The organism is Mesorhizobium norvegicum (assembly GCF_004919685.1).
Classification (GTDB): Bacteria; Pseudomonadota; Alphaproteobacteria; order Rhizobiales; family Rhizobiaceae; genus Mesorhizobium; species Mesorhizobium norvegicum.
In genome coordinates, this window is record NZ_SMYZ01000013.1 from 1 (window position 1) to 57671 (window position 57671).

General features: G+C 58.4%; 39 protein-coding genes and 10 pseudogenes (1 of these 49 running past the window's edge). 10 read left to right on the forward strand and 39 right to left on the reverse strand.

From position 1 onward, the window contains the following. Positions 1-148 precede the first annotated feature (148 nt). Positions 149-736: a hypothetical protein gene (locus FCU66_RS05940; protein ID WP_136620306.1), complete on the reverse strand. Its 588-nt coding sequence runs from the start codon at positions 734-736 to the stop codon at positions 149-151. A 26-nt stretch (positions 737-762) separates the two neighbouring features. Further along, positions 763-1092: a hypothetical protein gene (locus FCU66_RS05945; protein WP_136620305.1), complete on the reverse strand. Its 330-nt coding sequence runs from the start codon at positions 1090-1092 to the stop codon at positions 763-765. Between the two features lie 206 nt (positions 1093-1298). Between FCU66_RS05945 and FCU66_RS05950 the strand changes: the two genes are divergently transcribed. Beyond that, positions 1299-1544 carry a PhnA domain-containing protein gene (locus FCU66_RS05950; RefSeq protein ID WP_246093807.1) on the forward strand — a complete coding sequence of 82 codons (246 nt, stop codon included), beginning with the start codon at positions 1299-1301 and terminating at the stop codon, positions 1542-1544. On the opposite strand, the pseudogene FCU66_RS05955 reads toward FCU66_RS05950, so the two are convergent. The 12 genes and pseudogenes from FCU66_RS05955 to FCU66_RS06010 form a co-directional block, all read right to left on the reverse strand. Beyond that, positions 1496-2379, reverse strand: a pseudogene (locus tag FCU66_RS05955) (DUF7007 domain-containing protein). The gene FCU66_RS05950 and the pseudogene FCU66_RS05955 sit on opposite strands and share 49 nt — an antisense overlap. Then, positions 2376-2852: a hypothetical protein gene (locus tag FCU66_RS05960; RefSeq protein WP_136620304.1), complete on the reverse strand. Its 477-nt coding sequence runs from the start codon at positions 2850-2852 to the stop codon at positions 2376-2378. The pseudogene FCU66_RS05955 and the gene FCU66_RS05960 overlap by 4 nt, the downstream one beginning before the upstream one ends. 96 nt (positions 2853-2948) lie before the next feature. Next, positions 2949-4691 (reverse strand): ParB N-terminal domain-containing protein, encoded by a 1743-nt coding sequence (locus FCU66_RS05965; RefSeq protein ID WP_136620303.1) that lies wholly within the window; start codon positions 4689-4691, stop codon positions 2949-2951. A 1093-nt stretch (positions 4692-5784) separates the two neighbouring features. Then, on the reverse strand, positions 5785-6264 hold the full coding sequence (locus tag FCU66_RS05975; protein ID WP_136620301.1) for a Ros/MucR family transcriptional regulator: 480 nt from the start codon (positions 6262-6264) through the stop codon (positions 5785-5787). Positions 6265-6533: 269 nt separating this feature from the next. Continuing rightward, complete coding sequence (locus FCU66_RS41010; RefSeq protein WP_168992027.1) at positions 6534-6695, reverse strand: hypothetical protein; 162 nt, start codon at positions 6693-6695, stop codon at positions 6534-6536. Between the two features lie 326 nt (positions 6696-7021). Then, on the reverse strand, positions 7022-12124 hold the full coding sequence (locus FCU66_RS05980) for a lactate dehydrogenase (protein ID WP_136620300.1): 5103 nt from the start codon (positions 12122-12124) through the stop codon (positions 7022-7024). Between the two features lie 84 nt (positions 12125-12208). Then, positions 12209-12607, reverse strand: coding sequence for a DUF3085 domain-containing protein (locus tag FCU66_RS05985; protein WP_006205773.1), 399 nt, complete (start codon positions 12605-12607; stop codon positions 12209-12211). A 9-nt stretch (positions 12608-12616) separates the two neighbouring features. Continuing rightward, positions 12617-13222: a DUF1419 domain-containing protein gene (locus FCU66_RS05990; protein ID WP_136620299.1), complete on the reverse strand. Its 606-nt coding sequence runs from the start codon at positions 13220-13222 to the stop codon at positions 12617-12619. A gap of 333 nt (positions 13223-13555) precedes the next feature. Next, complete coding sequence (locus FCU66_RS05995) at positions 13556-14458, reverse strand: DUF3991 and toprim domain-containing protein (protein WP_136620298.1); 903 nt, start codon at positions 14456-14458, stop codon at positions 13556-13558. A 179-nt stretch (positions 14459-14637) separates the two neighbouring features. After that, positions 14638-14826 (reverse strand): hypothetical protein, encoded by a 189-nt coding sequence (locus FCU66_RS06000; protein ID WP_136620297.1) that lies wholly within the window; start codon positions 14824-14826, stop codon positions 14638-14640. 390 nt (positions 14827-15216) lie between these two features. Next, positions 15217-15624 (reverse strand): hypothetical protein, encoded by a 408-nt coding sequence (locus FCU66_RS06005; protein ID WP_136620296.1) that lies wholly within the window; start codon positions 15622-15624, stop codon positions 15217-15219. Then, positions 15621-15869 carry a type II toxin-antitoxin system Phd/YefM family antitoxin gene (locus FCU66_RS06010; protein WP_027054576.1) on the reverse strand — a complete coding sequence of 83 codons (249 nt, stop codon included), beginning with the start codon at positions 15867-15869 and terminating at the stop codon, positions 15621-15623. The genes FCU66_RS06005 and FCU66_RS06010 overlap by 4 nt, the downstream gene beginning before the upstream one ends. A gap of 189 nt (positions 15870-16058) precedes the next feature. On the opposite strand from FCU66_RS06010, the pseudogene FCU66_RS06015 reads away from it, so the two are divergent. Both FCU66_RS06015 and FCU66_RS06020 read left to right on the forward strand, forming a co-directional pair. Continuing rightward, positions 16059-16661 (forward strand): annotated as a pseudogene (locus tag FCU66_RS06015) (ATP-binding cassette domain-containing protein); the annotation flags it as partial. 535 nt (positions 16662-17196) lie between these two features. Next, on the forward strand, positions 17197-17991 hold the full coding sequence (locus FCU66_RS06020; RefSeq protein WP_246093809.1) for a LuxR family transcriptional regulator: 795 nt from the start codon (positions 17197-17199) through the stop codon (positions 17989-17991). Positions 17992-18284: 293 nt separating this feature from the next. Here the strand turns inward: FCU66_RS06020 and FCU66_RS06025 are convergent, their stop codons facing one another. After that, positions 18285-19169 carry a hypothetical protein gene (locus tag FCU66_RS06025; protein WP_246093811.1) on the reverse strand — a complete coding sequence of 295 codons (885 nt, stop codon included), beginning with the start codon at positions 19167-19169 and terminating at the stop codon, positions 18285-18287. A 515-nt stretch (positions 19170-19684) separates the two neighbouring features. Beyond that, positions 19685-19786, reverse strand: a pseudogene (locus FCU66_RS41830) (transposase); the annotation flags it as partial. Here FCU66_RS41830 and FCU66_RS41835 point away from each other — a divergent pair. The 3 genes and pseudogenes from FCU66_RS41835 to FCU66_RS06040 form a co-directional block, all read left to right on the forward strand. Beyond that, positions 19779-19940 (forward strand): annotated as a pseudogene (locus FCU66_RS41835) (aminotransferase class III-fold pyridoxal phosphate-dependent enzyme); the annotation flags it as partial. The pseudogenes FCU66_RS41830 and FCU66_RS41835 sit on opposite strands and share 8 nt — an antisense overlap. 832 nt (positions 19941-20772) lie before the next feature. Beyond that, positions 20773-20961: pseudogene (locus FCU66_RS41840) on the forward strand (sarcosine oxidase subunit beta); the annotation flags it as partial. Positions 20962-20970: 9 nt separating this feature from the next. Then, complete coding sequence (locus tag FCU66_RS06040) at positions 20971-21528, forward strand: sarcosine oxidase subunit delta (RefSeq protein WP_206077160.1); 558 nt, start codon at positions 20971-20973, stop codon at positions 21526-21528. A 39-nt stretch (positions 21529-21567) separates the two neighbouring features. On the opposite strand, the gene speB is transcribed toward FCU66_RS06040, so the two are convergent. Next, positions 21568-22524: an agmatinase gene (speB, locus tag FCU66_RS06045; RefSeq protein WP_136620294.1), complete on the reverse strand. Its 957-nt coding sequence runs from the start codon at positions 22522-22524 to the stop codon at positions 21568-21570. An 80-nt stretch (positions 22525-22604) separates the two neighbouring features. Continuing rightward, complete coding sequence (locus FCU66_RS06050; RefSeq protein WP_136620293.1) at positions 22605-23294, reverse strand: methyltransferase; 690 nt, start codon at positions 23292-23294, stop codon at positions 22605-22607. An 845-nt stretch (positions 23295-24139) separates the two neighbouring features. On the opposite strand from FCU66_RS06050, the pseudogene FCU66_RS41845 reads away from it, so the two are divergent. After that, positions 24140-24292, forward strand: a pseudogene (locus FCU66_RS41845) (hypothetical protein); the annotation flags it as partial. A gap of 87 nt (positions 24293-24379) precedes the next feature. Here the strand turns inward: FCU66_RS41845 and FCU66_RS06060 are convergent. After that, positions 24380-32149, reverse strand: coding sequence for a type I polyketide synthase (locus FCU66_RS06060; RefSeq protein WP_136620292.1), 7770 nt, complete (start codon positions 32147-32149; stop codon positions 24380-24382). A gap of 21 nt (positions 32150-32170) precedes the next feature. After that, the gene (locus FCU66_RS06065) at positions 32171-32560 is read right to left on the reverse strand and encodes an ectoine synthase (protein WP_136620291.1); all 390 of its coding nucleotides are present in this window, start codon (positions 32558-32560) and stop codon (positions 32171-32173) included. A 1159-nt stretch (positions 32561-33719) separates the two neighbouring features. Between FCU66_RS06065 and FCU66_RS41850 the strand changes: the two are divergent. Next, positions 33720-33875: pseudogene (locus FCU66_RS41850) on the forward strand (carnitinyl-CoA dehydratase); the annotation flags it as partial. A 754-nt stretch (positions 33876-34629) separates the two neighbouring features. Further along, entirely contained in the window at positions 34630-35778 is a 1149-nt protein-coding gene (locus FCU66_RS06075) for a TlpA disulfide reductase family protein (protein WP_136620290.1), read from the forward strand. A gap of 124 nt (positions 35779-35902) precedes the next feature. On the opposite strand, the pseudogene FCU66_RS06080 reads toward FCU66_RS06075, so the two are convergent. Next, positions 35903-36025 (reverse strand): annotated as a pseudogene (locus tag FCU66_RS06080) (Fic/DOC family N-terminal domain-containing protein); the annotation flags it as partial. A gap of 420 nt (positions 36026-36445) precedes the next feature. Here FCU66_RS06080 and FCU66_RS06085 point away from each other — a divergent pair. Beyond that, positions 36446-37420: a Coenzyme F420 hydrogenase/dehydrogenase, beta subunit C-terminal domain gene (locus FCU66_RS06085; RefSeq protein WP_425462841.1), complete on the forward strand. Its 975-nt coding sequence runs from the start codon at positions 36446-36448 to the stop codon at positions 37418-37420. Between the two features lie 34 nt (positions 37421-37454). Here the strand turns inward: FCU66_RS06085 and FCU66_RS06090 are convergent. The 18 genes and pseudogenes from FCU66_RS06090 to FCU66_RS06175 all read right to left on the reverse strand — a co-directional run. Then, a pseudogene (locus FCU66_RS06090) lies at positions 37455-37777 on the reverse strand (transposase); the annotation flags it as partial. Positions 37778-38221: 444 nt separating this feature from the next. Beyond that, positions 38222-39481 carry a cytochrome P450 gene (locus FCU66_RS06095; RefSeq protein ID WP_136620288.1) on the reverse strand — a complete coding sequence of 420 codons (1260 nt, stop codon included), beginning with the start codon at positions 39479-39481 and terminating at the stop codon, positions 38222-38224. 28 nt (positions 39482-39509) lie between these two features. Continuing rightward, positions 39510-40052, reverse strand: coding sequence for a hypothetical protein (locus FCU66_RS06100; RefSeq protein ID WP_136620287.1), 543 nt, complete (start codon positions 40050-40052; stop codon positions 39510-39512). A 35-nt stretch (positions 40053-40087) separates the two neighbouring features. After that, entirely contained in the window at positions 40088-40561 is a 474-nt protein-coding gene (locus FCU66_RS06105) for a pantoate--beta-alanine ligase (protein ID WP_246093813.1), read from the reverse strand. A gap of 84 nt (positions 40562-40645) precedes the next feature. Further along, a pseudogene (locus FCU66_RS42755) lies at positions 40646-40897 on the reverse strand (putative PEP-binding protein); the annotation flags it as partial. A 191-nt stretch (positions 40898-41088) separates the two neighbouring features. Further along, positions 41089-42327, reverse strand: a complete 1239-nt coding sequence (locus FCU66_RS06115) for an acetyl-CoA C-acetyltransferase (protein WP_281285501.1) — start codon at positions 42325-42327, stop codon at positions 41089-41091. A gap of 162 nt (positions 42328-42489) precedes the next feature. Then, positions 42490-43905 carry an amidase gene (locus FCU66_RS06120; protein ID WP_136620285.1) on the reverse strand — a complete coding sequence of 472 codons (1416 nt, stop codon included), beginning with the start codon at positions 43903-43905 and terminating at the stop codon, positions 42490-42492. Positions 43906-43959: 54 nt separating this feature from the next. Next, positions 43960-45603: an ABC transporter ATP-binding protein gene (locus FCU66_RS06125; RefSeq protein WP_136620284.1), complete on the reverse strand. Its 1644-nt coding sequence runs from the start codon at positions 45601-45603 to the stop codon at positions 43960-43962. After that, positions 45600-46460, reverse strand: coding sequence for an ABC transporter permease (locus FCU66_RS06130; RefSeq protein ID WP_342778132.1), 861 nt, complete (start codon positions 46458-46460; stop codon positions 45600-45602). Before FCU66_RS06130 ends, FCU66_RS06125 begins: the two co-directional genes overlap by 4 nt. Positions 46461-46470: 10 nt before the next feature. Then, positions 46471-47427 (reverse strand): ABC transporter permease, encoded by a 957-nt coding sequence (locus tag FCU66_RS06135; protein WP_136620283.1) that lies wholly within the window; start codon positions 47425-47427, stop codon positions 46471-46473. After that, positions 47424-48071 (reverse strand): TetR family transcriptional regulator C-terminal domain-containing protein, encoded by a 648-nt coding sequence (locus FCU66_RS06140; RefSeq protein ID WP_136620282.1) that lies wholly within the window; start codon positions 48069-48071, stop codon positions 47424-47426. The genes FCU66_RS06135 and FCU66_RS06140 overlap by 4 nt, the downstream gene beginning before the upstream one ends. Positions 48072-48074: 3 nt before the next feature. Then, on the reverse strand, positions 48075-49280 hold the full coding sequence (locus tag FCU66_RS06145; protein WP_136620281.1) for a 3-oxoadipyl-CoA thiolase: 1206 nt from the start codon (positions 49278-49280) through the stop codon (positions 48075-48077). Between the two features lie 8 nt (positions 49281-49288). Continuing rightward, positions 49289-50809 (reverse strand): 3-hydroxyacyl-CoA dehydrogenase, encoded by a 1521-nt coding sequence (locus tag FCU66_RS06150; RefSeq protein ID WP_136620280.1) that lies wholly within the window; start codon positions 50807-50809, stop codon positions 49289-49291. After that, positions 50806-51576 carry an enoyl-CoA hydratase-related protein gene (locus FCU66_RS06155; RefSeq protein WP_136620279.1) on the reverse strand — a complete coding sequence of 257 codons (771 nt, stop codon included), beginning with the start codon at positions 51574-51576 and terminating at the stop codon, positions 50806-50808. Before FCU66_RS06155 ends, FCU66_RS06150 begins: the two co-directional genes overlap by 4 nt. A gap of 137 nt (positions 51577-51713) precedes the next feature. Continuing rightward, a complete protein-coding gene (locus FCU66_RS06160; RefSeq protein ID WP_168992025.1) occupies positions 51714-53801 on the reverse strand; it encodes an acetate--CoA ligase family protein in 2088 nt (695 codons plus the stop codon). A gap of 10 nt (positions 53802-53811) precedes the next feature. After that, on the reverse strand, positions 53812-54975 hold the full coding sequence (locus tag FCU66_RS06165; RefSeq protein WP_136620277.1) for an acyl-CoA dehydrogenase family protein: 1164 nt from the start codon (positions 54973-54975) through the stop codon (positions 53812-53814). 199 nt (positions 54976-55174) lie between these two features. Then, complete coding sequence (locus FCU66_RS06170) at positions 55175-56764, reverse strand: ABC transporter substrate-binding protein (protein ID WP_136620276.1); 1590 nt, start codon at positions 56762-56764, stop codon at positions 55175-55177. Positions 56765-56866: 102 nt separating this feature from the next. Further along, positions 56867-57671 carry the 3' portion of an acyl-CoA dehydrogenase family protein gene (locus FCU66_RS06175; protein ID WP_136620275.1) on the reverse strand. The gene runs 395 nt beyond the window's last position, so 805 of the gene's 1200 nt are visible here — the last part of the coding sequence; the start codon falls outside the window, past its right edge; the stop codon is at positions 56867-56869.

Sequence of the window (57671 nt, forward strand, 5' to 3'; positions counted from 1 at the left end):
CGGCCGCGATCGGCGCGGCCAAACCAAAGGGATTTCCTTCCCTTTCAAGGATCTGGAGTGGAATACATTGCGACACGCAAGCAGGCCGGCGCCCCGTAGGGAGCCAGCCTATGGGATGGGGCGGAACCGAAGTTCCGCCCGAAGAGTGTCAGCCCAGGGCCGCCATCTGGAGGTCGGCCGCCTGCCGGCTGACGCCCTGGCCGGGATTCTCGGTCTGGCGTTCGTAAGGCTTCCAGCCTTCACCAACGACGTGCTCGTAGGCTGCCACGGCGCCCTCGGCCGCCATGCGCAGCGCATGTGCCTGCAGGCCCATTTCGGCGGCGAATTCGCGCTTGCGCTGGGCCTTGCTGTCGAAGCCGACCGGACCGTCAATGTCTTCGTCGCGGGTGTCATTGGCGAGCTTGGCCGTAGCGTCCTTCGCCTCGGTGACGGCTTTCGAGTAGAACTGGCCTGCTCCATAAGCCGAACCGACATGGGAGCCGACGATCCTTTGCAGGTGGATCTGCATGGCCTTTTCGGAAAGGCCCTCGGAGAGCGTATCGGCGCTTTCGATCAGGCTGCGCTCATGGAATTCACGAATGCCGTCGCTGTCGAGGACGGAGAGGCCGAAGCTTTCGGAAATGAGGGTGGCCTGGTGGCCATCCGGGCAGCAGAGCCGGACCATTTCGAGGGTTGTGCCCTTGCGGAGCTGGACGACGCGGGCCTTGGTCTTGGTGGAGCGGGTTGAACTGGACATTGAACTTTCCTTTCTAGCGATGCCCTTCAGGTGTTCCGGCCCTTGCCAGTTTTCCCTGCGGGTGCGGTCAAAAGGAACCGGCGGAAGCTGGACGCTTCAGGGTCCTGAGCCTGCCAGGCGAGCGAGGTTGGCTTGCGGACAAGCGGGGCCAGTTCTTCACTGGCCTTGCGCGGGACGCGGGCCAGCCTTGCCGAGATCGGCGGGTTCCGGCCGCTTCGCGGCGCGATAGCGGCCTTGAAGCGGACAGCCGCCGGTTCAGACCGCAGCAAACCCGCCGGGAAGACCGGCAAGGGGATGGCACGGATACCGGCATGCGGGAAGGATAAGCACCCGGTCGCCCCGCGCTGCCATGCCATCGCACCGCCTGCCCAATGACGCTGGGCGTTCGCGGTTTGAACGCCGGCTGCTGCTGGTATAGATGAGCTGCGCCGGTCCGCCGCTGCGGATCAGATCTTTGGCCTGCTGCCACATCAGACTAACAGCGCACCGTATTCAATCCCGAGGCGAGGGCAGCGATGACCGATCACAACGACGACCACGTCTATGACGATACGACAGGGGAATGGCGACCAGCCTCGAAATGGCTGACATCAACGCTTCTGCCGGAAGCATCGAAGTGCGCGACGCCGCCGGCACCATGCTGGCCGACGGCGACTCCGTCGTCCTCGTCAAGAACCTCGAGGTCAAGGGTGCCGGCCAGACCGTGAAGAAGGGCACGGTGATCCATGCGAAGAGCTGCGCGGTGATCGCGGACAGACATTATGCGTCCCTCCGCTGCCAATCCATGAAGCTTGATGGCCCGCCATAGACACGGTGGCGTGCAACATCGATGACGAATCCAAAGCGGCCGACATGATATTCGTCAGTCGCAACGAGAAAGCGACGTGCCTCCGTGCCCGGTCCGCGCTTGCCGCCAGGGGTCGCGATAATTTCGGTGAACTCGGCCTGGTGCTCGCAACGGATCGCCGACACCACGACCCAGTCATCGGCATGCTTCTCGAAAAATGCCCGCTCGTCCTTTTTCGCGGATTGGCCGGGTTCGAGCACCCTCCCGTGGATCGCCTCCCAGGCGTCAGGATACCAGTCGCGGATCGACTTTTCCGCACAAGCCTTCTCGAAGTCTGTGAAGAGTTGGGGAAAAGCCTGGGCGACGGCCGCCCAATGGCAATCCTCTTCATACCAGCCGCCATAGGAGCGGAGCATGTCATGGACTTTGTGATTTCGCTCCGCCGACAGATGGAACCCGCCATGGCCTGCCGTCGAGTGAGCCACGACGCCTCGGCATAGACGGTCGCTCCCTGCGAAGTTCCCCATGGCGTGTGGGCGCGGGAGTATATCTCGCGACGTCCGAGCGCTGCGCGCTGCCGCTGGTGGAGGGCGTTCTCCTCGACATGCGCGCGAAACGCCGCCTTGTCGGCAAGCTCACCGGCATGGCCGTAGAAATCGCTGCGCGTCCATTCGGCCATGGGCCGGCGGATACGCCAGCCCGTGACAAGATAGTGCCGGCCGTCGCGGGCTGGAGCCATGGCGAAGGCGTGCTCACCGACAAGGGCAACGCAAAGCCCGTCGGCGCTTCGGCCAAAAGAAACTCCCGGAAACCCGGGGGTTTCGACGTCATGGGTTTCAGAAGTTCGCGCAGTCATGCTGCCGTCCTCCCCTCTACGGCATCCGCCGCTACTGTGTCGGCCGTGACTTGCTGCAACACGGCGTTGGGATAGCCGTGGCGGCTAAGCCATTCCTCGGCGGCTGTGCGATTGGCGGCAAGATGGACAAGCTCCGCATCGTCGCCGGCGCGGTCGAGAACGAGAACCGTGCCGATGGCGGGCCGCTCGTTAATCGAAAACTTCAGGTCGTTGTTCACCGAAAACGTCTGGTGGACGCGCAACACAATGGTTCCTTGACTGCCATAGTCACCCTTGTGCAGGGTGATCGAGGCGGGCAGCGTCGTACTGCCGACGCGGGTCTCGGCCTGTTTGCGGATCAGGCGGCCGCCACCGTTGCGATTTTCCCAGGCTGCGACCTTCTTGCGATGCCGCTCTGGCGGGCGTGGGGATCCGTCGGAATAAGTCACGATCGAACCGAGGGGAACGAGGTCATAGATCAATTGAGCCGACATGATGGTCTCCGTGTTGCTCATGGTGGAAACAGAACCGCCGCCGGTGATGTGCCGGCGGCGGAATGATCGTTCTGAGGGAAAGGTAGGCTGAGCCGCCTACTCGGCGGCCACCTTGTAAGGCTCGATCTGTTCGTCCGCGAGGTCCTCCTCCCGCGGAGCGGAATCCTCGCCGACGTTGTCATGCGCGGGCTCAACAACCGCATCGCCGTCGAGCTCGTCCTGGTGCTGCGGCGTGTCGTCGTCAGGCTGTTTTCTGGCCTCGTTCTTCTTCAGCCAGGAGGTCAGCTTTTCGGGAGTGGGCGCAAACAGCGCCGACGGGTGGACGAAGCGGCCTTCCTTGAAATGCTCGACCAGGGCCGCACGGGTGTCCTTGACCTTCTGACGGGGCAGGACGGATGTATCCGCGCAGGCGGCTTCCAAGGCCGGCCGCGACAGGCATGACAGGAAATCCTCCGTCCCCATGTTGGCCAGGAAGTTGTCGGCGGCGATGACGTCGCCGGCGACACGGGCGACAACCCCGCTGTCCGAGCGATTCTCCCTGCAGGACAAAACGTCTGTCAGCAAGGACCGCACGGCAATGCGCAGCGTGTCGATGTCGAACTTGAGCTTGCCGTCCTGGTCGAACAGGCGCGCGGCATGTTCGCCGAGGCCTGTGGCCCCGTAATAGGAGATGTCGCGGGCGCTAGATGCCACTGTCACATTCTGGCCGGCGAAGGCGAGAACGAGCAGCGCCATCAGCGTGTCGTCCCCGATCGGTGCGCGAGACAGCGCCTCGTGCAGCGCGTCGGTACGCAGGTCGCCGATCATCTCCATGCCTTTGCGCGTTACGTCCGGACGCGGCTTTGCCGTAACGACGATATCATCGCCATCGGCCTCGACGTCAGCGCCATTCTTGCCCTTGGGCTTTTTGGCCGCCGGCATGCGGTACGCAACCGACTGCACCTTGCCGTCGCGGTCGAGATACATGGCGGTGTGATCGGACTTCGACGACTTACCGTACACACGCTCGGCCTTGGGCGGCAGCTTCGGCTCGCCCCACTGACCGGCTTCCACGATCGCGCCACGCTTGGGCACAGTGTTTGCCATCCACTCCTGCTGCGCGCCAAGGAAGGCCTCGACATCCGTCGTATAGCGGCTGTCCTGGTCGGCCGGAGCAAACAGGTCCTCGACCCAGGCAATGCCGTAGGCCTGGGCGAGTTCGTCACCGAAGCTGGCGTCGCGCGCGTACATGCGGCGCTTCGTCAAGCCCTGCGCCACGCTCCACCACGACACCTGCGGATCGGTCTTGGACGGCTTGTGCTTCTTCCAGACCTCCTTCTGCTCATCAAGCGAAGCCGACGCGATGGTGCGCAGCTGCTGCTCGTTGGGCATGTCGCCCTTGGCCATCTGATCGAGCATTGCCGGCAGAACGTTGGCGAGCAGGCGCAGCTTCCTGATCTGGCGGACGGGAAGCGCCAAAGCGACAGCGATGGCTTCCTCGGTCCAGCCCAGTGCAACCAAACGTTCGATCGCTCGCCATTGGTCGACGGGATTGAGCTGTTCGTGCGCCAGCGTCTCGGCCAGCGACCGCATTGCGCCACCATCCTCGGCCCTCTCGATCACCAGGACGGCGATTTCTTCCAGACCGGCCGCGATCGCCTGCTTCACCCGGCGATGGCCGGCATCGATGACGTAGCCATTGCCGCCTTCCGTCTCCAGCGCCACGACAGGCGGCTGCACGATGCCGACGGCGCGAATGGTAGCCAGCAGCAGCGCGTCGGCCTGCGGACTGGACTTCGAGCGTCGCGCCTTGTCAGGGTTATCCTTCAGCGCACGCGGATCGACAAACGTCAGTTCCATGGAGATGCTCCTTCAAGTGGTTTGCGGACACCGCCGTTCGTTCGCTGTGTCCTTCCTCGTCTTCTTCCCGAAGACTTCCCCCGGCCTGCGGAGCGGACGGGCCGGTGCAATTGCGGCCGAGCATCCCTGCCCGGCTGGCCGAGCGGGGCTCTTGGGCCCTGCGCAGGACGACGCGGCCGGGATCGCGAGCGGCGCGGTTGAGCGCCAGCGTCAGCGGCCTGCCCGATCTGCGAGCGGGTTTTATTCCTCCTCCGTTTTCCTTTCCTCATCCCTGCGACGTAGACCGGGGTATGGAGATAAGCGGAAAATTTTGCACGGCAAACTGGAGGTTAACGTCTTTGAACCTACGGACGCCGCAAGGAGCCCTTCGGCTCGAAGCTGTCGCGCCGTGAAGTCACCCATTTATGGTCAGGAGGTCAGCTACGAACTCGTGCAGGCCAAACGTTCCGGAAGACGTCGAGCGGCAACTCCGAACCATCTGATGGAGGCTAACAGGCAGTCCATCTCAACCCTTCCACGTAGTTGAGCGAAGCCGCGCGCCTCGAACTCTAAAAGATATCGGGCCTTAGCCAATCATTGCTTTCCCTGATCGCAGGATAGGCGCAGATGGCCAGCCGCGCCATTTCCTCAACCCGGCTCGCTCTATCATGGTCACGGCTGTTTTCGCCCACTTTGTTGAGCGCCTTGCCGAATGCAGCGTATGCTATCTTGTGGACATCAATCAGCGCTCGGGGGCCGTTGGACGGTTCTCTGTCTCGGCGCGGCGGCTCCCGTGGCGACAGCCCACCATTGTTCTATGTTTGTTGTTTCTGAGGAGAAACCCGGCTGCTAACGTGGGACCCCGGGTATTGTCCCATTTCGGGACCAAAGTGCTGGCATTGCTCTTGCTTGGGACGTGGTGCCGGTTGATCCCGGTCCTGATCGCCCACTTTGATCAGGTGTAGGCTCGCCGGGCTTGAGGTGGTTGGGGTTTCTTCGCCCGGCGAGTTCCGCCACGCTAAGAACAAAGGCCGGCGCCCTCGCCGAAGCTTATCCGAATGGCACCGGCCACGGGCGGGATTGGGATCCGCCGCGCCTTGACATAGCTGGGTCGTTACGTAGCGTCAGGTGGTGCGGACGCTTTGGCTTTCCGCTTCGCAGGTGCCTTCTTGGCTGCTGCGACGGGTTCAGCCTTGCGGCCAAGCCCGATGGACTTCGCCAGTTGCGAGCGCTGAGCGGCGTAATTCGGGGCCGTCATCGGATAGTCGCGCGGCAAGCCCCACTTCTCGCGATAGGCGTCCGGCGTCAGACCGAAGTCCGTGCTAAGGTGCCGCTTCAGGGATTTGAACTTCTTGCCGTCTTCGAGGCAGATAATGAAGTCTGGCGTCACTGATTTCTTCGGGTTGACCGCGGGAGTTTGCGGCTCGACGACAGGCGCGATCGGCGTACCAAGCCCGGACAGAGACTTGTGCACGGATGCGATTAGTTCAGGCAGGCCGGTAGCCGGTACAGGGTTCTTACTTACGTAGGCGGATACAATCTCCGCAGTAAGCTCGGCTAGTTCGGCGGGGAGGTGGTCGGATTCTTCTGTCAATGTGTCGGTCCTTTCGTCAGATTTGTCCCATCTCTATTTGAGCACTGTCCAGTACGCAACCGGGCCTGATCTATTCTGAGCCAATGATGGCGGCCGGCTTTGCGGCGCTGGGCAAAGAGCGACGCCGAAATGACGCGTTCTTTTTGGCCGCGACTAAGCTGGAGACCGATAAAAAAGGCTGCCCGTCAGCCATCTAAGTGACGGGCCGATTACATGCCGATTGGCTAAAATAACGGAACGTCCAACGGACAAGCACGGAACCAAAGCGGTTACGTCATCCGCTGGCCTTCCGCGAAGGCAAGGGCGACCGATTCTAGGTCGAATGATCGGGTAAGTTCTTCGCGGTTCCCAACAACACGGACGAACCACTCGCCCATGGCCTCGACTATCTCAACGGACGTGTGGTTTGCGCCGCCTTTGGTGTCGTCCATCGCAACTGCCTCGTGTCTGGATGGGGACAAGACGAAACAATATGACTGCTCGCCTTTCAAGCGCTAAAAGGCCGGCGCCCGCTTTTGCGGGGGGCTCTGGCAGGCGCCGGCCGGACGGTCCAATCAGGTCCGCCGCGATGATCCAGTTAGCTGATTCTTGACGTCACGTCATGTGGTCCGGCTGGCCGGAGCCGAGCATGACCGAAACGTGGCATCAACATGGGTAAGCAGTTCGGCGCACCTCCTGCATCGCCTGCACCCGAGCGGCCTCGAACCTTTGCCCCCGGATAATGGCTGACAATGATCGGCAGCCTGTATCGAGCCTGCTATGCGGCTGCACGCTGATCCCGGCCATCAGTCGAGGACGCGAGATCGGTTTCGATTTCCGCAAGCTGCCGGCGCTTCTCGGCCAGTTCACCAGAGAATCCGAACTCGCCGCCCTGACGCGACCGATAGGAGATGAGCCTGCGCTCGGCATCCTCAAGACGCTGGCGGTATTGTACCTGCTCGCCCTCGAAGCCGGCCAAGGCATGCTCGAGGCGAGAAATCGCACCAAGCGGCGTGGTGGTGACCGCGAGCTCAATCTCATGATCGACGCCGGTGCGCATCAGCATGGTGGCATAGTGGTAGCCGTCCTTGCCGAAACGCTCGCCGGAATATTGGAAATCGAACGCGCCTATAGAGGCGATTGAGGTTTTGCCTTCTTGGCTCTGCTGCACGAGGGTCAGGATTTCCTTCATCAGCGCACGACCGGCGAGTTTGCGCTCCGTGAACGCCTCGCCCCCGACCACCATGCTGAACCGATCGCCGGTCGTCGGCACGAGGCGCTCGATATCCTGTCCGACCTCGCCGATGCGCCGGGTCGAATATTCGATATCGCGCTCGGCATCGCGGATCTGCCGTCGAACGGCGTGCTCATCATCGATGTGGGCCGCGCGAAGGCGCTCCAGACGGGCAATGTCTGCCTCCAGACCTGCCTTCTGCATCAGACGCGGATCGCCCGAGGCGATCGCCTTGGCCATCGCGAACTGGTTGGCCTGCCCCTCACCCATATCCTCCAGCCGCCGAATGGACGTGTCACCGGACAGGGCGGCCGCGATGAACCGGGCCTTGCGCTCGTTGTTCTGCCACATCTGGGCGTCCATCGATCCCTCCGTGGCGTAGGCGAAGATATCGATGACATCGTGCTGGTTGCCCTGCCGCAGGATACGACCTTCGCGCTGCTCGATCTGGGAGGGAAGCCACGGCACATCGAGATGATGCAGCGCCTTGAGGCGGAGTTGCGCGTTGACGCCGGTGCCCATCGTGTCGGAGGAGCCGATCAGGAACCGGATTTTTCCGGCCCGCACGTCGCCGAACAGGCGCTGCTTGGCCTCTGACTTCCTGAAATCCTGCATGAAGGCAATTTCCGGTGCCGGAACGCCCCTGCGGACCAGCTCGTCCCTGATCCAACGATAGGCCGAGAAGCCTCTGGTCTTCTCGACGCTGATGGTGCCGAGATCGGAAAAAATCATCTGCGCTGCGCCCGCAAGCTCGAACGGCTTGCCGTCGGCGCGGACATAGCTGCTTTGCGCTGTTTCTTGCCAAATGCGGAAGGCATTGCCGATCAGGGCGTTGAGTTTGTTGTCCGGCTCATTGTCATCGTCCGGATCGACCAGGCGCAGGTCGATCGCAGCGTGCCGGCCATCGGTGATGACCGACAGCAGGATGTCGTCACCAGGTTCTGCCGGACGGTCGCGTTCCTCGATGGCCTTGATGCGGGCGTCGAGCACCATCTGGTAACGCTTGAAGGCCGCGGACGGCTTGGCGGTGATGATCTGACGTGCGCCGCTGGAAAGCGCCGGCACCTTCACATAGTCCCGAAGATCTTGCGGCATCACCACATCCGCGAAGGAGCGGAACATGGCGATCAGCTCCGGCACGTTGACGAAGGTGGCGAAGCGCGTCACCGGCTTGTATTTGCCGGATGGCTGCAATTCGAGTTCAGTCGTGACGTCGCCGAAGGTCGAAGCCCAGGCGTCGAACTCGTGCAGGCCGCGCTGAAGCAGCGCCTCGTAACCGAGATAACGCTGCACCGAGAACATCTCGCCAAGCGTGTTGGTGATCGGCGTGCCGGAGGCCAGCACGAGCGCCCGGCCCGGATTCTTCGTCTCGACGAACCGGGATTTGACATAAAGGTCCCAGGCCCGCTGCGAGCCGTTCGGATCGACGCCCTTGAGCGTCGACATGTTGGTCGCGAAGGAAAGCTTCCTGAACTCCTGCGCTTCGTCGGCGATGATCTGGTCGACGCCGATCTCGGAGATGGTAAGCAGGTCGTCCTTGCGGGTCGCCAACGCCTCCAGCCGTTCCCTGAGCCCCTCCTTCAGCCGCTCGAGACGCTTGCGCGAAACGCGGTCGTCGCTCTCGACCTTGGTCAGCTGCGTCTCGTAGAGTTCCAGTTCGTCCTGGATCATCTGTTGCTCGAATGCCGACGGCACGCCGATGAAGCGGAAGGCGCTGTGGGTGATGATGATCGCATCCCAGGTCGCCGTCGCCGCACGCGACAGGAAGCGATGTCGCTTGGCTAAAGAAAAATTCGTCTCATCGGCGACGAGGATTCGCGCGGTCGGGTAGAGCGCCAGGAATTCGCGGGCCATCTGTGCAAGGCAATGGCCGGGAACGACCAACATGGCCTTGGCGATCAGGCCAAGCCGGCGCTGCTCCATGACGGCCGCGGCAATCGTCATGGTCTTGCCGGCGCCCACGGCGTGGGCGAGGTAGGTCGAGCCGGCCGAGACGATACGCCAGATACCGCGCTTCTGGTGTCCATAAAGAGAAAAGGCGCCGGAGGCGCCTGAAAGCTGCAGGTGATCCCCGTCGAATCTTCGGGGAGCGATGTTGTTGAAGCGGTCATTGTAGACCCGCGCCAGCCGGTCGGTCCGCTCGGGATCGGACCAGATCCAGTTCTGGAAAGCGGTCTTGATCTTCTGCAGCTTTTCCTTGGCGGCTTCCGTATCCACGACATTGAGCACGCGCTTTTCAGCAGGGCCCTCTTTCGCCGTATCGAAGATCTGCGGCACCCGGCTGTTCAGCGCGTCGGCTAGGAGCTCGCCGGCATGACGGCGATCGGTGCCCCATTCGGACGTGCCGGCCGCCGTCCATCCCAATTGCCGCGCCTCGACGGTCCACGATGCCAGCTCCGGCATATGATGGATCCTGATCTCGGCACCCATCGTCTCCTTGATGAAGGCGACAACATCGGCGGCGGGTATCCATGGTGCGCCAAGACGGGCCGTAATATCGGAAGGCCGAAGATCGGCCGGCTGAACCTCGACCAGGGCGCGGACATTGCGCTCGAAAATGGGGTCGAGTGCGGCTGCGGCTTCCGCGGCCTTCAACTTGTCGCGGACCTGACCGGAGAGATAGGCGTCGGCCGTTTGCCACGAACCGGTCTCCGGATCGCGGTAGATGGCGTCGCCGAGTTCGGTGATGACGGCTTCGGCATCGGCGTGCAGCAATTCGGCGATGTGATCGACGTCGACATCGCCGCGATCGTTGAGCACGACGGCAAGCGCATCGGCAGCACTTGTGATGATGGGTGCCGCGGGCGGCGCGATGACGCGCTCGGTGAAAATCGGACCCGGCCGGGCGGTGTTGGTTTCTAGATCGTAGTCCTCGATGGAGGCGACCAGCCAGCAATCGGGATCGTCGAGAAAGGGCTGCAGGTTTGGCCGGCGATGCACTTCGCGGACCTCGCCGGTCTCTGCGTCCTCGCTGGTGGAAACGACGGTCGTGTTTATGGGGCCGAAGCCGCGCACAAAATTCGACCATGCGATGCGCAGCTTGACCTGGGCCGACTTCCAGGGCCGGTCGAACTCCTGGGCCTTCAGGACTTCACGCACGGCATCACGGATGGGGATCAATTTGCGGATGATCCGCGCATGCCTTTCCGGCACGCCCTCGCTCGCCCTGCCCTTGCGCACCGTGATGGTCACGGCAACGCCATCGATCATCTGGACGAGGGCGGCATTTTTTGCGACGAAGAAACTGCCCTCGCGCACGCCGGCGCCTTCCGGCAAGGCATCGACGGGGTCGGCACTGGGCTCGGCGTCGTGATCAATCTCATCATTAATCTCCGCCGGCTCGCCGTTATAAATGGCTTCGGGAAGCAGCGAGATCGCTGCGGTGATCGCCCGCTCCAGATCGGCACCGGGATGGGGCAGGCAGGAATAGGCCTCGCCGTAAGGCCCCGAGACAGTGGCATGCGTACCGAGCACGGAATCCGGATGCCGCGCCAACCATCGGTTGACGCGGATGGCGCTCTCATCTGCGGTTGCTCCCCGGACTTCCTCGGTGTCGAGCCATGACAGGTCGCCCTCTGGCTCGCCGAGCTTACGCTTACGGAAAAACAAAATGTCGACCACGACATCAGTGCCAGCGTCGGCCAGGAAACTGCCTTCGGGCAAGCGCATCGCGGCAATCAGATCGGCCGACTTCGCAATGTGCTGGCGCGCGGTGCTGTCTGCCTTGTCCATCGTGCCCGAACTGGTGACGAAGGCGGCAAGAGCCCCCGGCTTCAGCAGATCGACCGACCGGGCAATGAAGTAGTCATGCAGCCGTAATCCCATCGACCGATATGCCCGGTCGGAGCGCACGGTGCGATCTGAGAACGGCGGATTGCCGATCGCAAGATCGAAATGTGCCGGCAGGCCGGTACGGGCGAAATCGCCGGCTATGATCCGCGCTTGCGGCTGCAACAGCCGGGCGATGCGCGCGGTGACGGGATCGATTTCGATCCCGGTGACGTGGGAGACGCCGCGCAAGGACTGCGGCATCAGTGCCGGAAACAGGCCGGTTCCGACGCCTGGTTCAAGAACCCGCCCGCCGCGCCATCCGAGACGCTGGAGGCCTGACCAGATCGCCCGGATGATGAACTCCGGGGTGAAGTGGGCATATTGGGTGCAGCGCGCGAGCGAGGCATAGTCGATCTCGCCGACGGCATCTTCCAGGTCCGAGCCAATCTCGCCCCAGCCTTTGCGAAATTCGCTCTCGCCGGGGCGGCGGAAGACGCCATTGGCAAGGTCGGACGCGCCGAAGCCGGTGAACCGGATCAGCCGCTCCTGCTCCTCGCGCGTGGCAGAGCGCTCATCGGCCTCGATCTCGGCGGCGAGCCGGATCGAAGCGATGTTGTCGCCGGCCCGATCCTTCCAGCCACGGGCCAGCCCACGATCGCCGGCAAGATGAAAGTTCAGTCCATGACCCCGTCGAGGCTTCGACGTCGGTTGCATGGCTGCAACCGCCGGCGTGACCGGCGAAGGCGCGGAAGAATTGGGATCATCGTCATCGCCCGGCCCGAAGTCAGCCGCGAAGGCGGTGACGCCAAGGCCAAGTCCGGACGAAATGGCCGTGCTGCCGAACAGGTCGATGGTAAAGGGGTCGTCATGGGCCATGAAAAATCTCCTTGGATTTGAGGGCAAGCGCGAGCACGCGGACGCCGTTGGCGGCCGCGTGAAAGGCTGGCGGGTTGGCTGGGGTTAGCGGGCGATCAGCGAGAGCGAGACTTCGGTCTCGGTGAGCTGCACGTTGAGATGCGTGCAGCGAAGGTTGCGATCGAACAGCGGGATCAGTTGCTCGGCGTCGATGAATTCGATGCCGTCGTCACCGCCGAAATGCCGGCGCTTGTAGTCCCACCAGTCGGGATTGCCGACAGGGTGGCATTGCTCCGAATAGGCGACGAGCGCACGGGCGCCCTCGGCGAGTTTGCCGTTGGACATGATGTAGACGCCCTCGTCGCCGACCAACCAGAGGCCGGGCCGTTCGCCCTCACCGGGCCTCGTCCCATAGTAGGGATTGCGGAAGCCTCCATTGGCGGCGGCATCGGCAATGCCGCGATCGATCACCTTGCGGACGGCAAGGATGGGAAAGGTAAACATCGCCCCACCTCACGCAGCCGCCTGGATCGGGAGATGGCGCAGATGCACCGGCAGCTTGGACGCGATCTCATCATCGGTGAGTTCGTCGAGCAACTTCAGCGTGGTGCCCTGCCGGCCGCCATAACAGAGCACCGTGCGCTTGCCGCGATGCTCCGGCAGCCAGCGGTCCCCGGCATAGCCACGGTAATCGTCGTGCGTGGCGCTCCAGATATGCTCCAACCGCTCTTCGCGCGTCATCGCCTTCACCGGCCAGGACTCGCGCTCGACGATGGCATCGCGCGTTTCGGCAGGCGATCGCGCCACATTCAGATCGCAATAGGCATGATAGTAACGCGTTCCGCCGTCGATGCGCAGTGTGTAGAAGACGCTGGTGATGCTATCGGTAAGAAACTCGCGTAGCGCGAACATCTCGCCTCGCATCCAGAGCGGTGGCAGAATTTCCAGCATGTAGTCGTGCTCGGCGCGGCCGACTCCAAACCACTCCCCGAGATAAAGAGATCCGGCATCGACGTGATCCCGGTTCGGGCGCTGCGCATGGCGGTCGAACAAACGGAACATCTGCCGGCGGTCGGCAATGCCCTGGTAGACTTTACGGATGGGAGAAAAGGGGTTCATCGGCGGGCTCCTTCAGCCTCGTCGGGCCTGAGCGCGCAGCACCCTGGTGGATGCCCATCATCTTCAGCCCTTCATGACCCCTTCCCAGCGGCCGCCTCTCCGTCCGGGCGGGTCAAGGGCCGGCGCAGCCGGGCGAAGCTTAACCCTTGCACGCGACCGGCGGGCATGCGGCAACCCGGTTTCCTTTCCTTTTCTCTCTCTCTTCCTCTCCAATTTGGCGGTGCGAACCGGCTGTCATGCCCGCGTGGCGCAGACTTTCGAGTTGACATGGTCATTGGCAAAGCGCTGGCAGCGATCTTCAATCTTGCGCCGGCGGTTGAGTGATCGGCGCCGTCAGGCGGGTGCCGCGTCCTGCAGCATCGCGTTCCAGTCTTCGGCGCGCGGCTTCAGCCGCTCAAAGTCGCAGGCGAGCTCGCCGGCAAGCTCACGCAGCCTCGACACGAACGCCTCGCCTTGCGGGTTGGCGTCGGTGGCCGCCACAAGCCGCGTGTTCGGCCTTGCCCCCAACAGGCGAAGAGCCGTGTCCGTCGCCGGCGACCAGCCGCCGCCAGTGCTGGCATACAGCGTATCGCGCCGGATCCGTTCGATCGCGGCCAGGCTCATGGCGTCGATCGCCGCTTCGGTGACGCAGATGCGCGTGGCTGTCATCGTCGTCCCCAACCGGAACAACATCTTGCCGCCTCCGGCCGCAAAACCCCGCCATTGCGGGCCGCGCTCCTCCCAGCCAGTGACGATACCGGCCGCGTCGCTGTGGGCGGCCCACATGCTGCCGCGCGGGCCTTCCCTCAGAACGTTCTGAGCGGTCGCTGTCGCGATGACCTGTTCGAGAATGTGCCGCTCATCGCGCAGATAGCGCCAGGTCGCCGACCCGCGCCACGGCTTGCGTCGCGCCACCCATCGTTGCAGGATGGACTGGTCGGGTTCGGTCTCCCGGGACTGCCGTTTCCATTCGGGCTCGCTCGGCACCAATCCCACAAGCGACGCAACCCGCACGAAGGCTTCCACGAAATCGCCGCCGTCCAGATGCTGGACCAGCGAATAGACATCGCCCTTTGCATCCGACAACGGATCGAACCAACCCTTGCCGTCATGGATGACGATGATGATATCGTCGCCACGGCGGTATTTGACCGCTTTGCGGGTGCTTTCCTTGAGGTCGACCGCAAAGCCGCCCGTCTCCAATACCGCCGCACAGCCGACCCGGCCGCGCAGCTCCTCTATATCCGCCTTTTCCATTCTTCTCTCCTGGCAGCTGCTGCCGGCCTTTTTCCAAGTCTATCAATTCCGCACAATTAGCGGAACACGCCGCGACCGCCGCGAAGAGCAAAGGGCGCAAGGGCGCGGCTTCCGCCGCGGCGCAGCCTCCCTTGCGGCCTGCCGCTCGCAAGCGGCACGCCGTGGCATAGAGGGCCGGTTCAATGAACCGGCCGACCGCCTGTGTATGGGCAGTATTCAGCGATCGCCTCGACTTCGTCGCCGTCGAGGTCTTCGGCAGGAAGAACGCCGTACTCGTTGTCATCGACCTTGAACAGGATGACCGGCGTCATCAGGGTGCGAGCGAGGTTCCAGGCGTGGCTCTGAGCGAGGCTGAGTTCGTGCGACATGTGTTTGGCTCCCGTGTTTGCGGGGACCATTCCCCGCTCGACAGGCGCCCGTCGGGTCCAGCCGGGACCGCGATCATCGCGATGGCGAAGCCTTGAGCGACGGCACGCTTTGCGTAGTCCGACCCCGCAGCGGGTTGATCGGCAAGGTCAGGGCTGGAACAAGGGAATTAAGCCGAAAGAGCGGGAAATGGGCTCCGCACAGGAGCCACGTCACTCGCCACGAAACCTCGCGGATTCATGACTACAGTACTTGCGGCCAACTTATGCCAGCTTCATCAAGGTCTAGTCCAGGGCAGGAACCGTTCTTGCTGTACCGACGATGCCGCCGCGATAGTGGCGTCCGTGCAAAGAACCCCATTCAAGTGAGGATTTCAGCGAGCAATGCGATAATCATTGCCGCGGTATGCTGCGAATGTTTTTGGCCCGAATGGCGGCCGCTGCCTCGGCCGCAACCTTCGCCATGAAACGTCGCGTGAACTGGCCTACCGGAACGGTGGACTCCAAAGCCCATGAGGTCGTGAGGTCATCGACATTGAATTCGTCCACGATGCCCCAGGCCGGCGTATAGAGCTTCGCCCTCTTCGCCTCAGTCTCCGGGACCTCGACGCAACGCCGGTCAGGTCCCGGAGCCTTAGTCGTGATGGGAAAAAGCAGAGGCCGCGTGCGGCCATCCTTGCCTGCGACGATTACCATCACACAAGTTGGCCGAGCCTTTCGGCCACTGTCTTCACCGCGATCGAATTCTCGCGCCCACAGATAGGAATAGAGAATGACGTGGCCGTGTTCAGGCTCGGTCATTCTCCGCTATCCCTCAAGGTGACGGCGTCCAGGCCAGCGAGAATTTCATCACGCTCGGCTCCCTTGAGGTCTTCGACACGATACGCCCGTTGTGCGCTTCGTCCCGCCAATCGGTCGAATTGCTCAACGGTCAGAAGCACAAATTTGCGCTTGCCGCGCTTTGTGATCTCAACAGGCCCTCGGTATGCCGCCTCTACCACCTCGCCAGATTTGTTTCCGAGGTCGGTTAGCGTAAAGCTGGTCATCCTAGCTCTCCATCTTTACCCCTAAAATAGGTGAAACAGCTATTTTTGGCAATATGGCTGAATTAGCTGTTCAGGGAGTGCCATCTCCATCGACTACCGCCGGAATCGGAAGCTGCCCCTTGAGGCGCGCGCCGGCGAGTTCGAGGAGCGCGTAGACTGTCTCATCCTCGCTCCAGCCTGATTCCAGTGCGCGCTGCCGACCGGCCGAAGGAAGATCTGCGCCAGCTGCAGATGATCTACCAGATGGCCGACGTGGCGATGAACCCGCGCCAGACCGTCGGCACGATCATCGGCCGGCCGCTCGAATTCTATTTCGGCATGCGCGGCAGGGAACGCGACAAGCGCGTCGCCGAACTGCTCGACGAGATCGAGATGGGCAAGGGCTTTGTCGAGCTTTCCGGCGGCCAGAAGCAGCGCGTCTGCATCGCCCGCTTGCTCGCCGCCAAGCCGAAGCTGATCATCTGCGACGAGGTCCTCGGCACTCGACCCGCTGGTCGCCAATGGCATCCTGAAGCTGCTGCTCGAGCTGCAGAAGGAAGAAAACGTCGCCTATCTGTTCATCACCCATGACCTCGCCACGGTGAAGTCGATCGCCGATTCGATCGCCGTTTGTATAGAGGCGACTTCGTCCGCTACGGGTCGAAAACTGCTGTGCTGCAACCGCCTTTCGATGCCTGTACCGACCTCCTCCTTTCCTCGGTACCAAAAATGGGGATGGCTCGGCTTGATTCTCTTAGGCTGGGCAAAGGGATGACGCCCCTCACGATACGAGGATCACGCAAGACGCATTGATCCTGGGTAGGGCTTCAAGCAGGTCCTGTCCGGCCTGCTCGTCGTAGTTCTCGAGCTGTTGCGCGCACTGGCGAAGGACCGTGAGTCGCAGCTTTACCAGCAGTAATCCACTGGGAGGACTCTTAGGTGCCCCCTGCTCGGCACTTGGCGTGCTCTCGGCTGTCCCGGATGGTCCCACCATACGCCGAAAATCGCTCATCTCCGGCGGGGACCGGATGGCACCGTCATACCGGTTACTAACTTTGTCGGGATTGTCGATTGTTGGACAGCGATGTGTTTGATAAAATCAACGGCATTCATTTATGTCATTGATAAAACGAGACAATACGGGCTGACAACCAATCTGTGGATTTGGCACGACTTTTGAACTCCCCCTCGTTGGGCGGCGGAAAGAATGCCGACCGATTGCGCACAAAACATCTTCCAGCGACCGCTTTGTTGGCGTTGACAAAACATTGCGACCTTTCCACCGAGAGACGGTCGTTTGATCGCTCGCAGGGAGCCACAACCAATGTAGTTGGAGCGCCGAAATAGAGTGCCCGAACGGTTTTCTTGTGCCTCAACAATGCCTTTACCGAACACCGCTAAAGAAGGTGCCGGGGTTGAATTCTGTCGATATCTCGACCAGACTAATGGTGTTGCTCAACCTCAAGAAATCTTCGATCTGCTGGTTGCTTTTGCGCAGAAGCTCAACTGCCCTTGGATCGCTTACCGCCCTCTTACATCCGACCAAGAAATCTTAGAGCAGCTCTGCCGCGATCCAACGGCTATGCTAAATTACCCTAACGAATGGCAGAAACGATATTTCGACATGGGGTATTACAAGATAGATCCCATCATCAAGAAAATCCGACAGCGACTTGGTGCCCTTCATTGGAAGGACGTTTACGATGATGCTACCACCACTGAAGATGAACGACGTATTTTCGACGAGGCTGCCATGTTTGGCCTGAGGGCCGGCGTTACGGTTCCATTGCACGGGCCCAACGGAAAGTTGGCCATGATGAGCTTTGCTCAAAGCTCGAGTTACGACATGCCTAGCAAAATTGTAAAATACTTGGAGTTGTCTGCATTTAATTTCCAGCTTTTAATTGACAAATATGGGGCGTCGTGGGGCGCTGGCCAAGACGTGACTTGTCTGTCTCCAAGAGAAAATGAGTGTATTATCTGGGTTTCGAGGGGTAAATCCTCCTTTATAATAGGAAAAATACTCGGCATTTCCGAAAACACTGTCAACTTCCATATTAAAAAGGCTATGAACAAATTGAATTGTAGCAGCAGAACGGCTGCGGTTGTAAAAGCATTGAAACTTGGAATCGTTGACATCTGAACCTAACTTCCGTCTCCGAACGGACTGTCCGTTGGTCGATTTGACCCCGAGGATAAGTCGAGGACTGGACGGCTGCTTAATCGATTGTATAACCGATCAGGTTCGAGGGGAGACGGGCGTGAACCTGCAAGAATATGCCGAACTAAATAAATGGACAAAACGGCACCGTGTGCCGCTTCTATTCAATTATAAGGTTCCAACTTAAATAACGTCAGTATGTTCCTGACTATCGCCCTACAGTGAGCAGCTGGCTTGTCCAGAAGATTAGCCTGCTCATCCGTCCACCACATGGCTCAGAGCACTTCGCCTGGCGGTGCGGAGATGTAGCAGGACGCGTAGATATAGCCGGTCGTGCGCTCTAGGCGATCCTCCATGCCGAGTTCGGCCATAGCCTTCAGGATGGCCCGCCGTTCCGTCGGTGTGGAGAAGCGGGATTGGCGTTGTCTGAACCGCTCTGCGAGCCTGGTTTCCAGCGAGAAATCCCGAAGGGCCGCCGCGATGTCATCATAACTGAAGGGGTGCCTTGCGAAGGCGACGACCCACGGGCGTGAGCCCGCCGAAGCCTCATAGACGCGTGCAAAAGTTGCCGCAGTAGCGTAACCCACGCAGCCTGTGCTGATGAGGATATCCGCATCTGCGAGTGCACCACGTTCGTTGAGTGTCAAGTCACGGGTTTCCAGATCGGCCGTGATCCCAGCCTCTAGCAGGCCCATGTCAAGCGCATAGTGAACAGCCCGAAATGATGGATCCACGCCGACGAACTGGATGTCGTCACGGAGGCGCTGATCGAAAAAGGTGCGATGCTCGGCTTTCTGTCGGCACGACAGCGATCCCCTGGGGCCGAGATAAGCAGCATACAGATCGTCGAGACCGAGATCTGTTCGCAGTAAGGCAGCGTTGATACCATAGGAGCAACCGACATCGATGATTTTCAACCTCGTCTTGTTTCGAACACGTCGATAATCGGCGAAGACCCTTTCGAAGACCGGTTTGGCCCGGCCTGGGATCATATAGTCCTTCGCCAAGCACAACCGAAGATAGGTATGCGGCAACGTGCGATTGTAGGTTGCCGTGAACCGTCCTTCGACCCATGCGTTCGGCCGCGCTCTGTACTTGCTGTTTGATGCAGACCTGCCATGCTCATTCTCTTTTTCGTTCGATCGATCATGGTGACTCACGATATAATCTCCTCGCCAGCTTCTAACGCCTTCCGAGGTGATTTCAAAACTCGTGCCAAGCTGAGCAGAGAGCCATAAAGGCGAGGTTCTCCAAATTAACTCAATGGTTTACATACGAGCGCAACGAGGAGCCTTCGAACATTATGATGTCGCGCACGCAACACACATCGCCTTCCAGGACGGCTTCTGTACGTCGCACTCTTCTAGTCTTGCTGTGTTATAAATGGCGTCGGCAGCATGGACATCGTGGCAGCGTCGCGCCAGGATGTGGGCGAGCCTAGTCATGATGGTGGCGATGGAATGCCGTCCGGTTTGGGAGGGAGCGGCGGCGCCGCCAGGTCAGTAACCTTCGCAAGCATAGGTGTCCGCTCTCGACCTGCCTTACAATTCGCTCTTGACCGCGCGGTGTCAGCCCGGGCCATCTTATGGATATTCTCCGGTTTCTCCGAAATCACTGAAGCTTTGACAAACCTCAGCTTTCCCGGATGGACAACCTATTAAAGGCTCACAGCGGAATAACGGAATAACACCCTGCCGTCGGCCATGCTGGCGAGCCGGGAATTGGCAAGGGCGACGCGATGGGTATCGCGGCCGAGAAAGGCCAGCATTGGTTGGGGCCGCACCGGCACCATGTTCGCCGGCGAGCAGGCAGCGATCACGCCCGATATCTTGTGCACTTCGAAGGGACTGACGGGCGGCTGGCTGGCGCTTGCGGTAACGCATGCCACCGATGCGATCTTCCGCGCGCATTTTTCCAGCAATCGCACACGGAGAGCCCGATCGCCTTCACGGCAACGCTGGGCCAATGTCGCGATCCGGAACGATGAGGTTGGCAGTCGGCTCGAGCAGGATCCTGATCGCCGCGTGGAGGACGATATCACTCTTGTGGTCGACAAGGTTGCCGACCTCGGCAGCGCCCGTAGGCCATGATGTGGTTACTCGAGCATGGGCTGGACTTGCCTGCCAGGCGGCAACAATGACGACGTGTCCGGCGCAAGCCGAGTTATGGCGACCATCCACCGGATATTCGTGAATCCGATCTAAGGCGGCGCCAACGGTGCGAGGAATGGCTTGTATCGATCCTGGGCACCCATGAAGGCCATGTCAGTTGGGAATGGGCTGAGGCGATCCGCAAGAAGCTGACCGACAATGTGACCACTGGCAGGGCATGGAGCCCCAAGCATGGCGATACATTGCTGGCCCGGATTTGTCAGCTGCCGACGCTGTGGCCGCAAGCTCACGTGTAATATACGGGCGCCAAGCACAACATTCCGCGCTATTCCTGTTGGCTGGACCTGCTCCACAATAGCGAGTCGCGCTGCATCGCCTTCGGCGGTGGATGATGCGATTGAAGAAGCACTCCTGCGTGTCGTCGAGCCCGGCGCGATTGCTGCCGCCGCCCAAGCCGAAGCACAGGCAGCCGATTGCCGTGACCAGGCCCGCGACGTCCTGCGTCGCATATCCGTTCGAACTGCGGATGGGCCAAATCCCGGTGCGACATGAGTTTTGCCATAGGCGCGCCCTCAGCCGCGATCTGGAAGCTGCTCGCTACTCCTCCGACCGGCCTTGGAAATATGACGCCGCCGATCCCGAAACCGGCCGGTTGCCGCTCAACTGCGGCTGGTGCTGTGGCGGCTTCAAGGCGACACCACCAGCGGCTATGCTGTGCCTCGCCCCCCTTCTTGCCACCGGCGCATCTCACAAGACCGCCGGCGCATACCGGTTCGACCGCTTCGCTCGGGGCCATGTGATCGACGAGCGCGGCGCCGGCGCGCAGCCGAATCTCCACTGAAGCCGGGCTATGCTAATCTCTGGGCTCGCGCGACGCACAGGAATTCACCTATTTCGACGAAGCGCGGCTGATAGACCGTCCAGCCCGGGTGCGCGCAACGCCGAGGCCGCCTTCTGCGGCTATGTCTTCCTGCGCGACAACCCGGCAGGCGTGCACCGGGAACTGTGGTTCCATGAACAGGGCGGCCGATCCTGGCTGATCGTGAAGCGCAATACGGTCACACATGAAATCCTCGGTGTGGAGCAGGTAGGCGAAAATGGGCCTTCGGCTTGCTCCGGCGGGTATTGCGTCCGGAATCTTTTCGACTGGCGCGTCGCTTTGTTCGGGAGCGGGAACGGCGAGATGCACGCTCGAGGAAATTGGGATCGCGGCAAGCTTGCCCGAACTGCCATGCGCCGTAGACGAAGGCTACACAATTGTGCCCACCTTCTATGTGCCAAGCAAAAAGCGCGCCTAGGCCCTGCCGCAGAGAAGGGGGCCGTTCCACAGCCGTTACTTCCATTTATAGGCCCCATTTTATTCAAACCCACCACACGGGTCTCTCTTTCCCATCGCGCTCGGCGCTGAATCTCATTAATCTCGACACTAGCAGGTCCATTGCTGCCTTTACTTACAGTTTTGTTTTGCTGCTGCCATGACGCAGAGTAGTTCAAACATTAGATGTGCGGCTACCAGTTGAGTGTGCCCGGAGGGGTCGTACATCGGGGCGATTTCACATATGTCGGCCCCGATGATCTGTCGGGCTGTGAGCGAGCGAATAATCACTTGGGCGTCCCGTGGAGAGAGCCCGCCGATTTCCGGCACACCGGTTCCCATGGCGCAGCCCGCGTCGAGGCAGTCGATGTCGAACGATACATAGGTCGGGCCGTCCCCCAGGATCTGGCCTATTTCCTCAATTACTCTGGCGCGCCCCAAGTCTTCATATTCGTCGATGGTGATCACACGCATTCCGACTTCGTGGCCGAAGGCTGTGTCATTTTCGCTGTGTTGGGTGCCCCGTAAGCCGATCTGGATCATACGCGTGGGGTCCACCAACCCTTCTTCGACCGCGCGTCTGAATGTGGTCATATGATTGATTTTTGTGCCCAACGCTTCATCGAGTGTGTCTGAGTGGGCGTCGAACTGAACCACACCCACGGGCCGATCCTTCGCGATCGCCCGGAGGATCGGCAATGGAATCGTGTGATCGCCACCAAGCGCCAGCGGCCACGCGCCTACGCTATGGATCTCGTCGAATGTAGCCTGGATAAGATCGATGCTCTTAAGGCGCTCGTACGAGTGGACGGATGCGTCCCCGACATCGGCGACATTCACTAGAGAAAACGGGTCGATCTTAGTCGCAGGATTAAAGGGCCGGAGAACCCGTGACGCTTCCCGAACCGCGGCCGGTCCGAACCTCGATCCCGGCCTCATGTTCGTTCCGAGGTCATAAGGAACACCAACAAGTGCGATATCCACACCTGGACCAACAGACATCCGCCGAGTGCGCATGAACGTCGCAACGTCCGCATATCTCGCGATTTGACTGGGATCCAAAGGACGATAAGCCGGATCGTTTTTCATACTGATTACTCCATGTCACAGCGCGCGCGTCCTCGCGAGATGTGCCACCTACGTAGGCAAAGCGGATCTATACAAGAATGTCATGCGATTGGACCCCGTTTGCGAATGGAGAACATCCTGTTAACCTGCTTCATCTGAGGGTAGTTGCCGGCCGCGAGAAACGTGGCGGTTAGATCGTTTGCGTTAATGAATTCCAAAAGGAGATCATCACGTGCATTACTTGCGAATCCCAAGAGTATGCTGCCGGACTCTGTGAGAAATTCTGGCCCTTCTGATAGAAAACGTCCGAGCAATCTATAACCCGGGTCGATAGCAGCCCGTTCGAGATTATCCCTGTATTCGTAATCATCTGACGTTAATATCGATGGATGGTTCCAAAATATATAGTCGAATTTTCGATGGGGCGGAATATTGCAAAAAACGTCACTTTCGATTACGTCGACGTTCTCAATACCGTTTCTTGCAGCATTTTCTAGCGTGTTCGCGACCGCCTTAGGATTTATATCACAGGCTACTAACGACAGCGCACCGTGTTTCGCGAGGTACAGTCCTGGGAGGCCGAAACCGCAGCCGATCTCCAGGATTCTTTTCCCGGCAACGGGGGGGAAATTCTCTGTATACCAACGCCAACTGTGGAAATCTTTTGGCGAAAGGACGCTTTCGTATACGATCAAATCCAGTCCAAATTCCTGCATATGCAGCGGGAAAGTGTACTGTTGGCTGAGTTTGAGCTTCGTCCTTATCTGTTCAACCTGTTCACGATCCGTCATATGCCTGCTATCCTGTCACTATACACAATAAACCCTCCGAAAACTCCGTCTGGGTGAACTTAGGCGTCGTAGAAAGACGCTCGTTCATGTCATGGCTCCCCGGAAGTCGAGATTGAATGGAGCAAATCCAGTGTCAGTGTCATACCCGTCGATACGTGCTGATACATGCGCCGAGAATTGAGACGTATTTCCACGACATTATTCTGAAACCATTCATACGGCTTGTCACTGAACTTTCATCCAATGGCGATTAGAGTGTCGGCCCCTATTGGACCGCTCCTCAATGCGCTCGGCTGGCACTAGTGGATGGAATCCGGCACAAATGATACAAATGCCTTACGGAGAATGGTCGTTCTGCATCGGGAAGAGCTAAGTAGGGAGGCGATGATATGTATCAATGATGAGACGGACGCATCATTGGCTGTCCCGTCGAATATGAACGGTAGTTCAAGAGGCATTTTCGTTTTCCTTAGTCGCTGACAGGCTTAGAAATATAGTATGTTGACATGTTTTTGGAGCTACCATCTCTGGTGGCTTGATACAGGCCGCGATACAACGACCCGAACGGCACGTAAGGCTGATCGCAGGTTTCTGTGGCTATAGAGCTACACCGGTTGCCACCGCCGGCATCGCCGGATCGTTCGTAAGCGTCACGAGCGTGGCACCTTGCGGGATAGAGTTGTGTCGCGGAGATTTGCCGCCTGGTTTGCGAGGAGCGCAGGCGGATGAATTAGAGCGACGCTTTTGCCGTGCATCAGACATAGCCGCTGACTATCGTCGCGTCGAGGTGACTACGGGCCGGCGGACAAGGCGCGCGTCGTTCCGGCAAGTCGCAAAGCGCGGAGCCGGGTGCCAACATCTCGGCGGTCGCGCGGCGCTGGGGGATCAATCGCGGCTTCCTTTCGGCGTGGCGGCAGCAGGCCGGGCTGGTGAGACGGAAAGGGTGCAAGCAAGGGGACGTCAGAGCTGCAGTTTGTGCCGATCACGATTGCAGGTGAAGATCGGCTGCACGGCCGCGAGGGCGGACCGAGCGAGCAGGTTGGCGATCTTGCTGTGCGGGATCTGCAACGACGATGCAAGGCCCTCTAACCGACATGGAATATGCGCCTTATGATGTCGGCTATTTGGGAGACGTTGTCTCGGCGCATAATGCTGAAGTGGTCTCCATCGATGACATGAACTTCGATGTTGCCTCCTACTTGGTTCCACCCCCATGTCGGATCAGCGGATGACACATCCTCTCCCGGTAACAGGCTGCCAAGTGCTCCTACTGTTCTTGCCCTAACGAGGGTGACAGGGATGGGCGTCTTGCTTGCCTCGAGCTGCGACGCGATTATGGCGTTTGCCCAGTAGATGGAAGCGCTGCACCTAAAACTCACTTCTAGCGTTTCGCCATGACATGCAAGATCCAACGCCTTGAACGCCTCAGTGGGGTTTGCTGACAGCATCACGTTGAACGTCTCCTGATCCAGCAGCCGACCAACGCCCTCCACCGACACTCGTGGGGATGCGCTAGCGGGGATATCCAAGATCAACACGCGACTAACCTCGACCCCTTGCCGATGAAGCTCGATGCCAACCTCGTTGGCTATTTTCCCCCCGAAGGAATAACCGAGCAGCACCACTCTTTTGTCTCCTGCTGCATCCTTGGCACGGGCTGTCATGGGGGCGATGATATCTTGTGGCTTAAGTGAATTTCGCCAGGGATCGATACCCTTTGGATATTCGAGTATGTCGAATGGAATATTCCCCAGCAGCGGAACAAGCCCCGCGAAATCCATCGGCTCTCCCGTAATGCCAGGAATGAGAAGAAGCCGTGTGTCTTTGAGGGACCAAGGCTCCGGCTTGGAACGGGGACGGCTGGCAGCCTGGGAAATCTCCACCGAGAGACGACGCGAGGTTCCGCTGCTCATGATTATTGTCGACGAGACAGACGTCCCGAAACGTTTCCGCAAGTCGTTTCGCAGTTCGATCAGGAGCAAAGAATCCAGGCCGAGGTCACGCCATTCGAGATCCGGATCGATGGTTGCAGCATCCCGCCTTCCAAGAAGCGCGGCAACCCGCTGCGTAACGACGCGCAGAACGTCGGCTTCGCTTTGACCTTGATCTGTCAGATGATCAGCGGGCTGCGATGTGATCGCATGGTTTGCATTGGTCTTTCCGAAGTCAGGACCTATACCTGCGGAAACATTCAACGCCTCCATGCGAGATGGTTTCCGGGCAATAGCCACCCCAAGTGCTGCAGCGCCCTGCTCGTTCGAAAGTCCCGCATCACCGCGTTCGAAATACCTCTGTGTCAACTCCGCGTTGTCGGCAAATGCAGCGGAATTCTTCCACACACCCCAATTGACAGATGTCGCCGTGAGTCCGATCTCGTTCCTGTACCGGCTGAGGCCATCCAAGAAGCCGCAGGCCGCGGCATGCAACGCCTGCCCCGCCTCCCCTCGAGAAGAAGCAGTCGACGAACACAGAATGAAGAAATCAAGAAGCCCCGGCTTACTAAAGAATGCATGAAGATTGGCTGCCCCACCCGCCTTTGGCGGCACCACGCGCGCTATATCGTCGTGATTGATTGAGCTGATTATTCCGTCCGCAACGCTGCCCGCAGCATGAATGATGCCTCTGATCGGGCGTTCTGCTTGGATCTGTTCTAGGCATAAGGCGAGCGCCTCACGGTTCGAGACATCCACGGTATGAACTCGAACCGAGCAACCGGCTGCCCCCACGCCTTTGATCGCCTCAAGACGTTCTTCAGTCGGAACGCTGCGCGAAAGTACATCGATGTGCTTCGCTCCATATTCGCTCAACGCTTGGAGCATCAAAGGCCCGATGCTGCCGAGCCCCCCAGTTACGAGGTAGGAAGCGGTACCGTCTAGTCGATGAGGGAATTCCAACGCAAATGGAATCTCCTGCGGTTGAGCGACAGCTCGCTGCTTTCCATCATAGACCACCACATCGGCGGTATCTTCCAGACTGCAATCTAGCTCCCTGGAGATGAGGTCAGGTAGCGATTTTGGGTCGACATGCCCGACCTGAATGCACAGCAGGCGCGGGCAAGCTGTTTCCGCAGCAAATGACCTGGCGAAGCTGAAAGCAGCCTCTGCGATACCTACCGACGTTCCATTCGCGCAATCCTTGCGGGAGACCATGATGATTGGGATGTTTGTACCAAGATCGAAGGCACCAGCCACTCTTGCGAAGAGCGACGACATACTGGCTATGGCACATTCTAGCTCCTGCCCTGCATGGGCAGCCGAGGGCAGAAATATATCGACCGGAATGACAAGGTAGTCGACATTCACAAGATCCCTAGCAATTTCTGCGGGGTCTCGCGCTTGCCAAAGGCCGACTATTGGCAAATCCAGAGGCGCATCCTGAATATCGTTGGAAAGAAACGAAGCAACTGCGCCGCGCATCCGTCTGACCGAACCTGCTGTTGGGAGGTCGCGAGGGACGAGCACCTCCTCGCGAATGGTTAGGCGCCCCTCAGCGCCCGGCCCGCTATGATCATAATCGCCACCCTTCGCGCGTTCGATCTCAATCTGCCGGAAGCCTATTCCGTCCATGACGACATGGCCGGCTAAATTCCTAATGGTGAAGTCGAACAGGCTCTCGCCATCACTTCGCCTGCAGTTCTTCACATCACATAAGGTCGTAGTGGCCGCCTCCTGGAACATGACAACACGATCAATCCCTACGGGGACGAAGGCCCCTCCCACATGACCATCACGGAAGACCGCTTCGATGACCTGAAGAGCTGAATCAATCAGGACTGGGTGGGCTCCGAAATACTCGCCATCGTCCCGAAGGCTCAGGGGGAGATGACACTGTGAGGTGCCAGATGTCTTCCCGGCGGACACAAAGGCGATAGATTTGAATGCCGGACCGAGGAAAACCCCTTGCGCCTCGTAGCGCTGATACACATGCTCCGGCAATACCTCACATAACCCCTCCTCCGGAGAAACTGCGGCGCAGGCTGCCAGCGTGCCTCTTTTGACGCGGGCCGAGACTACCCGGATGGCTTGATCCTCGCCTGTCGGCGCAAGCTGCTTCATTTCGATCCTGAGTTCGGATTGATTCGGACCCTGTATCAGATCGATTTCCAGGATGGCTCCGTGCGTAACATCTGCGGAAACCATCGAGTGGATGCGGAAGTTCAATATCTCAACGCATGATGTCCCCAATGCTACCGAGGACGCTTCGGCAACCATATCGAGTAGGTATGTGCCCGGAACGACGCGCACTCCATCAACCATGTGTTCGCCGAACCAGACCTTCCGGATTGCTTTGCGGTGTCGGCTGATTAGCTTGGCGTTTGTATCCGTAAATACTTGCTGAATTGTCTGGTCTCCTAAAGAGACCGCCGGTGGCGCACATAGGTATTGCTTCCTGCGAAATGGATAGGTCGGCAGGGAGACGCGGCGCCATGGAGCGCGAGGAGCGAGGTTGTCGAATTGGGGATCGATGCCAAGCATAAATAGCTCGGCAAGGGCTCTGAGAAACGTTCCCAACTCGTCGGAGCTGCGGCAAGAAGCAATCCACGCTCTCCCCTCGCATGGGTCATTCTCCATGCCGAGCCCGAGAAGCATGGGTTTTGGTCCGAGCTCGATAAATACCTTCGATCTGTCGTCAAGCATATACTGAAGCGCATCGTGGAACCGCACCGGTCCGACGAGTTGGTCCGTGAAATACTCGACCCAGTCCAGGTTTCGCTGAATAGGAGTACCTTTTACCGAAGAGACAATGGGGATCATTGGGTCGGTGAAGCGCAGGTTCGCGATGACGGATCTGTATTCATCAACGATGGGACGCATTTGCTCTGAGTGGAACGCATGCGATATTGGCAGTGGAGTGATCGTACAGCCCGAGACTTCTCCAGCGGCAACGAGCCCTGCCACGAGGTCGGCTTGACCGGATAGTACGACCGCGTTCGGCGAGTTGAACGCCGCGACGGTGACACCATCGCTCAGCTCGGAAACAAGAACGGCAACATCTTCCGCGTTCCCCATGGCTGCGGCCATCGCGCCCGATCCGGATGGAAGTTCCGCGGAAAGCCGTCCTCTCTCGGCAACAAGGAGGCACGCATCTTCCAGGGATAGCGCACCGGCGGCGACCAGCGCCGCAACCTCCCCAAAGCTATGACCCGCGACCTCCGCAAATTGCACCCCAAAGGAACGAAGAAGGCAGGTCATCGCGTACTCGAACGTGAAGATCGCTGGCTGCGTGAACTGGGTACGATTCAGTCTTGCATCATTGGCAGGTGTTTCGTCGATCACCTGCTTGAGGTCGATCCCATGACTGCTCCGTATGCACTCAAAGCAATCCTCCATCGCCTCTCGGAAGGCCGGAAACGCAGCGGAGAGCTCTTTCCCCATGCCTGTCCATTGGCATCCCTGACCAGTGAAGAGACCAACGATCTTTTTCGGGGCCAGGCTGTCGGAGGGGGACAACACCCCTGTGATGACGTCGTTGAGAAGTCGGGACAAATCGGCCTTGCTTGACACTGTCCAACCAACCCGAAACCGTTCTGGCCGGCGGCCAACGCAGCAGGTCATGCAAATATCCCGCAATCCGAGATTTTCGCCGGAGACCGCAAGGAGGTCATAGACCTCCTGACACAGATTGATCAACTGCTCGGGGCTACCCGCCGATAGCACAAAGAGTTCATTTTGCTGAAGAGGTTCCTGTGCCTGCCCGCCACGGGGGTAACCACCCTCGAGAATCATGTGACAATTGGTCCCTCCTATTCCCAACGAACTGACCGCTGCTCGCCTGGGTCTCTTCGACGGACAATTCCAATCCTGGGCCTGTCCACTGGCAATTCTCAGGCGGGTTCCCTGTAGCGGCACACGCTTGTTTGCACTCCGGAACGTCGGGATGGCTGGAATCCTGCCCCGGTGAACACACAGAGCTGCTTTCAGAAGGCCCGCTGCACCTGCCGCCTCGTCAAGATGGCCAATGTTCGCCTTCAGGGATCCAACAAGGCATTGTTCGACGACCGCGGCAGCACCATATGTTGCCGCCAGAGCTGTGATCTCAATCGAGTCTCCGACAGGTGTACCTGTCCCATGGGCCTCAACGTAATCAATGTCGAAAGCGGTGAGACCGGCATCATACAGAGCTGCGTTGATGACATCGATCTGACCCTCCACGCTTGGTCCAGTATAGCTCAGTTTGCGAGCGCCGTCGTTGTTGACCGCTGACCCAACAATGGTAGCGATAATCTGATCGTTATCGTGGACCGCGAGATCATAATCTTTGAGGACGAGAACCGCGCATCCGTTCCCGAACAGAGCTCCGTCGGCCGCGGCATCGAAGGGTCTGCAACAGCCAGTCGGCGAAAGGATTATACCGTCATGAGCAAAATAGCCGATATGCTGCGGAGTGGAAATTGACACGCCGCCGGCAACTGCCATTTCGGCCTCTCCTGCGCGGATCGCCTGGACGGCATGGTGAACAGCAACCAACCCCCCGGAGCAGGCGGAACCTATCGTGAGACTGGGACCTGTCAGGTTGAGTTTGTGCGATACCCTCATCGAAACATGCTCTGGAGAGTTGCCTTGTTCGATGAGAATTTCTCCCACGTTCCGAATAAGACGATGGCTCAGAAAGGGCCCATCGTCTGCATGCATGACTGACGGCAGTATGCTGTTGATTAGATATGTGCTCGCGCCGCTCGCCGAATAGACACCGGTCCGGTAAGGAACCGCCGTCGGCGCATAGCCGGCATTTTCCAGAGCGTGCCAGGAGCACTCAAGGAAGACCCGATGCTGCGGGTCCATCAGCGAAGCTTCGCGATCACTGATGCCGAAGAACTCGGCGTCAAAATGGTCGTGGTGATCAAGGAAACCGCCCCTCCTCACAAAGTTTTCGCAGGAAGACAGAGCCGGTGGGTCGTTCTTGGATTCCGAAATAAAAATTTGATTGCTGATAAGGCCTTCCCACAGAGCATTTACGGAATCGGCGCCGGGGAAGCGGCCTGCCATGCCAATGATCGCGACGGACTTTCGTGGAGAGGGCGTCGCGGATGTCGATGCCACTTCGTTCTCGCTGCTGGTGGCGCGGAATGCCGAAGCCTTGAGGATCGATTGCAAAGTGGTCTCATCGGAAATAGCGGACACAGAAATGTCGATGTGCAATTCCTGCTTCAATCGTGTCACCAGTTGCATCGCACTCAGCGAGTCGCCGCCGGCCGCCCTGAAGCTTCGATCCTTTCCTCCGGGAAGGACGTCATTCCAGATTTCAGATACGTGCTGCTGAATATCTTGCGGCTGAACGCGAGCCGCTGCGGCAACAGCGGAGGCCGCCATTGCCTCTAGCGCTCGACGATCCACCTTGCCTGTCGATGTTTCCGGAAATACTGAGAGTGTGTGGATGCGGTAGGGAACGGCCGTGGCATCCAATGCATCAGTGATCAGTGTTCGGATGTCCTGCTCGAGCACATCACACTTCGGGTCTTCTGCCACTGTTACGAAGGCCGCGAGTTGCGTTCGCCCACTGACCTCGACTGCCACGACGGCAGCCTGGTTCACATATCGAGAACGCTCCATCGTCGTTTCAACGGCTGCGACATCGACTCGTTTGCCGCGGATTTTCACCTGCCGGTCGATCCGTCCTGTGATTGCGATGCTGCCGTCGGGGAGGATGACGCCGAGATCTCCGGTGAGGTATTCATCTGCCACACCTGTCGAGGCTGAAGGTAGGGGCACTAGATCGTTGGTGTCGGGCTGCATGTATCCCATGGCAACTTGACACCCTTTGACAACAATGCGCCCCTCAGAGCCTGGATCAGATGATATTCCTTTCGACGTGAGGACGCCCACGTTCATTCCTGCGATGGGGAGGCCAATCGATGGCAGATCCGGCCATTGTTCGGGATCTCCCGCGAGTTCCAGAGATGTCACATCCTGCACCTCTGTTGAGCCGTAGTTGTTGTAGAGCGCGGCGCCGATGAGTCGGAAGAATGACCTGATAGCCCCAGTGATCTTCAGGGGTTCGCCGGCCGTGGTGACGTCATTGAGATAAATCTCTTCCGCGAATGCAGGCGCTGCCAACGCCAACTGATTCAGTACACTGTATGGCAGATATGCCTTTTGGATCCGGGATGACGATAGGAGCTCCAGGAGCAGGCCGGCATCTAGTCGTTGCTGCTGTGTTGCCAGAACCGCTGTTCCTCCCGAACTGATCGCGGAGAACAGTTCGTGAAACGCGATGTCGAAGTGGAAGGAGGCGAATTGCAAATGGACCCTGCCAGGTTCGCATCCCCTGAAGACGATGTCCCATTGAACCAGGTTCGCAAGCCCACGGTTCGACATGAGCACGCCCTTGGGCGTTCCCGTCGTGCCGGAGGTAAAAAGCAGGTAGCAGCCCGTTTCGGGAGTGGAGAGGTTTTCAACCCTCGAAATTTTTTTTCCGGCCCGCCTCACACGAATCGTCTCGACGCCGAAGGACTGCAGGAGCCGCGGAACGGTCGGCCCTAAGGGGGTCTTGGCAGTAGCAACGATAGATCTGGCCCTTGAGGCCCTCAAAATGTTGCGGATTCTCGCATCGCTCGCCAAAAGGTCGAGCGGGCACACCGTCGCCCCGCGAAGCATGATCCCGAGGATGATGATCACGGTATCGACGTGACGCGAGGGGTTCATCAAGATGACATCCGCGACGCCAACACCGCGCATTTCAAGCTGTCGCGACACATGCGATGCATGACGCAACAGCTCTTCGTAGGTGATCCGTTCGTCGCCGCACTGGACCGCGATCATTTGTGGAAACTTTCGCGCGCACTCCATGAATTCCTGCGACACGGTGCGGCAGGGCGCGGCAGACAACGGATGTCCGTTCGAGGTCGTGTCTATCATGATGCCCCGGGGCTTCTGCTCTCAATAGGCCGACGAGAGTTCTTTAGACGCGATGTCGTGGACCTCATCCCCGTTGAGAGATGGAAGGAAAACGCAGACCAGACGGAGGTCTTCCTCGTCGGCGATCAGGTGGTGGGCGTCGTTCTTATCCAGTGCATACATTGTCCCCGGGACGACAGGATGCTCCTCGCCAGTGATGTCATCGCGAACGCGCCCCTTCCCGGCTATACAGTAGCAGGTCTCGACGTGATTGCGGTATTGCAGGAAGGACGAGGTTCCGGCCTTCACGATCGTGTCGGTCAGGGAATAGGGAACGCCGTCGGCTTTGATCAGGAACCGACGGCTCCTTCCGTTGCCCCAGGGGAGGTCACGCTCGGTCCCTTCGATATCCTCAAGCTTGCGAACTATCATTTGAATATCCCTCTGTTTGAGCCGGGAGTACGCCAAGATTGGGTCAAGGCACCCTCTCAAGGCAACTATCAACGTTGGTAGTTGCCTAAGCTCAGCTCGCGGGCGCCTATTAGCTTGTTAGTAGGCGCCAGGGCTTTTTCCTCGATTTCTAATCCGTATCGAAACGAGCAAATCTGGCTAGCAGATAGGCTTTTCGGGATTGAAACGATCATGACATGGGGACACATCGCCGATCATAAGAACGCTGCCTCGCCCCCTGGCTCTGACAAGATGGGCCCAGTTAAAGAAGACCCAGCATTTGTCACTGCCGGAGTGCCGAGCTCCATCTCTCCGTATATCGGCCCGCCGTACCTCTCGAGGATGGTTTTGACCGCTTCCGATCCGCGATCAGGACTTTATGACGGCCTGAAGTCGGCCCGGCCGCCGAGAACGTCGTTGAAGAGAAACTTGTCTACTGAGATAGAGCCTCTTCCATCGCTAAATTTCCGGCTCCCGGCCGTTCTGCGATTGGGCGCCGTGGTGATTGCGTTCGAGGAATGGTCTTCGACAGAAAATCATCCCTGTCGGAGTTTCCTTGGCGAAGATGATAAAGATCGCCTTTCGAGGCTTCGAAGTCCCCTTTCACGAGCAGAGTTTATCGCGGGAAGAGCAGCTCTGCATCATGCCGGAAGGGCCCTCGGCCACGATGTCAGTGCGATGCGTATTGCTTACGATCCAAATTCGGGAAAACCATACTTTGACTCACTCGACGCTTGCTTCCACTTCAACATAACTCACACGATCGGTTTGGCCGGCTGCATCGCCTCTAGAAATTGTCTGGTTGGCTGTGACTGTGAGAGATGGGATCGCGCCATAGATATAGAGGAATTCTCATATTTTTTTGGCAGACGGTTTCTAACCAGGAGAGAATGCCTAATTGAATGGACAAAACTTGAAGCATCGACAAAGCTGAGGGGTCAAAATTTGACCGACAAGGTCGGCAGTACGGGCAAGTTGCTGTCACCCACCTTTATCCAAACCGACAAGATCAGAATCGATATCCCTATTCCGCAAGTTACTTTTGATGTTAATAGGAGATTTGTTTTCAGCTGCTGCGCCGAATTGACACCCCACGCTTGGCGGAGAATTAGTCAGCCCCACGCCAGACGATGATTGTCACATCCTATATCAGGTTGCCATGGACCTCCTACCCACCGGCCGGTGGATGGATGGATGTCCACGAGGCACCTCCCTGGGGGCTCGTCAACAAAGTGTTGCCGAAGGAGAAGCTCAAAGAGCGGGAGGTCGCGCCTGCTTGCGCAGCGGACCGCCTCTGACGCTGCTATCAAGGTCTTTACCCTTTTCGATGCCTCTAGGGTCTCACGAAACCCTGAGGTTCCGGGCCGACGACCGATGCATCCCCTGGCGAAATGCCGAAGTCTAGAATGGTTTTGTCGACCTGAGCCCTGCCCGCCGGACGCGGGATAAAAACAAACTCCTACGTTATTTCAATGACTTGTGCCATATCCGCCAACCGCGCGAATTTTCAGGTTATGACCTCCAGCAGGGCGGCAAGAGGGCAGTGCCAATGCGGCGGTCGGCTGAGAGCGATCCTATACAATCGAAAGACGAGCTCCCCTGCGGGCCTTGCACCGGACCCAATGAGAGCGAGCCAGGTGGCGTAGAGGGGGCGACGACGACAGGCTCGGCGGGCGCAGAGGCCGTCATAACGTCCCTCTGCTCGCCCTCCATCTAATTCGATGTCCTCCCGGCTTTCTTTCTTTGGCGCAAAGCGGTGCTGCCTGTCCAAAACCTGACAGCGACAGGCACATGTCGGCTTCAGGACAACCGGCTCATCTTGATAGAAGGCGCTTTTCCAACGTGAAATCGTGCGCCTGCTGCGCGGCGAGCGCGATGGCACGGCCTTTGCTGAATGAACGTTGCTGATTGAGACACCAGGCAACATCAAGGGAAGGCCGACTGCATGCAGATGCGCGAGAAGAGAGCTGTCCCTTCTTGAAGCCTGGTGGCCTCTCCGAGAGGCTCGCGGAAGAAGTTTCGCACCTGCGGCAACAGCTTTGGAGAGCAGCATGGTTTTGCGAATGGAGTCACCGGCTCCTTCGATCAAAGTGGAGAACTGGCTGCGTGGCGAGCCCATTACGTATTTCCAATCAGGCAAAGTGTACATTGTCGAATTTTGGGCCACTTGGTGCCGACCATGTGCGGCCGAGATGCTTCATCTGATGCAGCTCCAGAACAACTACAAGGAAAGTGGACTTGAGGTCGTCGGAGTCGCGGCCGATGAAGACACTCCAACAGCCATTGAGGCTCGGACCAAATTGGACGCGTGGCTGACCGAAAACTGCCCGGATCTGAACTATCGGATCGCGTTCGACTTCGCAGGTGAAATGAGCAAGCTTTGGAGGGAACCCAGCTTTGCTGTCGGGATTCCGACCTCGTTCGTGATCGACCGAGACGGCCACATCGCCTTTATTGGCCATCCGAGCCAACTCGATGGGGTTTTGCCGGAAGTGCTCAACGGCAGCTGGCGCACCAGCGACAAAGCCAAAGCCGCCGATACGCAGCGGATTGCCAGAAGCGAACCCATGGCGCGCGAACAAGCGTTGAAAAAGCCGATCAACGACAGATTCTGGGCGGCAGTGAAGTTGGAAAATTGGAAGACGGCGCTCTCCGCAATCGAAGAGGGCATTGCCTTGATGCCGTACGAACTCAATTTCCGCCTGGCTCATCACCTGGTGCTGCACAAGATGCAGGACATGCGGACCGGCTTGCCCCTCATGCGCCAATTGGTCCGCGACGCGATCGACAGAAACTCCGAGGATTGGATGATTGCGGCGCTAGACCAACTCTTCCATCCGGCTAACGACCATTCGTTCTTCCCCTCTGCTGAGCGTTTCGCGATGGGCAAGGAGCTGTCCGAGCACATCCTTGCACTGAATCCCACGCAGGGCGATCGCCCTAAGTTCCGGTCTTATCCAGCGGTCGCCCGGTACTATCATGAGAACGGCAACGAAAATCGCGCGATCGAGTTACTTGAGCTGACACTAAGGTCGCTGGGCGGTCCGGAGCCTGTCTCGGCCGAGTTGAAGGAGCACCTTCTACCCGATTTGCTGCAGGCCCTGGCCAACTACAAGGGTGAGAAGGTTTGTTACGGCGCTGTCAGTGCGGCTCCCCAATACAAGCCTCCCGAAGGGGCCAAATTGCAGAAGAATACCTAATAGTGGGGTGGTTGGAATGTTTACTGACCAATTGGTCCAATGGACATGACGCCAAGTAATCCCTCTGCGGCACAAGGCGGATTGTTTGTAGCCCCTCCAAGTCATACATCATGGCATCGACTTAGTTTGAGACATCTTGGATGTCCTGCGCCTCTGTCTCGAAACGGAGTAGGTCCGAAAGAGTCGATTGTGTGCCCTCGATCTGCGACGAGAGCACCGCTTCCTTCCTCACAAACATACAGAGCCAAGACTTGTGTCACGAGGCAGAACTCGCGGCCGCGTGAGGATCGGCTCGTTCGTAGCCGGCCTGGTGATGCAGCAGATCGGCCCCGCTGTCACGAATAAGCTTGGTGATAAGTTCACAGAGAGGCAGAGCCTGATGGAACAGCAAAGCGAAACCATCCTCCCTGACAGCGGGCGAACTGCGACGTCTGTAGCGGAGGTCGTCTCCTCGGGGCTTTGTATCGGCTGCGGACTATGTGAGGCCGTTACGACCGGCCGAGTCCCCATGCAGATGACAGAATATGGGGGGCTCCGTCCGTCAAGCATCAACAAGTTCACTAAACAAGAAGAGGACAAAATCTTGGCGGCTTGTCCGGGTATCATCGCAGAGTTACGGCCTGACAATGCACCCAACACAGATTTGATATGGGGTTCGTATTTCTCGATGAACTACGGGTGGGCAGGCGACGCAGAGCGCCGTTTCGCATCGTCCAGCGGAGGTGTGCTCACCGCGCTCGGATGCCATCTGCTCAAAACCAAAAAAACGAATTTTATCCTCCATGTCGGACCGGACCCGGACATGCCCATGCGGAGCCGATGGGTGATGAGTAGGACGGCTGAAGAAGTCCAGCGCAATGCCGGCTCACGTTATGGACCAGTGGCTCCGCTCGCGGGACTTGAAAATGCCCTTCAACGTGAGGAGCGATTCGCAATCATCGCGAAGCCTTGCGACCTTGGGGCGGTGCACAGGCTATCGAAGGTCGACGATCGCGTCGACAGGGTCTGTGTCGCGAGGCTCACGCTGGTCTGCGGCGGTCAATCGCGGCTCGGCAAATCGACCGCACTACTCAACGAGTTTGGGGTCCTTGAGTCGGAATTGACGCTCTTCCGGTATAGGGGGTTTGGCAACCCCGGTCGAACCCGCGTGGAGACGCGGGACGGGAGTGCGTTCGAAACCACCTATGCAGAGTTTTGGAAAGAGGAGGCTGGATGGGATTACGAGACACGCTGCAAGTTCTGTCCTGACGCCCTCGGAGAAGCGTCCGACATAGCCGCGACCGATGTCTGGCCGGGCGCCAATCCAACCAAGGAGGATGCGGGTTTCAACGGGGTTATATGCCGCACGCAAGCTGGCAAAGATCTGCTGGACGGGGCAGTCGCCGGGGACGACCTCGTCCTAGGTGACCCCATCACACCTCGCCAGTTCGATTCTTTCCAGCCCCATCAGGTGCGCAGGAAGCTCGCGTTGCGGGCGCGCTTCCAAGGTCTGGCCCAAGCGAACATGCCGATGATCGAGACCGTCGGATTGAGACTCGACAAATTGGCCGAGGCTTTGGACGCTCATCACCGTCAGGAAGAGACGTCGGCCACCATCCAGCGGGCGCTTGCGGGTCGTTTCAGCGAACCATTGCGAAGCTGATATGGCGGCGGCGGCGGCAACATTACACCAAGGGTCATGAAGCTCGACCGAAGTGAGCCCACTTCTCGCTTCCGATTGATGTGATTGTTTCGGGTTGGGCGATGAGCTTCTGCCAAGCCTCGCAGCCGGCGTCGATGAAAAAATGGCGTCGTGGCCGTCGAAGACGAGGTTGGAGAGCCGGTTGGCGCGCAGATATTGCCAGACGTTCTCGACCGAGTTGAGTTCCGGGGCTCGCGACGGCAGCGGCACCGGCGTGATGTTTTTCGGCACCTTCAGCTTGGCGGTGGTGTGCCAGCCTGCACGGTCGAGTAGCAGCACGGCGTGCGCGCCGCGCGCCACATGGCGGCTGATTTCGTCATCGCGAACCGATGCCTTACACGCGGGCTCGGCCAGAAAACCGACGCTTTCAAGTATTTCGGCCGATTGGCGCAGACGACGCATGGATTCGCCGCACGGACCAACGGCTGCCCTACTATAGAGCACTATTTCGGAAAGGTGCCTTGGTGACCGCTTACCATTCAGACTGGTGTGACCGGTGATCAATACCGACGCAGCGGCGCCGATGCCGAAGCGATCGAGTCCGTTCCGTACGCCGGCGAGTAGAACCGGGTGATTGGCGAGGCCTAGATAGTCGTTTCTGGCAAAAGTCGGATAAGACGATAAGACCTGCAGTCGATGGCGGGGAGCGGCCCCCTCCGGCTCGTCAACAACACGTCGCCGGCGAAGCAGGTTTGCGCCTCAAGCAGGCGGAGCCGGCTGCCGATCGCCTCCAGCAGATCGAGCCCGGCGTCAGCCATGAACTTAGGCACTCGCGGCCGCGAGGTCTGGCAGACCCGCGGGAACTCGAAGGGGGGTGAAGCGCAGCGGCAGGGTATCGAGACTGCGATAGGCCGCGTTGTTGCCCCAGACGTGCGTGTCGTCGGCCAATGCCAATCCTGGTAGTCGCCGCATGGCGGTGCGCATGGCAATCTCCGCCTCCAGATAGGTCAGTGCTGCGCCGATGCAAACATGCGGGCCAAGGCCGAACGACAAGTGCGCTCCCTGGTTCCTGTTGATGTCGAGCACATCGGGCTCCGTGAACTTGGCGGGGTCGCGGTTAGCAGCGCCGATCAACGGGATCACCAAGTCGCCCTTCTTCATGGTTCGGCCATGCATCTCGACGTCCACCTTCAACCGCCGACCGGTGTACTGCACCGGGCTGTCGAAGCGCAGCAGCTCTTTCAATGCTGGCTGCAGCAGAGCCGGGGTCTCGATGACGTTCCGCCATTGGTCCGGGTGCTGCAGCAGCGCCAGCATGCCGTTACCGAGGAGGTTTCGCGTCGTCTCATGCCCGGCAAACAGGAGCGTGCAGCACTGCGCCAGCAACTCCTTGGTGCTGATGATGCTGCCGCCTGCCTCGGCCGCCAGCAGTTGGCTGATCAAGTCATCGCCGGGATGCTCGCGGCGCTGCGGCAGGAGCTCGAGGAAATGACCATTCATGGCGACGGCACCGGCTTGAGCCCGCAGCGCAATGTCCATGGTTGGCGTCGGAGCGCCGACGAACTCGGCAATGTCGTCCGACCAGGCGACAAATTCGACCCGATCGCAGGCGTCGATCCCGAGCATCTCGGCCATGACCAGTGCCGGCAACGGCCGTGCAAAATCGCTCATGAAGTCAAAGTGGAGCGAAGCGGTCTCGGCAAGCTCAGTGATCCGATCCAGCAGGGCATCGACAATGGCCTGTATCTGCGGCGCCAGCGCCAACATAGCCAGAGGCCCGAAGCCCGCGCTCATGACTTTGCGCAACCGGGTATGCTGCGGGGCGTCGACGAACAGCAGCGAGCGCGCGAAAATGCGTTTGAAATCGCGGAGCTCCGTCGTTGCCCCGGGTCCGCTGCTGTTGGCCCAGCCTCCAGCCCGCCGAACAGAATAGCGCGCATCGCGCAGCACGCTGGCGACGTCCGCATAGTCGGTCAGGAGCCAGGCGCCGTCGCAGAAATCTTCGTTCCAATGCAATGGCCCACGAGAGCGCCAGCTGGAATAGAACGGATAGGGATCGATCAGAAACGAGCTATCAATCATCTCTCGGCCTCTTCAACGCTAGTCAAGCTCATCGGCGGCTGATGTCCCCGCTGTCGCACTCCCCTGGCAGGGAGAACGAGACGAGTTCCGAGCGAAACCGCTCTTTGACGAGGGCCAGGGGCACCCCACCCTCGCTGATGACCACGGCTGTATGCTCGAGGATCACCTCAGGAGGCTGTTGTCCGTCCTGGTCCAAAGCATAGCTTGGAAAGCACCTGTAGAGGGTGCGTCGAGAGGGAGCAAGCGGAGCGATCACCTGGCCGAACGGCAGCTTTGTCGTTGCGAGGGTCTCATTCATTCTCGGCAGTAGGCGCTGCGGCAGGAACCAGTTCTCCGCTTCGACTAGGGGGACATCAGCACGAACGAGCTGCACCCGCCGGTAGACGATCGGCTCGCCGGGCAACACCTTCAGAGCCTCCAGGACGTCCTGGCCAAGGGCCACAGCGTTTCCTTGGTGGTGACAGATGACCGTGATGGCTCCGGTCGAGAGGCTATGCTCCTCGCACCATGCCTGAAGCGTTGCGGTGGCGGTGGTGCCCTTGCTCAGACGTTTGTCGAGATCCTGGGCCATAGCTCGAGTATCGTGGAGCGGGGTTCCTACTCGCATCATGACCTGAGGGTGAGTGGCTCGCCTGTGCCTTCGATGGCCGAAAGCAGCCCCCGTCCAACGCCTATTTCCATGGACGGGTTGAGAACCATATTGTCGATCAGGCGGATGGCGCCGATATAGGCGGCCGCACACAACACCGCCGGCTGCGTAATAGGCCCGGTCAGACGCGGAAGGGTGGCCGGGTCTCTCAGCTCCAGATACTGGATCTGATCCACGTCCGCCATATGCTCCAGCGCAAACTCCACCAGCATCCGGGTGTCCCCCTCTCCCTGCCGGGAGGCACTCTCAGCGGCAAAGAGCCCCTGGCTCATGCCGAGCCCGTCAGCTTCTCGTACGGTGGGCACATTGATGATTTCCACGGCTAACTTGAGATCCTGTACCATCTGCCGTTCCACGGCACGTTGTTGAAAATCCTTCTGGCCGAAGAAGGCGAAGTCCGGCTGCACGATGTTGAACAGCTTGGCAACCACCGTGGCCACACCGGGGAAGTGCCCCGGCCGGACGGCGCCCCCACAGGGGCTCGGCCAGGGATCCCGGCTCGACAAAGGTCTGGAAACCCTCACACCGCTCTCTTTCGCCACAGCCTCAGCCATGGCGACGATGTGCGACTTCACGAGATCATAGCTCTGGCTTCGTCATCATGAGCGGCACCATCACCTTGGGCACCACCGGACGACCGTTTGTCTTGACGGCCTCCACCGCCGCCTGCAAGATGGCACGCGCCTGCATCTCGGCGATCTCCCGATCCGCACCGCCAAGCGGCGGAATCCGAGCATCGGGTTGAACTCGTGCAGCTCTATGCCGTGGCGCTTGAGCTCGCTCAGGGTGCGAGGGGCCCTGGTCGTAGTAATAGGCGCAGACTTCCGTGGTGATGGTGAAACCGGGCGGCACCGGCAGGCCAAGGTTTTCGGCGTGATTGGCGCCCTTGCGGCCGAGTTGGTTCTTCATCCCCGCCCGGCCTTCAGCCTTCCCGTCTCCGAAGTGTAGACCCACCGAGTCATCGCTCAACCCCTTGGCTCGTGAAAGGCCCTGCTGCACTGCAGGTGTCGTCGACTATTTTTGATAGAGACTCCAGGCACATTGCGACGCCCATGCCGCCGCCGATGCACAGGGTTGCAAGACCCTTCTTCGCGTTGCGGCGACCCATTTCGTGCAGCAAGGTTACGAGCACGCGCGCGCCGGATGCCCCGATCGGGTGGCCGATGGCGATCGCGCCGCCGTTCACGTTCACGATGGACGGATCCCAGCCCATGTTCCTGTTGACGGCAAGCGCCTGGGCGGCGAAGGCCTCGTTCGCCTCCACGAGTTCGAGGTCCCTTACCTTCCAGCCCGCCTTATCGAGGGCCTTGCGGGAGGCGGGAATCGGGCCCGTGCCCATGATGGCCGGGTCGACGCCGGCGGTGGCCCAGGAGGCGATTCGGGCAAGCGGGGTGAGGCCGCGCTTCTGCGCTTCCGACTCCGTCATGAGCACCACGGCGGCGGCGCCGTCGTTGATGCCCGAGGCGTTGCCGGCCGTCACCGTTCCCTCCTTCGAGAAGGCGGGTCTGAGCTTAGCGAGCGCGTCGACGGTGGTGCCGGCGCGGATGTACTCGTCCTGATCCACCACAATGTCGCCCTTGCGGCTCGTGATCGTGACGGGCGTGATCTCGTCCTTGAAACGGCCTTCCTTCTGAGCGGCCTCGGCCTTGTTCTGGGAGGCGGTGGCGAACTGGTCCTGCTCCTCGCGGGTGAGCTGCCAGCGCTGGGCGACGTTCTCGGCAGTGTTGCCCATGTGATAGCCGTTGAAGGCATCCATGAGACCGTCCTTGAGCAAGGTGTCCCCGAGCTTGAAGTCGCCCATCTTGGTGCCGGCGCGCATATGGGCCGCGTGCGGAGCGAGCGACATGGATTCCTGTCCGCCCGCCACGATCACGCGGGCATCGCCGTTGGCGATCTGCTGCATCCCGATGGCGACCGTGCGAAGGCCGGAGCCGCAGAGCTGGTTGAGGCCCCAGGCGGTCTTCTCCTGCGGGACACCCGCCGCCATGGCGGCCTGACGGGCCGGATTCTGGCCTTGGCCCGCGGTGAGGATCTGGCCGAGGATCACCTCGTCCACTTCTTCGCCGCTGACCTTGGCGCGCTCAAGCGCCGCCTTGATGGCGATCGCGCCTAGATCGTGGGCCGGAGTGTTGGCGAAAGCGCCGTTGAAGGAGCCGACCGGCGTACGCGCGGCTCCGACGATGACAATGCTGTCCATACTAGTTTAACCTCCATTGTTGCGTATCATGTTGAAATTCGCTGGAGCCCGTTCCTCCTACTGGTCTCATCTTGAAGTCCATAGCAACCTAATACACTATGAATTATAGCCTTTATCATGCCGCATGAATAAAGCCCGTGCTGCAAAGAAGTTGCCGAAGCTCTAATGAGGAGGCGACAATCCTTTTCCACCGACAATTCTGGGTGGTCCTTGCTTCCAGTATTCCGTTTCTGCTTCGAACGCGCGTGCAACTCTTAGGACAAGCTCATCGGCTCCGGGGCGGCCGAGAATTTGGATACCAACGGGAAGACTATCTGAAGAGAACCCTGCAGGAACTGACACACTGGGCAACCCAAACTGAGGCGAAATCTCAAGTGGACGCCAGTCGAAATCAATTTCGGACTCGGGTAATTCAGCGTCATAAAGCGGCTGTGGATTGACCGGCCACACCATAACGTCAAATCGACTAAAAAAATCGGCCATCAGCTTCCAACTTCTAGTGCGTTTCATCATCGCCAAAGCAATATCATCCGATGAATACTTGGTTATACGCGACACATGATTCACGAATTCTGGAGTGAACGCCTCCTCATTCGCCTCCTTGATCCCGCGCACGCCACTCCAGGTTTCCAGGGCGCACAGAATCCGGTACGCATCGTGGGCGTCGGTTAGATCCGGGCAGGCTTCCTCCACCAAACATCCGAGGCCTTCGAACACATTGCGACAATTATCTAGCACCGTCGCGATCATCGGATGAGTACTTGTTCCAGCAGGGGAGTAAGACCAGGCAACTTTAATGCCGGCAATTGCCGGGGGGGGGGTCAGTTCTGAAAAGCAATCGATCTTGCGACTCGTGGTCGGGGTCGATTTGTGGCTTCCACTTGAAATTAAAAGCATCAATGCAATGTCACTTATCGTGCGCGCCATCAGCCCAACTGAGTTTGCTACACTGTAAGGGTCGTAGGCAGGATGCCACGGAATAACAGCATGGCTCGGACGAAAACCAACAACATTACAGGCTGCCGCGGGACAACGGGCCGAGCCCCCAATATCGGATGCATCAGCGATTACCGTCATCCGCGCAGCCAAAGCCGCAGCGCTTCCCCCAGAACTTGCTGTTACTGTTTTCGAAAGGTTGTAAGGGTTGCGGGTTAGGCCGAAGACACTGCTAAGCGTCTGCTGACCGAAGCCAAACGGCGGCATATTGGTCTTAACAAACGGTATGGCTCCCTCTTCCCTGAGGCGGCTAACATGCGTGCTATCCGCTTTTGGTATTTGGCTCAAAGAGCCAACGCTGCCATGAGTAGTTCGTAGGCCTCGCACATCAAAACAATCTTTGACAGCATAAGGGACACCCTTCAGTAGCCCTCCCACGCCTGCGCCCGAGTCAGCGTCCTCCGCAGCCTTCAGGGCTTCTTCTCGATCGATATCAACAACAGCGTTAATGGCTGGATTCGCTTCATCAATACGCGCAAGATAGTGCTCCATCAGCTCCACAGCACCAATTTTCCGGCTTCGTACAAGATCTGCTATTTCGCTAGCAGACAGTGAATCGACCTCATAGGGATCCGATTTCATCTCAGAAGCGTGCCTTTTCTAAACCAAGAATTTGCTACAGTTACGAATGCAGGCTCACGTCTGCAGGTTGATGCCTTTCGCAGCAAGCTCTCTCCGGTGTTGCATGACCTTTGGAAGCCAACTAGGATCCATCTGCGGTGCCGACGAGAGGAGCAAGTCGGTATAGGGCTCGTAGGGCGGATTGAGGATGGCCTGCGCCGGACCCTGCTCAACGACCTTACCCCGATGCATCACGACGATCTCGTCGGAGATTGCTTTCACGGTATCCAGGTCGTGCGTGATAAAAAGATAGGAGACTGCAAGCTCATTCTGTAGGTTCTGCAACAGCTTGAGGATGCCCCCCGCGACCAGTTGATCGAGCGCTGACGTGATCTCGTCGCAGATGATCAGTTCGGGCTCTGCCGCCAGGGCGCGGGCTATACAGATACGTTGCTTCTCGCCGCCCGATAGATCGCCTGGGAAACGGTCAAGATACTTTTCCCCTAGTTCAATTTTATCAAGCAATTCGATGATACGATCTTCGCGCTTCTTGCCTGTCATCCCGAAGTAGAACGACAGCGGGCGGCCAATGATCTTGCGAACCCTGTGCTTCGGGTTCAGGGCGGTATCCGCCATCTGATAGATCATCTGCATGCGCCGGAATACCTCCTTTTCGCGCCCTTTCATGCCAGGCGGAATCAACTGACCCTGAAAGCGGACTTCACCGCCGATCGGTGGCAACAGGCCTGTGATTACGCGAGCGAGTGTGGATTTGCCCGAACCGGACTCCCCGACCACGGAGACGGTCTTGCCCCGCTCGATCTTCGTGCTGACGCCGTCGAGCACCACAAACTTGTTGCCATAGGCCGCTGTTACATTTTGGACTTCGAGGATGATATCCTGGTGGCCGTGGTCGACCGTTTCGCCTCGGTGTTTGCGCACGGCGAGAAGAGCTCGGGTATAGTCTTTCTTCGGACTATTGATCACCGCCCTCGTATCGCCGGTCTCGACTTCCTCCCCATGGCGCAGAACCATGATACGGTCCGCGATCTGCGCGACGATCGCGAGATCATGTGTAATGTAGATTGCCGCCGTGCCGTACGCCCCGATGACTTCCTTGATTGCGCCTAGAACTTCGATCTGGGTCGTTACATCCAAAGCCGTCGTTGGCTCGTCAAAGATAATAAGGTCCGGATTGCAGGCCATCGCCATGGCGACCATGCAACGTTGCAATTGGCCACCGGAGACCTGGTGCGGATAGCGGTTGCCGAAGTTCTCAGGATCGGGCAGATCGAGCCGCCTGAACAACTCCTTCGCCTTTTTCTCCGCCTCGGCATAGCTCATCAAGCCTTGCTGCACTGCGGTCTCGGCGAATTGGTGGATTAGCTTGTGGGCCGGGTTGAACGAAGCGGCCGCGCTTTGCGCGACATACGCGATCCGAGTGCCCCGCAGCTTCCTGAGCGTCTCCTGATCCGCGCCTACCAGCTCCACACCGTCGAATTCGATCGAGCCGGACGTAATTCGGCAACCCGGTTTGGTATAGCCCATCGACGCAAGGCCGATCATCGACTTGCCAGCGCCCGATTCACCAATCAGCCCCAGCACCTGGCCCCGGTCAAGATGCAACGATACGCCCTTAACGACCTGACGCCATTGCTCGTCTTGATAGCCCTCAATGAAGAGGCCATCTATCGTCAACAGCCGCTGGTTATCGCTCATGGCACGTCCTTGATGCCGGAGGCCTTGTGCAGGAACCAGTCGACAACGAGGTTCAAGCCCACTGTCAACAGTGCTATCGCCGCAGCCGGGATTAATGGCGTCAGGATGCCGAACGAAATCGCCGCCGCGTTCTCCCTCACCATGGAACCCCAGTCCGCCGTCGGCGGCTGCAGTCCCAGCCCCAAAAAACTCAGGGCGCTAATAAAAAGGAACACGAAGCAGAACCGCAGGCCGAACTCTGCAACCAGCGGCGACAGTGCATTGGGCAGGATCTCGTCTTTCATCACCCACCACAGACCCTCACCCCGCAAGCGGGCGGATTCGACATATTCCATCACCTCGATGTCCATCGCGACGGCCCGGCTGATGCGATAGACCCGCGTCGCACCGATCAGCGCGATAACGACAATAAGAACGGTTGTCGATGTCCCCATCACCGATAGCACCACAAGCGCGAAGATCAGCGTGGGGAAAGCCATTAGGATATCGACTCCCCTGCTCAGCAACATGTCGACCCAACCCTTCATCGTTGCCGCCAGGAACCCAAGCAGCGCACCCACGCCGAATGCCAGCGCCGTGGTCACCAGTGCCAGTCCAATGGTGTTTCGTGCTCCGTACATCAGCCGTGAAAAAAGGTCCCGGCCAAGCTGATCCGTCCCTAGGATCACCGGTGGATTATGGGGTACGGCCTCTGCCGACCACATCACCGGTTCCCAGACGTCACCAACAACCTCCGTTTCGCTGTATGGCGCGACCCATGGCGCAAAAAACGCGCATGCCACGTTGATCACAATAACCGCCAATCCTAACCGTGCGGACCAATTTACATGCTTCAATAGGTTGATCGCTGTACGCACTTTCGCCGCCCTACTTCGGATATCTATGTTTCGGATTCGTAACTATCGCCAGTACGTCAGCAATCAGATTTAACAAAACAAATATCGCTGCGAATATGAGGCTAATCGCTTGAACTACCGGCAAGTCGCGCTTCGAAACAGAATCGACTAGCAACTGGCCGAGGCCCGGATAGACGAACACCACTTCAATCAACACAACACCAACCAACAGGTATGCAAGGTTCAGTACCACAACGTTGATAATTGGAGACAATGCGTTTGGCAGCGCGTGGTTGAGAATCACCCGTCCTTTCTTGATGCCCTTCAAGCGGGCCATCTCGATATAGGGACTCCCCAGGACATTGATGATTGCTGCGCGTGTCATCCGCATCATATGCGCAGTTACAACAAATGTCAGCGTCATTACTGGCAACGCAATTACATAGAGTCTATCCCACAGCCCCATGTCCGGACTGACGCTCGCGAGACTTGGAAACACGGGGAACGTCACCGATAGCAACGCAACCAAGATATAGGCCACGAAATACTCAGGAACCGATATCAGACTCAATGTCGATATCGAGATTAACTTATCGAGATAGCTCTGACGATATAACGCTGCCATCAGTCCAAGCCCGACGGCAATTGGGATAGAAATAAGCGCCGCAGCACAAGCAAGAAACATTGTGTTGTAGAGGCGCGTCTCAATGAGCTCACTGATCGGCCTTTTGTTTGCAAGGGACGTCCCTAAATCCCCCTTTATGATGCCCGAGATCCATTGGAAATACCGCACGTGCGGCGGCAGATCCAATCCGAGTTCGTGCCGGAACGCGGCAACCGTCTCCGGCGTTGCAGACCGGCCCAAGATCGCCTGGGTAAGGTCCCCCGGCAGGGCTTGCACCGCGAGAAAGATCAATCCTGAGATCACGAACAGCGTCAGAACGCCGAATGCCAGACGCTTCAAGATCATCGTCGTGAGATTATTCAATGGTCGCTCCTGGAAACAGCGTCGGCGCGGTAGTGCTGGAGCAGACTGTCGAGCGCGGAATAAAGCAGAGACTTGGCCATTTCTGGTGGTATCCGACCCTCAATGTCGGCGCCTTGGAGAAAAACGCCATTGAGCGTTGAGACAAACAGAACTGCCGCCGTCTGCCTGCTGTCCGCTTTGACTAATGGACGAAAAGCCGCTGAAACGCTCGTAACAAACCGTCTGTGAAGGACCTGCTGTATTCTTCGATAACGATCTTTCAACAGACTCTGAGACAAGAAGTGTCGGAATATCGCGCAATTTTCAGGAGTATAAAATTCCGCGTCAAAATTCGCTTCAATGTACGACCGTAACGTTGCGATAGGATCGCCATTAGCAGGTCGATGCCGGCGCATTACGTCGGCCAATTCCCGGTACTGAAGTCGGATCGCCTCTTCAAGAAGGGCGTCTCTTCCACCGAACTGGTAATGCACGTTTCCGGGCGAGATACCCGCAGCCTTGCAAATGATCGAAAGGGGCGCCTCTGGACCGTATTTCGCGAGCGCGTCTCGCATCGCGCCCACCAACTGATCTCTGGTATTGCCCTTTTTGGGCACCAGAGAACCTTTCCCATTTTCTCTGCGGAAAGGCTTTTGCTTAAGCATTGGTCAGTTCACCTCTCGCTCTAGGACAAGCGCCACGCCTTGTCCAACGCCGATGCACATCGTGACCAGGGCGTATCTTCCACCACAGCGCTCGAGCTGTCTCGCTGCCGTCAGAGCCAACCTCGTCCCACTCGCGCCAAGAGGATGTCCTAGCGCGATAGCGCCCCCATTGACATTGATGCGGCTGTCGTCAGCTGAAATTTTCATCAGCTTCAAGCAAGCGAGCACCTGCGAGGCAAAGGCCTCATTCAGTTCAATAACATCGATCTTATCAAGAGTGAGGCCGACGCGCTGAAGAGCTTTTTCGGCGGCTGGAACCGGACCCAGCCCCATAAGGCGCGGCTCGACGCCGGCAACGGCACTGGACACGATCCTTGCCAAGGGCCTCATCCCGGATTTCTCACCAGCGGCCTTTGACCCGACAAAAATGGCAGCAGCACCATCGTTTACGCCGGATGCATTGCCGGCTGTCACAACACCACCCTCATAAATGCTTCTGAGCTTTGCTAGTCCTTCCAGCGTCGCGGAAGGGCGCGGATGCTCATCCTCCGCAACCTGAGTCTGATTTCCCTTTCGATCTATCACGAGAACAGGCGATACCTCACCGTCAAAGAATCCCGCGGACTTTGCCGCAGCATATTTTTGTTGACTGTTAAGCGCGAACAGATCTGAATCTGCTCGCTCAATTCCCACCTCTTTTGCAACAAAGTCTCCCGTTTCAGGCATCTGATGATCGCCATATGCGGAGACCTGGCGTGGGTTTGAGAATCTAGGGCCGAGCGTCGTATCAAAGATCGTCGCTGATCGATCGAATGCAGTCTCGGATTTGGGGATAACGAATGGAGCGCGGGTCATGCTCTCAACGCCGCCTGCCAGGAAAAGATCGCCGCGGTTCGCAAGAACCGAGTTGGCGGCCTCAATGACAGCGGAAAGGCCGCTACCGCAAAGGCGGTTAACTGTTTGCCCAGCCACCGAGATCGGTAAGCCGGCCATCAAGGCTGAGCGTCTAGCAATATTCCGGCTGTCCTCGGCTGCCTGGTTCGTACATCCAATCGTTACGTCTTCGATGTCATTTGGATCAAAGGCTGTGCTTTTCATCAACCGGCCAATCAAGTCGGCCAGGAGATCATCAGGACGCGCGTGGGCCAAGCCGCCGCCATGGCGGCCAAATGGGGTTCGAAGTCCGTTATACAAAAAAGCGTCAGCCATTTCGGCTCCTATGCAGCAAGGTTTGACGTCATTAGTGACACGCCGAGACGCGCTCGACGACTTAGCCAGAGGCTCGGGCGATACCGCGGGTCACCGGTTGCACTCACGAGGCTCTCAAGGATTTTGACGACTCGGTCGGCGCCCAGCTTGTCGCCCATATCCAAGGGACCAAACGGATATCCCAGCGCAACTTGTACGGCGCGATCAATATCGCCCGGCTCGGCAATGCCCAGTTGAGCGATCTCGGATGCGACATTGATGATGCAGGCAAGTATGCGCTGGACAATGAAACCAGGGCTGTCCGCGATGACGGTCACATTTCGCCCCGCTTTGATAAAAAGAGCGGCTGCGTCATCCCGGCTGGCCTTCGAAGTCAGCGGAGACGCCATGAGCGTCACCCTTCCTTCAAGGCCGAGCAGCGTATCGACGGCAAGTGTCCGGCTTGGATCCATGTCATGCCTCAACACCGTGGTCGTAAGATCCTCGCCCAACGGGGCGACAAGCGAAGGGCCGTCGCTGCCAGACAAACGATCCCGCTCTATCCTTAGATCAAATTGCTTGAACATTCCGGCGATGGTCGTTCTGGCCGCTTCATCAAGTCCTCCGAGGTACACGGCCTTCGGGAGCTCGACAGGTGTGACAGGTTCGTTAGGGTTTTGCCTTTCACCGCCCTGATACTTATAGAAGCCCGCTCCGGTCTTCCGCCCCAAAAGGCCAGCAGCAACCCGGGACGACACTTCTGGGATTGGGCGATGGCGCGGCTCTTCATAGAACCGCCTGTAGACGGATTCCATTCCCGCCAACGAAGTGTCGAGCCCTATCAAATCGAGGAGTTCAAACGGCCCCATTCGAAAGCCAGCAACATCTCGCATCAGATTGTCGATGTCAGCGTGGCCAGCGACACTCTCAGATAAAATGCGCAACGCTTCTGAGGTGAAGGCCCGCCCCGCGTGGTTTACGAGGAAACCGGGCGTATCTTTCACTCTGATTGGCTGATAGCCAATGCTGTCGATGAGCCGACATAGCGCGTCGCTGATCTGCTTGTCCGTGCGGATACCGGCGATGATCTCAACCAGCTTGAGTACGGGCACTGGATTGAAGAAATGGAGGCCCGCAACACGCTCGGGCCGCGCACATGCGGAAGCAATCTCGGTCACTGAAAGAGACGACGTGTTAGTAGCCAGAATGCACTTGTCACTGACTAGGCTGTCGAGCTTCGAGAACAACGCCTTCTTGGCACCGATCTCTTCGACAATCGCTTCGATGATGAGATCGCAGTCACTGAGCTGAGTTATATCGCCCACACCGGACAGATTTTCCTTGCACGCGGCAAACTGTTCCTGGGAAATACGCCCTTTGCTCACGCTCCGCTGAAGCATCTCGCAAACGTTTTCAACGCCTGAGACGCATGCATCAGCATTCGCATCGAACAACCGAACCTGAGCCCCACCCGTAACCATTGCCTGGGCTATTCCACGCCCCATCAGCCCCGCGCCGATGATGCCGACCAAACGAAGCGAAGAGCTCATTTACCCTTGAACTCCGCCTTGCGCTTCTCAATAAAGGCTCGAACTCCCTCCTGCGCATCCTCTGTCGCAAAGAGCAACTGAAACGCCTTGCGTTCCAGAGCCATAGCTGTGTCAAGGGAGACATCCATGCCCGCAAGCATGACCTCCTTGATCTGCATCACCGCCACCGGCGACATGCCGGCGATCTTGCGTGCAATCTCCAACGCTCGTTCCATGACTTTGTTGTCAGGAACGACCTCGCTGACCATGCCCATTCTCAGCGCCTCGTCGGAGGGGATAATCTCACCTAGCAGGGAGATACGCATCGCCTGGTACTTGCCCACGGAGCGAACCAGACGCTGAGTGCCGCCAGCACCGGGCATGAGTCCCAAACGAATCTCAAGCTGACCAAATTTTGCATTCTCGCCAGCGATGATCAGATCAGCGCTCAAGGCGAGTTCGCAACCGCCGCCGATAGCTGCGCCGTTCACAGCAGCTATCACCGGCTTGCGAAACTGGTTTACCGTGCGCCACATCTCCTGGGATTTCGAAAGCATTTCACCCATTGGACTGAGGCCGTCGAATTCCTTAATGTCCGCGCCGGAAACAAACACCTCGTCCCCACCGGTCAAGACGAGGACTTTGATTTTCGGATCTCTGTCAGCCTCGGAATACGCTTGCAGAAGCTGCGCGCGTAAAGCGAGATTCATCGCGTTCCGGGCATCCGGGCGATGCATCCTGGCGACCAGAATGCCTGCACTTGGTCTCTCCAAAACAACTTCAGACACTTCACTCTCCTAAATCTTAGTACCGAGACTGGCGTGCAACATTGCTACCTTCAAGCTCAGCAAGAATATTTCACTGTCTGCGCCTCGAAAGGGTCGACCACATCTTATGTTCGGCCCCGTATTCGGTTTATTTCGCTTTAGCTGGAAATCTCAAGGACACAGTCGACCGCGAAGGCGCCATTGCCAACCGAACGGACCATCAATGGATTGACATCGAGTGCAACAATCGGATTGTTCTGAGCAGCAGCTGCAATATTCGCTATCGCCTGGACTGCGGCTTCGAGATCACCAGCCGGTTTGCCTCTATAACCGCTGAGCAACTTGAATGCTTTTGTGGATTGAAGAGCCACGCGGATTTCATCGGGTTCGACAGGAAGTATGAGCTGGACTGTGTCTTCGAGAAGTTCCGTCAGCACACCGCCGCTGCCGAGCATCAGCACCACGCCAAATTGTGGATCGCGTTTGAGCCCCACGATCAACTCCGCGACAACGCCTGAAACCATCTCCTCGACGATAAATTGTGTTGGATTGGTAGGGACTCTTGCGAACATATCCTGCGCCGCAGCGATGACCTCTTCTGAACTGGAGAGATGCAGCCGAACTGCAGACAGTTCTGTTTTGTGGGTAAGCGTCTCACCGACGGCCTTCAGCACCACAGGGAACTTGACTGATGCAAGAGCGGTCGGAAGATCCGACAGATCGACAAGCATGCCCTCGGGAACATTTACGCCGATGCTTCGAAGCCACTGCTTGCCTTTCCACTCATCCACGACAGTGGTGCTTTCGCCCTCAGTCGAGGAAGGCAGCATGCGATTGTTCCAGATCGACTCTCTTTCCAATACGGTTTCGCGGCGCTCTCGATAGCGGACAGCATGAGCGAAAGCTGCGAAAGCATCCTCCAAACCTTGAAGCGCGGGGATGCCCCCTTCCATCAGGCGAGCCCTCGGCGCAGCCGGAAGTCCCTCAGGCAAATTGGACGCATACACGAACGGCTTGCCAGTCCGGTTCTTTGCTTCGATAAGTGCTTCGATTGCGGTATCCCAATGCCGCACTTCGATCTGGTGGAGACCGAAGGGGTGGTTGGAAATGAGCATGCCGCAATCGAAGACTTCAGATAGCATCGCTTGGTAGCAGGCTGTCTGCTGATCTTTGTTTCCCCACAGGGTGAGGCCCATGTCCAAGGGGTTCGCCGGTGCGGTGTAAGCCGATAGTCTTTCTCGCACAGAAGCACTTTGACGGTCGCTTAGATTTGGGAGCTCGACCCCATTTTTTTCGGCGACGTCCGCACTAATGCTGGAGTCCGCACCAGAGAATGTCATGACGGCCAATTTTCCGCCAGGCAACTTCTCAATCGAAGAAAACAGTTTCAGCGTCTCGATGAACTCCGACAGCGACGAAGTGCGCACTATACCGAAACGATCAAGGAAAGCTTCGAATACATCGTTCGGGCTGATCATAGCACCCGTGTGCGAACTGGCAGCTGCAGCGCCCTTATCCGACGTCCCGGCTTTGAGAACGACAACTGGTATGGCCTGTTTAAGGGCCCGCAAAATTGCCTTTTCGAAGGAGGCGACATCCTTCAGCCCCTCGATGTAGATGCCGATCGCGGATACCCGCTCATCGTCGAGCATAACGTCGACCAGATCCGCCATACTCGTGACGGACTGGTTGCCGACGTTGACCGAGTAACCGATCTTCAATCCGCGGTCGCTGGCAATGAAGTTGAGCGCGACCGTTCCGCTTTGCGCAATCATCGCAATGCCGCGATCAGGCGACACCTCGCCATAATTGCCTCGCGTCATAGAGGCACGGTCGAAGAAGTTCACAGCCCCGGTGCAGTTGGGGCCGATTATCGCCATGTCCCCAGCTGCCTCAGCAAGTCTGTTTTCCAGCAGAGCACCTTCAGCCCCGACCTCAGAAAATCCAGCGGCGTGACATACCGCACCAGCCGCTCCCCTTTTCGCCAAAGCCTCGACTACTTCAATCGTCTTGTTTGCATTGACGGCGATGAAGGTCGCATCTGGCGCTTCAGGCAGGGATGCAATGTCCGGATAGCATTTCACCCCTTCGATCTCAGTTTCTCGGGGATTTACTGCCCACAGCGAACCGACGAAACCGATCTGCTGTGCATACTTTAAACCGGGGCGAATTGCGTCGCCTCCGATATAAACGATATGTCTCGGACTCAAGAACTTCTTGAGATTGTCGCGACGAGAGGGGTTCAACATTTCCGTCCTACATCAGCTCGGAAAAGATTTCTGGGCCACGCTTCCGAAGTTGACGTCCCATGATGACCTTCTGAATCTCAGACGTACCTTCCCAGATACGTTCCGCTCGAACATCTCGGTAAAGACGCTCAACTGGATTTGAGCTTATGTATCCGCGACCACCAAAGATCTGGAGCGCCTGGTCGACAACCTTACCAGCCATTTCAGAGCAAAAGTACTTGACTGCACTTACGCGAGCGTGGGCGATCGTGCGATCAAGCCCGCTGTCGATTTCTTCCGCAACGCGGTACACCATGCATTTCCCCGCCATCGTTTGGGCGGCCATATCTGCAAGAATGAACTCGACTCCCTGGAAATCGAAAATTGGACGGCCGAACTGGTGACGCTCTTTTGCGTATTCCGTGGCCAGGGCTAGTGCTCGGCTGGCGACACCGACGCAACGAGCGCCGATCGCGGTCCGCGCCTCGACGAACCAGTCTTTTGTCAACTCGAATCCTTGCCCAATGCTTCCGAGCATGCGGTCGGCAGGGACTCGAACATTCGTGTATCGGACATGTGGGTGTCCGCGTCCGCCGCGGGTCATGAACTTTGGCTCGCTTACGATCTCGAAGCCAGGCGTCTTGAGGTCGATGATGAAGACCGTAGGTTTGCTGGGATCACCGTCGACGATGGTGTGCAACAGCGCTACATCGGCCCGTTCACACCCGCTGGCAAAAAACTTTTCGCCGTTGATCACATAATCGTCCCCATCGAGAACGGCACTTGTCCTGACCCCACCCGCATCGGAACCGGCAGTCGGCTCGCTGATAGAATACGGAATGAAGAGGTCGCCCGAACAAGCAGGCACTAGATAGGTTTGCTTCTGCTGCTCGGTTGCCTCACGCAGGCACAGCGGCGGCTGCCAGACGTGGTTCCACAAGCCACCAGTCGATTTTCCTACTTCTTCATTCACGAGACACTGCTCATAAATGTTATACCCTTGTCCACCAACCTCCTCAGGATGATTGATCGCATTCAGCTTATAAGCGAGGACTTGCTCCTTTATATGCTTGTGATCCCCAACTGTCAGATTATCGGTCTCTTCAAGATTGAGCTCCATCGGATAAAAAACTCTCTCCGTAAACTCGCGAGCGCGTTGTTGAATTTCTTTTCTTCGGGCCGACAGTGCCATTTTCTAGTCCTCTGATAAGCTTTCGATTTGGGTTAAGCGCAGCTCTTGCGCGTCAGGTGATGGAAATTGGCGCCGCGAGAGCGCTATGGACAGATGGTTCTCTGAGCGGCGCATGGTCAGTCAGACCGTGCGCCGCGAGCCGTCGCTTTGAGCAGGAGAGACCGCCTATTTTAGTACCGAGGCGGTCCAGCTAATCTCTTTAGCTATTTATCCACCAGCGCTCTGCGATTTTACCACCATCCAAGTCAAAGTTGCTGGCAATGACATCAGGATGTCCGACCTTGATCGAGTGAGCTCCGACGAAAGACGCAAAGACTGGGACTATCACACCCCCGTCGTCTGAAACAATCTGTTGCATTTCCCAATACATTGCTCGACGCTTCGCATCATCGAGTTCTGCACGAGCGGCGAGCAGCAACGTCTCAAACCGATCATTTGACCAGCGCGTATCATTCCAGGCCGAAGTCTTTGAATACCCGCTTGAGAACATGAGGTCTTCGGTAACATTGCCAGACCAATAGGCCATGCACCACGGTTTCTTCATCCATACATTCGACCAATACCCATCGTTTGGCTCACGGATAACGTTGATCGTGATCCCTGACTGTTTGGCCTGCTCAGCGAATAAGACGGCGGCATCAACCGCGCCGGCAAAAGCTTCGTCTGCTGCCGACAAAGAAACCGTAAGCCCTTCGGCGCCGGCTTTTTTCAGGTGGAAACGTGCTTTATCCGGGTCGTGGCTACGTTGGGGCAAGGATGTATTGACGTAACGATTCGCCCGCCCGATGGGATGATCGTTACCAAGGACACCATGGCCACGCAGGATAGATTTGAGAATGGCCTCACGATCGATGGCATATTTTAGAGCCAACCGGACATCAAGGTTGTCGAATGGCGCCACCGTGGTGTCCATCGGCATCGTGTAGTGAAGATTGCCCGCCACCTCCGTGATTGCGATCCCAGGCTTCTTGCTCAGCACAGCCACGATCTTTGGATCGCAACGATCCATGACATCAATGGAATTCGTCATGAGCGCCGACGCGCGAGCGGTGGGGTCTTGGATTGTGAGAAGCTCGATCGAATCGGCGAATGCCGCGTCGGCCTTGAAGTACTTTTCGTTTCGAACACCAATAGCGCGGACACCCGGCTCGTATGCTTCGAATTTATAGGGCCCCGTTCCGACGCCGGAAGCCCAGTCGACAATGCCATCCTTAGAGGGACAAATGCCAAAGGGGTAGTCGGCAAGGATATAAGCGAAATCGGCGTTTGCTGCTTCCAGCGTTATGACTACCGACTGCCCGTCGGCCTTTACGTCTGCGACCGGCTTCAAAAGAGCTTTCGCCCCTGACTTGGTGTCCTTTCCACGATGATGGTTGATTGAAGCCACTACGTCGGCAGGGTCGAGTGCCTTGCCATTGTGAAACTCGACACCCTTTCTGATTTCGAAACGCCAAGTCTTTGCGTCTGACGTCTCCCAAGACGATGCCAAATCTGGTTTCAAGCTGCCGTCCGCTGCAACAACCGTCAAAGCATTGCGGAGGGAGCCGAACGACCACACCTGATTGAAATTGCTATTGATCGTGCCTGGATCCAGGTCATCTGTAGTCGCTCCGCTGCCCAAACCAATCCGAAGATGTCCGCCTCGCTTCGGAGTTGCAGCCGCGACTGCGTTGGCCACGCCGGTGCCAGCGGCAACTGACAGCCCCATTGCGATAGCCCCTGACATAAATGTACGGCGATCAATCCGCCCGCGAGCTAGAGCGAGTGTTAAGTCTTCAATGCTGTTCATGACTTCTCTCCCATTTTGGTTTGCCGCAATTTTTTGTTCGGCAACTTAATAGCGCCTAACACTCTTTGCTTGTTCGTGCAAGCAAATTTGAGTATGCATCCATCATACTGATTTTATTGCTTCATTTTTGCTGTTACCGTTGCATGTGTTAGATTCTGACTCCGACAAAAGGGAACGGCCAATGACGATCTTCTGCACCTCACTGGCGCCGTGGTAGATGCGAGTTGCCCGTGCTCCTCTTTGCAGCCGCTCCACCACTGAGCCACGGGTTACGCCCTGGCCTCCAAAAATTTGCACGGCGGAATCGATGATGCGGCCTGCGGCTTCCGTTCCCGCAAGCTTCGCCATTGAGGCTTCACGCGTGCAGCGTCCGCCCGCCGTATCCTTGGACCAAGCGGCGCGGTAAACCGCGAGCGCGCCAAGATCGAGGTCACAGGACATGTCCGCAAGCTTTGTCTGCACGCCTGCGATTTCGGCCATAGCGGCATTGAAGAGCGTTCGTGTCTTCACCCGCTCCACGGTTTCGTCTAGCGCGCGGCGCGCCATTCCGATCGCGGCCGCGCCCACGGAGATGCGGAAAATGTCGAAGGTTGCCATGGCGATGCCGAACCCCCGGCCTGGATCGCCGATAATGTTGGCGCCAGGGATACGGCAATCGGTGAAGGTTAGGGACCCAACAGGATGCGCCGCGATCATCTCAATGGGTTCGCCCGCCATGAAACCCGCTGTCCCCACATCGACGATGAATGCCGACAGCCCTTTTGCGCCCGGACCTTCGCCAGTCCGCGCGACAACAATATAGTGGTCGGCGAAAGGCGCATTGGAGATAAAGGTTTTGTCTCCGTTCAGGATGTAGGAGTCACCATCACGGTCCGCCCGCATGGTGAGGTTCGCCACATCAGAGCCA

Coding starts and splice junctions, on each gene's coding strand:
- FCU66_RS06065 (WP_136620291.1), bottom strand. CDS start 32,560: ATGATAGTTCGCAAGCTTGAGGATATCGAAGGGACCGAGCGTGACCTC.
- FCU66_RS05990 (WP_136620299.1), bottom strand. CDS start 13,222: ATGAACCCCTTTTCTCCCATCCGTAAAGTCTACCAGGGCATTGCCGAC.
- FCU66_RS05985 (WP_006205773.1), bottom strand. CDS start 12,607: ATGTTTACCTTTCCCATCCTTGCCGTCCGCAAGGTGATCGATCGCGGC.
- FCU66_RS05965 (WP_136620303.1), bottom strand. CDS start 4,691: ATGGAACTGACGTTTGTCGATCCGCGTGCGCTGAAGGATAACCCTGAC.
- FCU66_RS05995 (WP_136620298.1), bottom strand. CDS start 14,458: ATGGAAAAGGCGGATATAGAGGAGCTGCGCGGCCGGGTCGGCTGTGCG.
- FCU66_RS06095 (WP_136620288.1), bottom strand. CDS start 39,481: ATGATTGATAGCTCGTTTCTGATCGATCCCTATCCGTTCTATTCCAGC.
- FCU66_RS06125 (WP_136620284.1), bottom strand. CDS start 45,603: ATGAGCGATAACCAGCGGCTGTTGACGATAGATGGCCTCTTCATTGAG.
- FCU66_RS06120 (WP_136620285.1), bottom strand. CDS start 43,905: ATGAAATCGGATCCCTATGAGGTCGATTCACTGTCTGCTAGCGAAATA.
- FCU66_RS06115 (WP_281285501.1), bottom strand. CDS start 42,327: ATGGACAGCATTGTCATCGTCGGAGCCGCGCGTACGCCGGTCGGCTCC.
- FCU66_RS06100 (WP_136620287.1), bottom strand. CDS start 40,052: ATGGCCCAGGATCTCGACAAACGTCTGAGCAAGGGCACCACCGCCACC.
- FCU66_RS06150 (WP_136620280.1), bottom strand. CDS start 50,809: ATGAGCTCTTCGCTTCGTTTGGTCGGCATCATCGGCGCGGGGCTGATG.
- FCU66_RS05940 (WP_136620306.1), bottom strand. CDS start 736: ATGTCCAGTTCAACCCGCTCCACCAAGACCAAGGCCCGCGTCGTCCAG.
- FCU66_RS06050 (WP_136620293.1), bottom strand. CDS start 23,294: ATGACGGATCGTGAACAGGTTGAACAGATAAGGACGAAGCTCAAACTC.
- FCU66_RS06005 (WP_136620296.1), bottom strand. CDS start 15,624: ATGACCGAGCCTGAACACGGCCACGTCATTCTCTATTCCTATCTGTGG.
- FCU66_RS06145 (WP_136620281.1), bottom strand. CDS start 49,280: ATGGCTGACGCTTTTTTGTATAACGGACTTCGAACCCCATTTGGCCGC.
- FCU66_RS06085 (WP_425462841.1), top strand. CDS start 36,446: ATGAACTACGGGTGGGCAGGCGACGCAGAGCGCCGTTTCGCATCGTCC.
- FCU66_RS05950 (WP_246093807.1), top strand. CDS start 1,299: ATGGCGACCAGCCTCGAAATGGCTGACATCAACGCTTCTGCCGGAAGC.
- FCU66_RS06170 (WP_136620276.1), bottom strand. CDS start 56,764: ATGAACAGCATTGAAGACTTAACACTCGCTCTAGCTCGCGGGCGGATT.
- FCU66_RS41010 (WP_168992027.1), bottom strand. CDS start 6,695: ATGGACGACACCAAAGGCGGCGCAAACCACACGTCCGTTGAGATAGTC.
- FCU66_RS05980 (WP_136620300.1), bottom strand. CDS start 12,124: ATGGCCCATGACGACCCCTTTACCATCGACCTGTTCGGCAGCACGGCC.
- FCU66_RS05945 (WP_136620305.1), bottom strand. CDS start 1,092: ATGGCATGGCAGCGCGGGGCGACCGGGTGCTTATCCTTCCCGCATGCC.
- FCU66_RS05960 (WP_136620304.1), bottom strand. CDS start 2,852: ATGTCGGCTCAATTGATCTATGACCTCGTTCCCCTCGGTTCGATCGTG.
- speB (WP_136620294.1), bottom strand. CDS start 22,524: ATGAAAAACGATCCGGCTTATCGTCCTTTGGATCCCAGTCAAATCGCG.
- FCU66_RS06060 (WP_136620292.1), bottom strand. CDS start 32,149: ATGATAGACACGACCTCGAACGGACATCCGTTGTCTGCCGCGCCCTGC.
- FCU66_RS06165 (WP_136620277.1), bottom strand. CDS start 54,975: ATGGCACTGTCGGCCCGAAGAAAAGAAATTCAACAACGCGCTCGCGAG.
- FCU66_RS06000 (WP_136620297.1), bottom strand. CDS start 14,826: ATGTCGCACGAACTCAGCCTCGCTCAGAGCCACGCCTGGAACCTCGCT.
- FCU66_RS06010 (WP_027054576.1), bottom strand. CDS start 15,869: ATGACCAGCTTTACGCTAACCGACCTCGGAAACAAATCTGGCGAGGTG.
- FCU66_RS06140 (WP_136620282.1), bottom strand. CDS start 48,071: ATGCTTAAGCAAAAGCCTTTCCGCAGAGAAAATGGGAAAGGTTCTCTG.
- FCU66_RS06040 (WP_206077160.1), top strand. CDS start 20,971: ATGCTAATCTCTGGGCTCGCGCGACGCACAGGAATTCACCTATTTCGA.
- FCU66_RS06075 (WP_136620290.1), top strand. CDS start 34,630: ATGGTTTTGCGAATGGAGTCACCGGCTCCTTCGATCAAAGTGGAGAAC.